Genomic DNA, 56,092 nt, shown 5'->3' on the forward strand with positions numbered 1-56,092 from the left:
TTGGCGGCGGTGGTGTATTCGCCGCGCAGGAAGATGTAGCCACGGTAGGTTTTCAGCGCGCGGGCACTGATCAGCATGCCTTCGATCAGCAGATGGGGCAGTTGCTCCATCAGCATGCGGTCTTTCCAGGTGTTCGGCTCCATTTCATCCGCGTTGCACAGCAGGTAGCGGATGTTGATGGATTCGTCTTTGGGCATCAGGCCCCACTTCACGCCCGTGGGGAAGCCTGCACCGCCGCGACCTTTGAGGCCGGCGTCTTTCACGGTCTGGACAATGGCGTCCTGATCCATGTCGGCGAAGGCTTTGCGCGCAGCGGCGTAACCGTTCTTGGCCTGGTATTCGTCGAGCCACACGGCTTCGCCGTCGTCACGCAGACGCCAGGTCAGTGGGTGAGTCTCGGCCGAACGCTGAATGCGGTTGGCAGGACCGAAAGATGTCAGGGTCATACGTAGCCCTCGAGCAGTTTGGCGACGCCAGCAGGCTGCACATCACCAAAAGTGTCGTCGTCGATCATCAACGCCGGTGCCTTGTCGCAGTTGCCGAGGCAGCAGACAGGCAGCAGGGTGAAACGACCGTCGGTGGTGGTCTGACCCAGGCCGATGCCCAGATTGTTCTGGATTTCGCTGACCACCGACTCGTGGCCGCCGATGTAGCAGACCATGCTGTCGCAGACGCGAATGATGTGACGGCCAACCGGCTGACGGAAAATCTGGCTGTAGAACGTCGCCACACCTTCAACGTCGCTGGCCGGGATGCCGAGGATCTCGCCGATCGCGTACAAGGCGCCATCCGGCACCCAGCCGCGTTCTTTCTGAACGATCTTCAGGGCTTCGATCGACGCCGCGCGCGGGTCTTCGTAGTGATGCAGCTCGTGCTCGATGGCCGAGCGCTCGGTTTCACTGAGGGTGAAACGGTCTGTCTGGATAAGCGTGCTGTTCATGCTTAGCGGTCCACGTCGGCCATAACGAAATCGATACTACCCAGGTACGCAATCATGTCCGCGACCATGCTGCCTTTGATCACCGAAGGGATCTGTTGCAGATGCGGGAAGCTTGGAGTGCGGATCCGGGTACGGTAGCTCATGGTGCCGCCGTCGCTCGTCAGGTAATAACTGTTGATGCCCTTGGTCGCTTCGATCATCTGGAAGGATTCGTTGGCCGGCATCACCGGGCCCCACGAAACTTGCAGGAAGTGCGTGATCAAGGTTTCGATGTGCTGCAGCGTGCGCTCTTTCGGCGGCGGCGTGGTCAGCGGGTGATCCGCCTTGTACGGGCCTTCCGGCATGTTGCGCATGCACTGGTCAATGATCTTGATGCTCTGGCGCATCTCTTCGACGCGGACCATGCAGCGGTCGTAGGCATCGCCGTTGGCAGCCAGCGGTACTTCGAACTCGAAGTTCTCGTAGCCGGAGTACGGACGCGCCTTACGCAGGTCGAAATCGCAACCGGTCGAACGCAGGCCAGCACCGGTGACGCCCCATTCCAGGGCCTCTTTGGTGTTGTACTGGGCAACGCCGATGGTACGACCCTTGAGGATGCTGTTCTGCAGGGCCGCCTTGGTGTATTCGTCGAGGCGTTTTGGCAGCCATTCAACGAAGTCTTTCACCAGTTTTTCCCAGCCGCGTGGCAGGTCGTGCGCGACGCCACCGATGCGGTACCAGGCCGGGTGCAGACGGAAACCGGTAATGGCTTCGATCACCGTGTACGCCTTCTGGCGGTCGGTGAAGGTGAAGAACACCGGAGTCATGGCGCCGACGTCCTGGATGTACGTCCCGAGGAACAGCAGGTGGCTGGTGATCCGGAAGAACTCGGCCATCATGATGCGGATGACGTCGACCTTCTCAGGCACCTTGATGCCGGCCAGCTTCTCGACCGAGAGCACGTACGGCAGGTTGTTCATCACGCCGCCGAGGTAGTCGATACGGTCGGTGTACGGGATGAAACTGTGCCAGGACTGACGCTCGGCCATCTTCTCGGCACCACGGTGGTGGTAGCCAATGTCCGGCACGCAGTCGACGATCTCTTCACCGTCCAGTTGCAGAATGATGCGGAACGCACCGTGCGCAGAAGGGTGGTTCGGGCCGAGGTTGAGGAACATGTAGTCCTCGTTCGGACCGGAACGCTTCATGCCCCAGTCTTCCGGACGGAAACGCGCGGCTTCTTCCTCAAGCTGTTGTTTGGCGAGGTTGAGGCTGTACGGATCGAATTCGGTGGCGCGCGCCGGGAAGTCCTTGCGCAGCGGGTGACCTTCCCAGGTCGGCGGCATCATGATGCGCGACAGGTGCGGGTGACCTTTGAAGTCGATACCGAACATGTCCCAGACTTCACGCTCGTACCAGTTGGCGTTCGGCCAGATGCTGGTGACGGTCGGCAAGCTGAGGTCGCTCTCGGACAAGGCGACCTTGATCATCACGTCACTATTACGCTCGAGCGACATGAGGTGATAGAACACGGTGAACTCGGCGTCCGATGGCAGCCCTTGACGCTTGGTGCGCAGACGCTCGTCCACGCCGTGCAGGTCATAGAGCATGACGTACGGCTTGGGCAGGTTACGCAGGAAAGTCAGGACTTCGACGAGTCTGGCACGCGCCACCCACAGCACCGGCATGCCGGTGCGGGTCGGCTGGGCGGTGAACGCCTCCGGGCCAAAACGGTTGTTCAATTCAACGACCACATCCTGGTCGTCTGCCTTATAAGGCGGGATGTACAGAGCGCTGCCTGTAGTCATGGTTATTTTTTCGCTTTCGGTCAACGTAAAGAATGAAGCCAGCTTCTCGTTTCTTTTGTAAGAACAGATCTGGATCAGACTTCGTCAGGGCTGCGCAGGTTGGTGACTGCGATTCGCTGTTCGCGGCGCTGTTCCTTCTGCGAAGGCATGTCGGCGCGATAAACGCCTTGATCACCAACGACCCAGGAAAGCGGACGACGCTCCTGTCCAATCGATTCCTGCAACAGCATCAAGCCTTGCAGAAATGCTTCCGGACGGGGCGGGCAGCCAGGTACGTAGACGTCCACGGGCAGGAACTTGTCCACCCCTTGAACCACAGAGTAGATGTCGTACATGCCGCCGGAGTTAGCGCACGAACCCATGGAGATAACCCACTTCGGCTCGAGCATCTGCTCGTAGAGACGCTGGATGATCGGCGCCATCTTGATGAAGCAGGTACCGGCGATAACCATGAAGTCGGCCTGACGCGGCGATGCCCGGATCACTTCGGCGCCAAAGCGCGCGATGTCGTGGGGCGCCGTGAAGGCGGTGGTCATTTCCACGTAGCAGCACGACAAACCGAAGTTGTACGGCCACAGGGAGTTCTTACGTCCCCAGTTGACCGCGCCACTCAGCACGTCTTCCAGCTTGCCCATGAAAATGTTTTTGTGAACTTGATCTTCTAACGGATCGGAAACGGTTTCCCGTTCGCCAATCGGATATTGCTCGTTAGGAGCATCGGGGTCGATCCTGGTGAGATTGTATTGCATTGCCAAAGCCTCATTGTTTCAGCTTCGCCTGCCGCTTGCGACGAGCTTCCGGAGCCCAGTCAAGGGCGCCCACTCGGAACAGGTAGACAAGACCTGCCAACAGAATTGCTATGAAAACGAGAGCTTCGACGAATCCGGTCCAGCCGCTTTCGCGGACGGACACAGACCATGCAAAGAGAAAGAGGGCTTCGATATCGAAGATCACGAAGAGCATCGCGACCAGATAGAATTTGGCTGAGAGCCGCAAGCGGGCGCCACCGGTAGGTAGCATGCCCGACTCGAACGGTTCGTTTTTGCTGCGGCCCCAGGCTTTTGACCCGAGGAGGCTGGAGACGCCAAGCATGAAGGCACACAGGCCGACGACACCCAGAAGGAAAATGGCAAAGCCCCAGTTGTGGGCCATGAGTCCTGTCGCTTCGGGCATGCTGGTAATCCTTAACAGAGAGCAAAGGTCTCTGAGCTTGATAAAGAAATAGGCAGTGACGATATGTCGCAGCAATCAATCGCGCTGATTTTATGGCTAAACACCCTGCAAGTAAAATTCCTATAGCGAAATTATTTATTGGAATAAGGACATAGCGCATCTCCAATGCCCTGCAGCCCATGCGTTGCGGGCATTAGGCGGGTTTATGCAAATAATGTTTTGTAGGGAATGTAACGAACATAGTTGCGTCTAAATGATAATTGATATCGTTTGAGGGTGTTTTGTAACTGTTTAACGGGATGTCAGTTGGGAGGTTGTCTTACTTGCACGTTACTGCAATTAGCGACGGCGCCCGTTTTAGCGGATTTTTCTGACGGTTGTACCGCTCTGGATCAATGTTTTGATTCGCGGCTGACGCTTTTCCTGTGGGAGCGAGCTTGCTCGCGAATGCGGTTCATCATTCGACATGGATAGTGACTGACATGACGCCTTCGCGAGCAAGCTCGCTCCCACAGGGGGGTTGTGGCGTATGGGAGATTGTCTCGGGCAAAAAAACGCCCCGAACCAGTCGGGGCGTCAGTTTTGCGGCTCTGCGGTTAGCTTTCTATACGATCCGCAAAGGCCGTTTGCTCAGCGAAGCCGAATCAGTGGAACTGTTCTTCTTCGGTCGAACCGGTCAGTGCGGTTACCGAGGACGAGCCACCTTGAATCACAGTGGTCATGTCGTCGAAGTAGCCGGTGCCCACTTCCTGCTGGTGAGCCACGAAGGTGTAACCCTTGGCGGCGTCAGCGAATTCCTGCTCCTGCAGCTTCACGTAGGCAGTCATGTCGTTGCGGGCGTAGTCGTGCGCCAGGTTGAACATGCTGTGCCACATGTTGTGAATGCCGGCCAGGGTGATGAACTGGTGCTTGTAACCCATGGCGGACAGTTCGCGCTGGAACTTGGCGATGGTCGCGTCGTCGAGGTTTTTCTTCCAGTTGAAGGAAGGCGAGCAGTTGTACGACAGCAGTTGGTCCGGGTATTCCTTTTTGATCGCTTCGGCGAAGCGACGAGCCTCGTCCAGATCCGGCTTGGCAGTTTCGCACCAGATCAGGTCGGCGTATGGCGCGTAAGCCAGGCCACGGGCGATGGCTTGATCCAGGCCAGCACGAACCTTGTAGAAACCTTCCTGAGTGCGCTCGCCAGTCACGAACGGCTGGTCGTACGGGTCGCAATCGGATGTCAGCAGGTCAGCAGCGTTGGCGTCGGTACGGGCCAGGATGATGGTCGGAGTACCGGCAACGTCGGCAGCCAGGCGTGCGGCGGTCAGCTTCTGTACGGCTTCCTGAGTTGGAACCAGTACTTTACCGCCCATGTGACCGCATTTTTTCACGGAAGCCAGTTGGTCTTCGAAGTGAACGCCGGCGGCGCCTGCTTCGATCATGCTCTTCATCAGCTCGTAGGCGTTCAGCACGCCGCCGAAACCGGCTTCAGCGTCAGCCACGATCGGCGCGAAGTAGTCGATGTAGCCATCGTCGCCCGGGTTCTTGCCGGCTTTCCATTGGATCTGGTCAGCACGACGGAACGAGTTGTTGATGCGCTTGACCACGGTTGGCACCGAGTCCACCGGGTACAGCGACTGGTCCGGGTACATGGATTCTGCGGAGTTGTTGTCCGCAGCAACCTGCCAGCCCGACAGGTAGATCGCCTGGATGCCGGCTTTAACCTGCTGAACAGCCTGGCCACCGGTCAGGGCGCCCATGCAGTTGACGAAATCTTTCTCAGGACGGAAGGAAGGCTTGGCACCCTGGGTGACCAGGTTCCACAGCTTCTCGGCGCCCATTTTTGCAAAGGTGTGCTCAGGTTGAACCGAGCCACGCAGACGGACGACGTCAGCAGCGGAGTAAGTGCGTGTCACGCCTTTCCAGCGCGGGTTTTCAGCCCAGTCTTTTTCGAGGGCTGCAATTTGCTGTTCGCGTGTCAGTGCCATGGAGATAAACCTCGTCGCGTCTTTATGAAAAGTTGTTCTGCGGTGGAAAATTCCTGCGCTCGCTGACCAGAAGCTTAGGTGGTCAGGTCGGATTCGGCGGGGTAGGCGACGGGATGAACGATAGGCTCGAGGGGAAGTGAGCAGGTAGTGGCGGACTGCGGGCGCATTCGGGCGTCGTGGGCCTTTATACGGTCTACAGTGTGAAGCCGGGTTACCTAATTACGCTTCCGTCCCTCGGGACAACTTCGTTCCAGTCGGCAACCTCGTCAAACACACCTTGTGGGCGGTACAGACACGAAGCGGTTCGCGGGGTAGGTGCGAACATCGCTTCGAAGGCCCTTGCCAGGGCCTCTGATTAGCGGGAGCGAGGCCATCATGCCTTCGCTTTTTTACCCCGTCAAACGTTTTGTAGTGCTTTTTTTCAAGCACTACATCTTTCGTCTAATACGACTAATCAGTCAGTTTTCGGTGCTTTAGTCCAGGGCGTCGACTTTGACCCGCAAGGTCATGTCATCCCGGCCTTGAGTCGAGTAGCTGCGGGTCAGGCCCTGTTTGTCGGCCTGAGTCTGGCGATTCACGCCGGCGAGGGTGATCCACTCGCCGAGGCGCCCGCTGACAGTTGTGTCGGTGCTTTGCACGTTCACTACATCGGGACGTTCCTGGCTCATGCGGTCACGGTTGGTACTGATCGCCAGGTGAACGATGTCGCCGGTGACGCTGGCGGTGACGTAGAAACCCTGGGTGACGTTGCGGTATTGGGTCTGGCTGCTGTAATCGCCATAGGAGTTGGTCTGGCTGCTGGTGATCGGCACACTTTGACCGACTTGAATCAGCGCCGGCATGCCGTCGGTGGCCTGCACCTGCTGCACGCCGCCGTCGCGACTGGCGGTGCTGCGGCTGATGATGCGGGTCTGGTTCGGCTGGGCGCCGTTGACCGAATAACCTTCGTCGCCACGGCCATTGTTTTCATTGGTGTCGACGGTGATCAGCAGACGCTTGGGCGCCGTGTCCAATTGGGTGATCAGCGCCTTGAGCTCCTGGATCTTGTCCGGCTCAGCCTTGATGATCAGTTGGTTGCCATAGGCACTGACCTGACCGTCCTTGCCGAGGAAGTCTTGCGCCATCGGCAGCATTTCAGTACTGGTGCGGTAATTGAGGGGCACGATTTCTGTGGCTGCCATCACCGAAAAACTGCAACCGAGCAGCAGGGTGGTGAGCAGGGTGCGTAGGGACATGTCCGTTATCTCCGCTTTCGAAAGGCTTGATATTGCCAGTTTGTCGGCCTTGGGTGGGGCAAGTTGAATCGTAGACAGCAAAACGCCCCGGCATCGGTTGATGTCGGGGCGTTTTGTGGTGTTCTCGAGGGCCTCTTCGCGAGCAGGCTCGCTCCCACATTGGATCTCTGTCTGACACAAAAATCGTGTCCGCAGGAGATCCCCTGTGGGAGTGAGCCTGCTCGCGAAGGCCGCGCCGCCGTCTTAAGCCGAATGCCGAACCATGTCGACATGCGGAATCCCGGCTTCGAGGAATTCCTCGCTGATCAGGCTGAAGCCGAGGCGCTCATAGAACGCCGTGGCCTGCACCTGAGCGCTGAGCATTTGCTGCTTCAGGCCGCGTTCTTCCGCTTCAGCAATCACCGCTTGCATCAGCGCATCACCCACCTTCATCCCGCGCCAGTCTTTCAGTACCGAAACGCGGCCAATGTGCCCGTCAGGCAGCAGGCGCGCAGTACCAATCGGAAAGTCGCCTTCAAACGCCAGAAAATGCACGGCGGTCGCATCGTCCGCGTCCCATTCCAGCTCAGGTGGCACCGATTGCTCGGCGATGAACACCGTTTCACGAATGCGCCGGATCTCGGCGATGTCCTTCTGCCAGTCTGCGACACGTACGCGAATCTTATTCATCGGCGAACCCCAGGCTCCCTTGCTTGACCAACTGGCACAGCAGGCCGCAAGCGTCTTCGTCGTTCAGCCACTCACCGAGGTTGTCGGTGTGCAGGGCGTCGGCGGCGCAGATCAGCTTCAGCAGTTCGCGCAGCTTGCCCGGCAGGTAACGGCTCTGGCCGCTGGCGAACAGCAGCAGGTCGTCATCGACTTCCGACCAGGCCAGGCGCGCACTTGGGTTGCGGATCAGAATGGCGCCATCCTGCAGCGCAGCGAGGAAATCTTCTTCTTCGATTTCTTCCGGGCCGGCCACCAGTTCCGGGTAGCGCGGCTCGGTCATGTACTGGCCGAACCAGGTCAGCAGCAGGCGCTCGTCGCTCATGTGTTCGGCGAGCAGGGCTTTCAGGCGATCCAGTGCGTCGTGCTGAATCTGGTGTGGATCGGCTGCAGGCTGTGCGTCGGCGTCGGTGTAGCGCTCTTCATCAGTCAGGAACTGGCTGAGGAAGTCGGTGAAGTGAGTCAGCACTTCGGAAGCGCTTGGTGCGCGGAAACCGACCGAGTAGGTCATGCAGTTGTCGACCGCGACACCGCAGTGCGCCAAGCGCGGCGGCAGGTAGAGCATGTCGCCCGGTTCCAGTACCCATTCTTCGGTCTCGTGGAATTCAGCGAGGATGCGCAGGTCTGCGTGTTGCAGCAGCGGGCTCTCGGAATCGCACATCTGGCCGATTTTCCAGTTGCGCTTGCCGTGGCCTTGCAGCAGGAACACGTCGTAGTTATCGAAGTGCGGACCGACGCTGCCACCCGGGGCGGCGAAGCTGATCATCACGTCGTCGACGCGCCAGCTCGGCAGGAAACGGAAGTTTTCCAGCAGCTCGCTGACTTCCGGCACGAATTGGTCGACCGCTTGCACCAGCAGGGTCCACTCTTTTTCCGGCAGTTTGCTGAATTCGTCTTCAGCGAACGGGCCGCGACGCAGTTCCCATGGGCGCTCGCCATGCTCGATCACCAGGCGCGATTCGACTTCTTCTTCCAGGGCCAGGCCGGCCAGTTCGTCGGCGTCGATCGGGCTTTCGAAGTCAGGAATCGCCTGACGGATCAGCAGTGGCTTTTTCTGCCAGTAGTCGCGCAGGAATTCGCGTGCTGTGAGGCCGCCCAGAAGTTGAAGAGGAATATCGGAATTCATATGTAACCTATTGAAAAAAATCACTTTTCAGACGGGAATAAAAACGCCCGGCGCGGCCGGGCGTCTCAAACGGATCAAGCGGTCGATCAGATGCGTTTGGCTTGCGCTACAGCGTTGCCGATGTAGTTGGCCGGGGTCAGTTGCTTGAGCTCGGCTTTCGCTTCGGCAGGCATGTCCAGACCATCGATGAAAGTCTGCAACGCTTCAGGGCTGATGCCTTTGCCGCGGGTCAGTTCTTTCAGCTTCTCGTACGGGTTTTCGATGTTGTAGCGGCGCATCACGGTCTGGATCGGCTCGGCCAATACTTCCCAGCAAGCGTCGAGGTCAGCGGCAATCTTCTGCTCGTTGAGCTCCAGTTTGCTGATGCCTTTGAGGCTGGCCTCGTAGGCGATCACGCTGTGGGCGAAGCCGACACCGAGGTTACGCAGTACGGTGGAGTCGGTCAGGTCGCGCTGCCAGCGGGAGATCGGCAGTTTGCTCGCCAGGTGCTGGAACAGTGCGTTGGCGATGCCCAGGTTGCCTTCGGAGTTTTCGAAGTCGATCGGGTTGACCTTGTGCGGCATGGTCGACGAACCGATTTCGCCAGCGATGGTGCGCTGCTTGAAATAACCCAGGGAGATGTAGCCCCAGATGTCACGGTCGAAGTCGATCAGGATGGTGTTGAAGCGCGCGATCGCGTCGAACAGCTCGGCGATGTAGTCGTGCGGTTCGATCTGCGTGGTGTACGGGTTGAAGCCCAGGCCCAGCTCGTCTTCGATGAAGGCGCGGGCGTTGGCTTCCCAGTCGATCTGCGGGTAGGCCGACAGGTGGGCGTTGTAGTTGCCGACAGCGCCGTTGATCTTGCCCAGCAGCGGTACGGCAGCGACCTGAGCGATCTGACGCTCGAGACGGTAAACCACGTTCGCCAGCTCTTTACCCAGAGTGGTTGGCGAGGCTGGTTGACCGTGGGTGCGCGACAGCATTGGCACGTCAGCGAAACGGATGGCCAGTTCGCGGATGGCGTTGGCGGTCTGGCGCATCAGCGGCAGCATCACGTCGTCACGGCCTTCGCGCAGCATCAGGGCGTGGGACAGGTTGTTGATGTCTTCGCTGGTGCAGGCAAAGTGGATGAACTCGCTGACCTTGGCCAGCTCCGGCAGCTTGGCCGCCTGCTCTTTGAGCAGGTATTCGATCGCTTTGACGTCGTGGTTGGTGGTGCGCTCGATCTCTTTGACGCGCTCGGCGTGCTCCAGCGAGAAGTTTTCAGCCAGTTCATTGAGAACGGCGTTGGCCTCGGCGGAGAAGGCTGGCACTTCAGGGATACCAGCGTGGGCGGCCAGGCGCTGGAGCCAGCGCACTTCAACCAGAACACGGGCACGGATCAGGCCGTACTCGCTGAAAATCGGGCGCAGGGCCTGGGTTTTGCCGGCGTAGCGGCCGTCAACAGGGGAAACCGCAGTGAGCGAAGAAAGCTGCATGGGGTGTTCTCGGACAGTCGGGCAACGAAATGGGGCGCGTATCATACATGAAAAAATCCGCCGGTCCGTTGCCAACTGACCGGCGTATTACGCGTTACAGACTACAAAGCTTTTATTGCGCGGCGATTTACTCGCTGCGCATCAACGGATACAGCTCTTTGAGCAGCTTGCGCCGGCTGATCACCAACTGCCAGCGATGGCCGCCGAGCTGCCGCCACAGGCGCGCTGAACGAATGCCGGCGAGGAGCAGGGCGCGAATCTTCGAGGCGTTGCTTGGCTGCTGCAGATTGCGCATGTCGCCATGCACCTGAATGCGTTGGCGCAAGGTGCTCAGGGTGTCCTGGTACAGCGCGCCGCAAGCCGCGACCACGTTTTCGTGGGCCGGGCCGAAATGCTCGACTTGCGACTGGATCTGCGGCAAGCGCTTGCCGATGATGTCGAGCATGTCGTTGCGCTTGGCCAGTTGACGTTCCAGGCCGAGCATCGACAGGGCATAACGCAGCGGCTCGCGTTGCAGCGTGCTCGGGTCGCGTTCAAGGGCGCCAATCAGTGCACGGTAACCTTCGCGCAAATTGATGTCGTCGCCGCCGTATACGTCCAGCGTGTCCTTCGGGTCGCGCACGAGCAGGCTGCCGAGCATGCAGCTCAGGCCGGCCTCGCTGGTCTGGCCGGTCTTGGCGATCCGGTCGACCAGCACGGCGGCGAGAAACACGCCGCCGAGCGCCGTCAGTTGCTCCTGAGTCGGGCTCATGCCTGGCCGCTCCACGGCTCGGCCACTTCGATCACGCCGCCACCGAGACAGATTTCACCGTCGTAGAACACCACCGATTGGCCCGGCGTCACCGCGCGTTGCGGCTCGTCGAACACGGCGCGGTAGCCGCTGGCGGCTTTTTCCAGGGTGCAGGCTTGATCGCTCTGGCGATAACGCACTTTCGCGGTCAGGCGCAGCGGCTGGCTCAGGTCGATCGGGTTGACCCAATAGATTTCCGAAGCGAGCAGGGCGCTGGAAAACAGCCACGGATGGTTGTTGCCCTGGCCGACGATCAGCTCGTTGCTGTCCAGGTCCTTGCGCAGCACGTACCACGGCTCGTCACCGGCATCTTTCAAACCGCCGATGCCCAGACCTTGGCGCTGACCGATGGTGTGGTACATCAAACCGTGGTGGCGACCGATGACTTCGCCTTCGGTGGTTTTGATTTCGCCCGGTTGCGCCGGCAGGTATTGCTTGAGGAAGTCGCTGAAGCGCCGCTCGCCGATGAAGCAGATCCCGGTGGAGTCCTTCTTCTTGGCGGTGGCCAGCTCGTATTTCTCGGCAATCGCACGGACTTCCGGCTTTTCCAGTTCGCCGACCGGGAACAGGGTCTTGGCGATCTGTTCGCCGCCAACGGCGTGCAGGAAATAGCTCTGATCCTTGTTCGGGTCGAGGCCCTTGAGCAGTTCGGTGCGGCCTTCGATGTCGCGGCGACGCACGTAGTGGCCGGTAGCAATCAGGTCGGCACCGAGCATCATGGCGTAATCGAGGAACGCCTTGAACTTGATTTCGCGGTTACACAGGATGTCCGGGTTCGGCGTACGGCCGGCCTTGTATTCGGCGAGGAAATGCTCGAACACGTTGTCCCAGTACTCGGCGGCGAAGTTGGCAGTGTGCAGCTTGATGCCAATCTTGTCGCAGACAGCCTGAGCATCCGCCAGGTCGTCCATGGCGGTGCAGTATTCCGTTCCGTCGTCTTCTTCCCAGTTCTTCATGAACAGGCCTTCCACCTCGTAACCCTGCTCGATCAGCAGGAGAGCGGAAACGGAAGAGTCCACGCCGCCGGACATGCCGACAATGACGCGCTTCTTGGATGTGTCAGAAGGGGCTGGATCACGCATAGGGATTCAATGAGTGTCTTGAAAAAGGACGCGATTCTAGCAGGCTCGCGGCCTCAAGGCTAAAGAGAAGGGCGGATCAGTTCGAGGCTGAAGTGATGGCCGGCCAGATAATCGTCGATGCAACGGATGATCAGCTCGCTGCGCCAGTTGTCGCGTTGAGCCATTAATTCGTCACGGGTCAGCCACTTGGCGCCGACGATGCCGTCATCGAGCTGGTAGTCGGGGTGGTGTTGCACGGCTTTGGCGCTGAAGCACACGCGCTGGTAAGTCACGCCGTTGCTCGGTGCGGTGTACAAGTAAATGCCGATCACGCCGGTAGGTTCGACGTCCCAGCCGGTTTCTTCGAGGGTCTCGCGCACGGCGGCGTCGATCAGGGTTTCGTCCGGGTCGAGATGGCCGGCGGGCTGGTTGAGCACGTTACGCCCAGCCTTGTGTTCCTCGACCATCAGGAAGCGGCCGTTGTCCTCGACGATGGTGGCGACGGTGATGTGGGGGAGCCATTCCATAGGATGTCCTCAAATATAGAATTGAAACCCAATCCCCCTGTGGGAGCGAGCCTGCTCGCGAAAGCGGTGTGTCAGTCAATGCAGATGCTGAATGATAAACCGCTTTCGTCGGAACGCCGCCCGGAGCAGGCTCGCTCCCACAGGGGAATTGTGTGAGCTCTGGAAACACAAACCCCGGCACAGGGCCGGGGTTCGTTTACAGCGCTACAACCTTAAACCAGCGCAGCAATCGCCGCGTTGAGAGTTGCGCTTGGGCGCATGGCCTTGCTGATCAGCTCGGCATTGGCGTGGTAGTAACCGCCGATGTCGACTGGCTTGCCCTGAACGGCGTTGAGCTCGGCAACGATGGTTGCTTCGTTCTCGGTCAGAGTCTTGGCCAGAGTCGCGAACTGCGCTTGCAGTGCAGCGTCTTCAGTCTGGGCAGCCAGGGCCTGGGCCCAGTACATCGCCAGATAGAAGTGGCTGCCGCGGTTGTCGATGTTGCCGACTTTGCGCGATGGCGACTTGTTGTTGTCGAGGAACTGGCCGGTGGCCTGATCCAGGGTTTTCGACAGCACCAGCGCTTTCGGGTTGTTGTAGTTCACACCCAGATGCTCAAGGGACGCTGCCAGTGCAAGGAATTCACCCAGCGAATCCCAGCGCAGGAAGTTCTCTTCAACCAGTTGCTGCACGTGCTTCGGAGCCGAACCGCCGGCGCCGGTTTCGAACAGGCCACCGCCGTTCATCAGCGGCACGATCGACAGCATCTTGGCGCTGGTGCCCAGTTCCATGATCGGGAACAGGTCGGTCAGGTAGTCGCGCAGTACGTTGCCGGTCACCGAAATGGTGTCCTTGCCTTCGCGGGTGCGCTGCAGGGTGTACTTCATGGCGTCGACCGGCGCCATGATCTGGATGTCCAGACCGGTGGTGTCGTGATCCTTCAGGTAAGCCTGAACTTTCTCGATCACTACGCCATCGTGAGCGCGCATCGGGTCCAGCCAGAAGATCGCTGGCGTGCTGCTCGCGCGAGCACGGTTGACGGCCAGTTTGACCCAGTCCTGGATCGGCGCGTCTTTGGTCTGGCACATGCGGAAGATGTCGCCGGCTTCAACAGCCTGTTCCATCAGCAGGTTGCCCTTGCTGTCGGTGACGCGAACCACGCCGTCAGCCTTGATCTGGAAAGTCTTGTCGTGCGAGCCGTACTCTTCGGCTTTCTTCGCCATCAGGCCAACGTTTGGCACGCTGCCCATGGTGGTTGGGTCGAAGGCGCCATTGGCTTTGCAATCTTCGATCACAGCCTGGTAGATGGTCGCGTAGCAACGATCCGGGATCACCGCCTTGGTGTCGTGCAGTTGACCGTCGGTGCCCCACATTTTGCCGGAGTCACGGATCATTGCCGGCATTGAGGCGTCGACGATAACGTCGCTCGGCACGTGCAGGTTGGTGATGCCTTTGTCGGAGTTGACCATTGCCAGCGATGGACGAGCGGCGTAGACGGCGGCCATGTCAGCTTCGATCTGTGCTTGCTGCTCAGCCGGCAGGGCTTTGATGCGCGCGTACAGATCGCCGATGCCGTTGTTCAGGTTGAAGCCGATCTCGGCCAGCACGTCAGCGTGCTTGGTCAGGGCGTCTTTATAGAACTCGGCAACAATCTGGCCGAACATGATCGGGTCGGAGACCTTCATCATGGTTGCTTTCAAGTGAACCGAAAGCAGCACGCCCTGGGCCTTGGCGCTGTCGATTTCAGCAGCGATGAACGCGCGCAGGGCGTTTTTGCTCATCACGGCGCAGTCGAGGATCTCGCCAGCCTGAACGGTGGTTTTTTCTTTCAGAACGGTAGCGGTACCGTCCTTGGCGATCAGCTCGATCTTCACGGCGTCAGCGGCGTCGATCAGGGCAGCTTTTTCGCTGCCGTAGAAATCGCCGGTGCTCATGTGAGCGACGTGGGATTTGGAGTCTTTGGCCCAGGCGCCCATTTTGTGCGGGTGCTTGCGCGCATAGTTCTTCACCGACAGCGGTGCACGACGGTCGGAGTTGCCTTCACGCAGAACCGGGTTCACGGCACTGCCCTTGACCTTGTCGTAACGCGCCTTGGCATCTTTGTCGGCGTCGCTGGTCACGGTTTCCGGGTAGTCCGGCAGGTTGTAACCCTGAGCTTGCAGCTCTTTGATCGCGGCTTGCAGCTGTGGCACCGAAGCGCTGATGTTCGGCAGCTTGATGATGTTGGCTTCAGGCGTAACGGCCAGGTCGCCCAGTTCGGCGAGGTGGTCGGCTACGGCTTTGTCGCCCAGTTGCTCGGGGAAGCTGGCCAGAATACGTGCTGCAAGAGAGATATCGCGGGTTTCCACGGCGATATCGGCCGAGGCGGTGTAAGCCTCGATGATCGGCAGCAGGGAATAGGTGGCGAGGGCTGGAGCTTCGTCGGTGAAGGTATAGATGATCTTCGAGCGGGTGGGCATATTCGGATTAACTCTCTCTTCTTTGCTAAAGCGTGCGCAGAAACTCGAGGGGCGCCGGGTAAGCGCGTTCGTTCAAAGTCATCCATGAACCGAATGTCGAGATTCTTCGCGGTGATGTTGGGTGCATCAGTAGAGCGTCAAGCAGTCGGACTGCGGTAACAACCCGACCAATCAGGCGGAAAGTCTCGTGCTAGAGAGGCCAGCCGTCGTGACCCTGTGGTCAGCGGGCGGCATTATACATAGGTAGCTGGCAATCTGCCGATGGTTCATATGCAACGATTCTCGTCCATTGGTCTAAAGGTCGCAGGGCGGGGTCGGGCGTAGAGTCGTCGCGAATGCTTGAGTTTGGCGCTTTTCCCTTTGCTTTCAGGCTTGTACGAAACGAGATGTAGGCGCGCCACGAACAGAGGGTTTGCGTGTTGATTTAACTGGGTTACGCTCGAACCAAGCCAGATGTTCAATCCAAACAATGGAGTTCAGCATGGGTTACAAGAAGATTCAGGTTCCAGCCGTCGGCGACAAAATCACCGTCAATGCAGACCATTCTCTCAATGTTCCTGATAACCCGATCATCCCCTTCATCGAAGGTGACGGCATTGGTGTCGACATCAGCCCGGTGATGATCAAGGTTGTCGATGCTGCAGTTCAAAAGGCATACGGCGGTAAACGCAAGATTTCCTGGATGGAAGTCTACGCCGGGGAAAAAGCCACTCAGGTTTATGATCAGGACACCTGGCTGCCTCAGGAAACTCTCGATGCAGTCAAGGATTACGTGGTTTCCATCAAAGGCCCGCTGACCACCCCGGTCGGTGGCGGCATCCGCTCGCTGAACGTGGCCCTGCGTCAGCAACTCGACCTGTACGTCTGCCTGCGCCCGGTGCGCTGGTTCGAAGGCGTGCCAAGCCCGGTGAAAAAGCCCGGCGATGTCGACATGACCATTTTCCGCGAGAACTCCGAAGACATCTATGCGGGCATTGAGTGGAAGGCCGGTTCGCCGGAAGCCACCAAAGTCATCAAATTCCTTAAAGAAGAAATGGGCGTCACCAAGATCCGTTTCGACGAAAACTGCGGCATCGGCGTCAAGCCGGTTTCGCTGGAAGGCACCAAGCGTCTGGCGCGCAAGGCCCTGCAATATGTGGTCGATAACGACCGCGATTCGCTGACCATCGTGCACAAAGGCAACATCATGAAGTTCACCGAAGGTGCCTTCAAAGAGTGGGCCTACGAAGTGGCCGCTGAAGAATTCGGCGCGACTCTGCTCGACGGCGGTCCGTGGATGCAGTTCAAAAACCCGAAAACCGGCAAGAACGTTGTAGTCAAAGATGCCATCGCCGACGCCATGCTCCAGCAGATCCTGCTGCGCCCGGCCGAATACGATGTGATCGCGACCCTGAACCTGAACGGCGACTACCTCTCCGACGCCCTGGCGGCGGAAGTGGGCGGTATCGGCATCGCGCCGGGCGCCAACCTGTCCGACACCGTGGCGATGTTCGAGGCCACCCACGGTACTGCGCCGAAGTACGCCGGCAAGGATCAGGTCAACCCGGGTTCGCTGATTCTCTCGGCCGAGATGATGCTGCGGCACATGGGCTGGACGGAAGCGGCAGATCTGATCATCAAGGGCACCAACGGCGCTATTTCGGCCAAGACTGTGACCTATGACTTTGAGCGTCTGATGGACGGGGCCAAACTGGTTTCGTCTTCGGGCTTCGGCGATGCGCTGATTTCGCATATGTAAAACGCGGGCACATAAAAACCGCCTGACTCATTTATTGAGTCAGGCGGTTTTTTATGGCTGAAGGTTCTGAGGCGTCAGCTGGATACCGTTTGCACTTGCGTGACGGTATGGGGCAAATCTTTTGCGGCTTCGACCGAGGTGATTTTTAGGGCATGCAGCCCCTTGGGGCCTTGAACAATCTCGAAACTCACCAGTTGTCCAGCCTTGAGGGTTCTATACCCGTCCATCTGAATGGCGGAGTAGTGCGCAAAGAAATCAATCTCTTTTCCGTCTTCATCGCGGCCTTCGCGGGCGTCGGTATTGATAAAGCCGAATCCCTTGGCATTGTTGAACCATTTCACCTTGCCGACAGCCATGCTCAAATCCCTCTGCAACAGACTCCATCGCTGGAGTATCATCCAATTCATCCGCAATCTTATTCGTTAAAAGAATTGACTCCGCGGATCTTTTTTACCCACTGTGGGTTCTATTGGTTGTAACACCGTTTTCCCGATAGTCAAGGTGACCGGGCAGTCGGAGTTGAAAACGTGGACAGCCGCCCCCACCACTGTATTTGCACAACTGACGAACCTTTCTTTCCATGCATGCAATCAGCCAGATTCGACTAACATTCAATCAGGATCGCCCGCTTCTCCAAAAGGATCTTCCAGAGGAGCACGACGACGATTCGGCAGGCGTTGCTGTTCAGGAAGCAAAGCCTGCGTTACAGGCGCCGCCGATGTACAAGGTGGTTTTGTTTAATGATGACTACACACCGATGGATTTCGTCGTCGAAGTGCTCGAGGTGTTTTTTAACCTGAATCGCGAGCTGGCGACCAAGGTCATGCTGGCCGTCCACACAGAAGGGCGGGCAGTATGTGGAGTGTTTACCCGCGACATCGCCGAGACAAAGGCCATGCAGGTCAACCAGTACGCCAGGGAAAGCCAGCATCCGCTACTCTGTGAAATCGAGAAGGACGGTTAATCGCCGACCACTTGGGTATGAGGTGAAGCTATGTTAAACCGCGAGCTCGAAGTCACCCTCAATCTAGCCTTCAAGGAGGCTCGTTCGAAACGTCATGAATTCATGACCGTCGAACACCTTTTGCTGGCCCTATTGGACAATGAGGCTGCCGCCACCGTTTTGCGTGCCTGTGGCGCAAACCTCGACAAACTCAAGCATGACCTGCAGGAGTTCATCGACTCCACCACGCCATTGATCCCCGTTCATGACGAAGATCGTGAAACCCAGCCAACCCTGGGCTTCCAGCGTGTACTGCAACGTGCTGTTTTCCACGTACAGAGCTCGGGCAAACGCGAAGTGACTGGCGCCAACGTGCTGGTCGCAATCTTCAGTGAGCAAGAGAGTCAGGCAGTGTTCCTGCTGAAACAGCAGAGCGTTGCGCGCATCGATGTCGTCAATTACATCGCTCATGGCATATCCAAAGTGCCGGGGCATGGCGATCACTCTGAAGGTGAACAAGATATGCAGGACGACGAGGGCGGTGAGTCTTCTTCTTCAGGCAATCCTCTGGATGCTTATGCCAGCAACCTCAACGAACTCGCGCGCCAGGGTCGTATCGATCCGCTGGTCGGCCGTGAGTCGGAAGTCGAGCGTGTCGCGCAGATTCTCGCGCGCCGGCGCAAAAACAATCCGCTGCTGGTAGGCGAGGCGGGCGTGGGTAAAACCGCGATTGCCGAAGGCCTGGCCAAGCGCATTGTTGATAATCAGGTGCCGGACCTGCTGGCCAACAGCGTTGTTTACTCGCTCGACCTTGGCGCTCTGCTTGCGGGCACCAAGTATCGTGGTGATTTCGAGAAGCGCTTCAAGGCGCTGCTCAACGAACTGAAAAAACGTCCGCAGGCGATCCTGTTCATCGACGAAATCCACACCATCATCGGTGCCGGCGCTGCTTCCGGTGGCGTGATGGATGCTTCGAACCTGCTCAAACCGCTGCTGTCGTCTGGCGACATTCGCTGCATCGGCTCGACCACGTTCCAGGAATTCCGTGGCATCTTCGAGAAGGACCGTGCCTTGGCACGGCGCTTCCAGAAGGTCGATGTCGTCGAGCCGTCGGTGGAAGACACCATCGGCATCCTGCGCGGCCTGAAAGGGCGTTTCGAGCAGCACCACAACATCGAATACAGCGATGAGTCGTTGCGCGCCGCTGCTGAGCTGGCTTCGCGCTACATCAATGACCGGCACATGCCGGACAAGGCCATCGACGTGATCGACGAGGCGGGCGCCTATCAGCGTCTGCAACCGGTCGAAAAACGCGTGAAGCGCATTGAAGTGCCACAGGTCGAAGACATCGTGGCGAAAATCGCACGGATTCCGCCGAAGCACGTCACCAGTTCCGACAAGGAGCTGCTGCGTAATCTGGAGCGCGACCTGAAGCTGACGGTGTTTGGTCAGGACGCGGCGATCGATTCGCTGTCGACCGCGATCAAGCTGTCGCGTGCCGGGCTTAAATCGCCCGACAAGCCAGTCGGTTCGTTCCTGTTCGCAGGCCCGACCGGTGTTGGTAAAACCGAGGCTGCGCGGCAATTGGCCAAGGCCTTGGGGATCGAGCTGGTTCGCTTCGACATGTCCGAGTACATGGAGCGTCACACCGTGTCGCGTCTGATCGGTGCGCCTCCTGGGTATGTCGGTTTCGATCAGGGCGGTCTGTTGACCGAGGCGATCACCAAGCAGCCGCATTGCGTATTGCTCCTTGATGAAATCGAGAAGGCGCATCCGGAAGTCTTCAACCTGCTGTTGCAGGTGATGGATCACGGTACGCTGACCGACAACAACGGGCGCAAGGCGGACTTCCGCAACGTGATTGTGATCATGACCACCAACGCTGGTGCCGAAACAGCGGCGCGTGCTTCGATCGGTTTCACCCATCAGGACCACTCGTCTGATGCGATGGAAGTGATCAAGAAGAGCTTTACGCCGGAGTTCCGTAACCGTCTGGACACCATTATCCAGTTTGGTCGCCTCAGTCATGAGGTCATCAAAAGTGTGGTGGACAAGTTCCTTACCGAGCTTCAGGCGCAGCTGGAAGACAAGCGTGTGTTGCTTGAGGTCACTGATGCTGCGCGTAGTTGGCTGGCGGCGGGTGGTTATGACTCGGCGATGGGTGCGCGTCCGATGGCTCGTCTGATCCAGGACAAGATCAAGCGTCCGTTGGCGGAGGAGATTCTGTTTGGCGAGCTGGCCGAGCATGGCGGTGTGGTGCACATCGACATCAAGGATGGTGAGTTGACGTTTGACTTCGAGACTACCGCTGAGATGGCCTGACGGTTTGATGTTGATTGGGAAGGCGCCTTCGGGCGCCTTTTTGTTATTTGTCGTTTGGGTTTTTTGGGTGAATATCCGTTGCTGCGGTGATGGCTTATTACGGTTTCGCCCTTACGGCGACTCACTTTTTTTCAAACGCCAAAAAAAGTAAGCAAAAAACGCTTGCTCCTACGTGCGGCCCGCTCGCTGGGGCTCGGGGTTCCTTCGCTGCGGGATCGATCCGGGCGCAGCGCCTACGGTTTGCTTCGCTGCACCTCCTCTCGCTGTGTTTGGCTGCGCCAAACGGTCGCTGCGCTCCCACGCCCGGATCAATCCCTCCACTCAGCCTTCCGACGTCGCCTTACAGATCAAAAGCTGCAGCCGAGCTAACGCTCATCCTGTTGAGTGGTGAGGAGCACAGCGTGGTCGGCTTTGGATTTGTCGTGGATTCGCCCCTCACCCCAGCCCTCTCCCGAGGGAGAGGGAGCCGATGGTGGGTCTCTCAAAATTCGCGTTCAACTCGATATCCCAAGTCGGAGTAGTTCTCCCAAACAACTCGGTCAGTCCCCTCTCCCTCCGGGAGAGGGCTAGGGTGAGGGGCTTTTGATCTGGCTTTGGCTTTTGATGTGGTTTTTGATCTTTTGCCCCATCGGCAGGCCGAGCGTAGGTGTTCATCCGGGGGGTAGGCGCGCAGCGCCGTGCGGCGTAGCCGCATTCATCGAGAGGAGGTGCAGCGAAGCAAACCGTAGGCGATGCCCCCGGATGGACACCGTAGCGAGGGAACACTGAGCCTCAGCGAAGTGCCGTACGCCGGGGCAAAGCCTTTTGGGTTACCTTTTCGGCGTTTGGAAAAGGTGACTCGCTGTAAGAGCGAAACCGCCAGCGGCCGCACCCAAAAAAACGGATATGCCCCCAAACCCAAAAACCCAAAACGCACATACAAAAACGCCCGGCATAAACCGGGCGTTCTGTATTGACTTGATTAACGAGCGCGGTAAGTGATGCGCCCTTTGCTCAAGTCATAGGGCGTCAGCTCGACGCGCACTTTGTCACCGGTAAGAATACGAATGTAGTTCTTGCGCATCTTGCCGGAAATATGCGCGGTTACGACGTGCCCATTTTCCAACTCCACACGAAACATGGTGTTGGGCAGGGTGTCGACGACAGTGCCTTCCATTTCGAAGCTGTCTTCTTTCGACATGCAGTAAAGCCCTCGGTATCCAATGAATGGCCCGGTGCAACTGCGCCAGGCAAAAGCGGCGTGCATTGTGCCCGAAAAATGGGGTTTACGCCAAGGGGTTTACGGCTTGGGTTTAGTTGAGGATCACCCAGCGCTGATTAATCAGCAATTCGATGGGGCGATATTGCGTCTTGTAGTTCATCTTTTTGCAGTTCTTGATCCAGTAACCGAGGTAGACCGCCTCAAGCCCAAGGCGCTGGCTCTCGGCGATTTGCCAGAGGATGGCAAATCGGCCAAGGCTGCGGCGTTCTTCGGAGGGTTCGTAGAAGGTGTACACGGCTGACAAACCGTTCGGCAGCAAATCAGTGACCGCCACGGCGAGCAACCGTCCGTCGAGTCGGAACTCGTAAAAGCGCGAGAACGGCAAGTCGCGGACCAGAAACGTCGCGAACTGATCACGGCTCGGCGGGTACATGTCGCCGTCTGCGTGGCGCTGTTCGATGTAACGCTGATACAGGTCGAAATATTCTTCGCTGAATTGCGGTTTGGCCGGGCGCACCTGCAAATCCGTATTGCGCTTGAGAATCCGCTTCTGCTGACGATTGGGCATGAACTGCGCCACGGGAATGCGCGCAGGCACGCACGCATTGCAGTTCTGGCAATGCGGCCGGTACAGATGATCGCCGCTGCGACGAAAGCCCATTTCCGACAGGTCTGCGTAGACATGCACATCCATGGGCTGACTCGGATCGAGAAACAGGGTCGTGGCCTGCTCCTCGGGCAGATAACTGCAAGAGTGAGGCTGAGTGGCATAGAACTTCAATCGCGCCAACTCGGTCATGATCAACCCTCGGGATAAGCTGGTGAATTAAGTGTAAGCCACGCGCGCAAAAGTCGCTCAGCAAACCCAGGTGGCACGATTGGGTTGGTCCAGATGGCGGGCCAGATAGTCGGCGAATTCCTGGCGGGGAATGGCTCTGGCGCCGAGGCTGTGCAGATGATCGGTCGGCATCTGGCAATCGATCAGCACGAATCCCGAGTCTTTCAGATGCCGCACCAGGGTCGCAAAGCCGAATTTCGAGGCATTGTCGGCGCGGCTGAACATCGATTCACCAAAAAACAATTGGCCCATCGCCAGGCCGTACAGGCCACCGACCAGTTCGCCCTGATCCCAGACCTCCACCGAATGCGCGAAGCCGCGACGATGCAGTTCGACATAGGCGTCCTGCATCGCCTCGGTGATCCAGGTGCCATCGGCGTAATCCCGTGGTGCGGCACAGGCGCGGATCACGGCATCGAAATCCTGATCGAAGGTGACTTGATAGCGTTCCTGACGCAGCAGTTTGCCGAGACTGCGCGAGACATGCAGTTCGTCGGGAAATAAGACGGTGCGCGGATCCGGCGACCACCAGAGAATCGGCTGACCCTCGGAAAACCATGGAAAGCAGCCATGGCGATAAGCTTGAATCAGCCGGTCGGCCGACAGATCGCCACCCGCAGCCAGCAATCCGTTGGGGTCGCGCATGGCCTTTTCCAGTGGCGGAAAAGTCAGGGAATTACGTTGTAACCAAGTCAGCATGGCATCCAGGCTTACAGAAGGGGAGGGCGGTGGGGCGTCTGGCCCGCGATAAAGTGTGCCGTTAAATGACAGGAATGTCGTCCAGATACTTCTCGGCATCCAGTGCGGCCATACACCCGGCACCGGCTGACGTTACCGCCTGGCGGTAAACGTGGTCAGCCACGTCACCGGCGGCAAATACCCCGGGAATCTCGGTGGCGGTGGCGTCGCCGTCGCTGCCGCCCTTGACCCGCAAGTAGCCGTCGCGCATCGGCAACTGGCCTTGGAACAGGTCGGTGTTGGGCTTGTGACCAATGGCAATGAATACGCCGGCCAACGCCAGTTCGCGGGTTTCGCCGGTATGACTGTCCCGCAGCCGCGCGCCGGTGACGCCGCTGGCATCGCCGAGCACTTCGTCGAGATTCTGGTTCCAGTGCAGGCGTACGTTGCCGTTCGTAGCTTTCTCGAACAGTTTGTCCTGAAGGATTTTCTCCGAACGCAGTTTGTCGCGACGATGGATCAGGTGCACCTCTCTGGCGATGTTCGACAGGTAAAGTGCCTCCTCAACCGCCGTATTGCCGCCGCCGACCACGGCGACCACCTGATTGCGATAGAAGAAGCCGTCACAGGTCGCACAGGCGGAAACGCCTTTGCCGGCGAAGGCTTCTTCCGAGGGCAAGCCCAGATACTGCGCCGAGGCGCCGGTGGCAATGATCAGTGCGTCGCAGGTGTAAGGGCCGCTGTCGCCGATAAGCTCGAACGGGCGCTGCTGCAACTTGGCGGTGTGGATGTGGTCGTAAACGATCTCTGTGGCAAAGCGTTCGGCGTGTTTCTGCATGCGCTCCATCAGCACCGGGCCGGTGAGGCCTTCGACGTCACCGGGCCAGTTGTCGACCTCGACGGTGGTGGTGAGCTGGCCACCGGCCTGCAGGCCGGTGATGACCACGGGTTTGAGGTTGGCGCGGGCGGCATACACGGCAGCGCTGTAACCGGCCGGGCCGGAGCCAAGGATGATCAGGCGTGAATGCTTCGCTACGTTCATCAAATAGACCTCATAAGCCTTTGTCACAAAAGGTAATGCATGCTCAAATTGAGTCTCGGCTTCTGTGTGCTTGACTATGCTCGATCCTGGGGCTTGAAGCATGGCATCGCACGCACAAACCCGTACAATGCCGGGCTGTTACAGAATGTTCGCCGTGCGCTGTATTTATAAAAGCGGCAGCACAGTGTTAAAAGTAGTCTCAGTTGCGCTCGTTCACTTTTTTACCTGCCTGGATTGGGCAGTTTTTTATCGTCATTCAATAGATGGACGCGCCTCGGGCGCAGGAAAAGAAGCGTTTTGAAGAAATCCACCGAAGCACCAAAAACAGTCGTCCCGCTCTGGCGCCAACAGTTGCACTACCGGCTCAAGGAAGGTGCATTGATCGCCATCGGCGCCTTGTGCCTGTTCCTGATGATGGCTTTGCTGACCTACGGCAAGGACGATCCAGGCTGGAGCCACAACAGCAAGATCGATGACGTACAGAATTTCGGCGGCCCGGCGGGTTCCTACAGCGCCGACATCCTGTTCATGGTGCTGGGTTACTTCGCCTATATCTTCCCGTTGCTGCTGGCGATCAAGGCGTACCAGATTTTCCGCCAGCGCCATGAGCCATGGCAGTGGAGTGGCTGGCTGTTTTCCTGGCGTCTGATCGGTCTGGTGTTTCTGGTACTGTCTGGCGCTGCGCTGGCGCATCTGCACTTTCACGCGGCCTCGGGCCTGCCCGCGGGGGCTGGTGGCGCGTTGGGCGAAAGCCTCGGCAATCTGGCGAAGAATGCGCTGAATATTCAGGGCAGCACCCTGTTGTTCATCGCGCTGTTCCTGTTTGGCCTGACAGTATTTACCGATCTGTCGTGGTTCAAGGTGATGGATATCACCGGCAAGATCACCCTTGATCTGTTCGAACTGTTTCAAGGCGCGCTCAATCGCTGGTGGTCGGCCCGTACCGAGCGCAAGCAACTGGTTGCGCAATTGCGTGAAGTCGACGATCGCGTGCATGACGTGGTCGCGCCGACGGTCACCGACAAGCGCGAACAAGCCAAAGTCAAAGAACGCCTGATCGAACGTGAGCAAGCCCTGAGCAAGCACATGTCCGACCGCGAGAAACAAGTGCCGCCGGTTATCGCCCCGGCCCCGACCAAGGCGCCCGAGCCAAGCAAGCGCGTGCAGAAAGAGAAACAGGTGCCGTTGTTCGTCGACAGCGCCGTGGAAGGCACCTTGCCGCCGATCTCGATTCTTGATCCTGCGGAAAAGAAACAACTCAATTACTCACCGGAATCCCTGGCGGCGGTCGGCCATTTGCTGGAGATCAAGCTCAAGGAGTTCGGTGTCGAGGTCACGGTGGATTCGATCCATCCTGGCCCGGTGATTACCCGTTACGAAATCCAGCCTGCCGCCGGCGTCAAAGTCAGCCGCATCGCCAACCTGGCGAAAGACCTTGCACGTTCCCTGGCTGTGACCAGTGTGCGGGTGGTCGAGGTGATTCCGGGCAAGACCACCGTCGGTATCGAGATTCCCAACGAAGACCGGCAGATCGTGCGCTTCTCCGAAGTGCTGTCGACGCCTGAATACGACAATTTCAAATCACCGGTCACCCTGGCGCTGGGTCACGACATCGGCGGTAAGCCGGTCATTACTGACCTGGCGAAGATGCCGCACCTGCTGGTGGCCGGTACGACCGGTTCCGGTAAGTCGGTGGGTGTGAACGCGATGATCCTGTCGATCCTGTTCAAGTCCGGCCCGGAAGACGCCAAGCTGATCATGATCGACCCGAAAATGCTGGAACTGTCGATCTACGAAGGCATTCCGCATCTGCTTTGCCCGGTCGTCACCGACATGAAGGACGCCGCCAACGCCTTGCGCTGGAGCGTTGCCGAGATGGAGCGCCGCTACAAGCTGATGGCGAAGATGGGCGTGCGTAACCTGTCTGGCTTCAACGCCAAGGTCAAGGAAGCGCAGGATGCCGGCGAGCCGTTGAGCGATCCGCTGTACAAGCGTGAAAGCATTCACGACGAAGCGCCGCTGCTGCAGAAACTGCCGACCATCGTCGTGGTGGTCGACGAATTCGCCGACATGATGATGATCGTCGGCAAGAAGGTTGAAGAACTGATCGCCCGTATCGCCCAGAAGGCCCGTGCTGCCGGTATTCACTTGATCCTCGCGACCCAGCGGCCGTCGGTGGACGTGATCACCGGTCTGATCAAGGCCAACATTCCGACGCGTATGGCGTTCCAGGTGTCGAGCAAGATCGACTCCCGCACCATCATCGATCAGGGTGGCGCCGAACAACTGCTCGGGCACGGTGACATGCTCTACATGCCGCCGGGCACCAGCCTGCCGATTCGGGTTCACGGTGCATTCGTATCCGACGATGAGGTACACCGTGTGGTCGAAGCGTGGAAACTGCGCGGCGCACCGGAATACAACGATGACATCCTCAACGGTGTCGAAGAAGCTGGCAGCGGTTTTGAAGGCAGCAGCGGTGGCGGCGACGGCGATGATCCGGAAGCCGACGCGCTGTATGACGAAGCCGTACAGTTCGTTCTCGAAAGCCGTCGTGCCTCGATTTCCGCTGTACAGCGCAAGCTGAAGATCGGCTACAACCGCGCCGCTCGGATGATCGAAGCCATGGAAATGGCCGGGGTCGTCACCTCGATGAACACCAACGGTTCCCGTGAAGTCCTGGCCCCGGGCCCGGTACGCGACTGATTGCAAACGCAAGAGGCGGGACAATGATGTGCCGCCGCTCTCCCAACGAGTATTCAAGAGGACTCCCATGCGTCTTATCCGCATGCTGCTGCCAGTACTGGCGCTGACCACTCTCACGGCCCACGCCGATGACAAGGACGTGGCGCGTCTGACCCAATTGCTGGAAACATCCAAGACCCTGAGCGCGAACTTCTCGCAGCTGACCCTCGACGGTAGCGGCACACAGTTGCAGGAAACCACCGGCAACATGACCCTGCAGCGTCCTGGCCTGTTCTACTGGCACACCAATGCGCCAAACGAGCAGACCATGGTTTCCGACGGCAAGAAAGTCACCCTGTGGGACCCGGATCTGGAACAGGCGACCATCAAGAAGCTCGACGAGCGTCTGACCCAAACCCCGGCGCTGCTGCTGTCCGGTGATGTGTCGAAGATCAGCCAGAGCTTTGATATCAGCGCGAAAGAGGCGGGCGGCGTGATCGACTTCACCCTCAAGCCGAAAACCAAAGACACTCTGTTCGATAACCTGCGTCTGTCGTTCCGCAACGGTCTGCTCAACGATATGCAACTGATCGATAGCGTCGGCCAGCGCACCAACATCCTGTTTACCGGGGTCAAGGCCAACGAGCCGGTATCGGCATCGAAGTTCAAGTTCGACATCCCCGAGGGTGCCGACGTGATCCAGGAATAAACACGTAAACCCTGTGGGAGCGAGCCTGCTCGCGAAAGCGATATTTCATCCAGCATTAATACCGCTTTCGCGAGCAGGCTCGCTCCCACAAGGGCAAATGATCGACCTGATCAAATAGAGGTTTCAACGCTACGTGATGGATCTGTTTCGCAGTGCACCGATTGCCCAGCCACTGGCCGCGCGTTTGCGTGCGACCAATCTGGATGAGTACGTCGGTCAGGAGCACGTGCTCGCTCGCGGCAAGCCTCTGCGTGAGGCGCTGGAGCAGGGTGCCCTGCATTCGATGATCTTCTGGGGGCCGCCCGGAGTGGGTAAAACCACTTTGGCGCGGTTGCTCGCGGAAGTCTCCGATGCGCACTTCGAAACGGTCTCGGCAGTGCTCGCCGGGGTCAAAGAGATCCGTCAGGCCGTTGAAATCGCCAAGCAGCAGGCCGGCCAGTACGGCAAGCGCACCATTTTGTTCGTCGATGAAGTGCACCGCTTCAACAAATCCCAGCAGGATGCGTTTCTGCCTTACGTTGAAGACGGCACGCTGATCTTCATCGGCGCCACCACCGAAAACCCTTCGTTCGAACTCAACAACGCCTTGTTGTCGCGTGCTCGCGTCTACGTGCTGAAAAGCCTAGACGAAGCGGCGCTGCGCAAACTGATGCACCGCGCGCTTACCGAAGAGCGCGGTCTGGGCAAGCGCAACCTGACGCTGAACGATGAAGGCTTCCAGATGCTGCTGTCCGCCGCCGATGGCGATGGCCGGCGTCTGCTCAACCTGCTGGAAAACGCCTCGGACCTGGCTGAAGACAACAGCGAAATCGGCACCGAGTTGCTGCAGAGCCTGCTCGGCGATACGCGTCGGCGTTTCGACAAGGGCGGCGAAGCGTTCTACGACCAGATATCGGCGCTGCACAAGTCCGTGCGCGGCTCCAACCCCGACGGTGCACTGTACTGGTTTGCGCGAATGATTGACGGCGGTTGTGATCCGCTGTACCTGGCCCGGCGCGTAGTGCGCATGGCCAGCGAAGACATCGGCAATGCCGACCCGCGCGCCCTCAGCCTGTGCCTGGCGGCGTGGGAAGTGCAGGAGCGTCTCGGCAGTCCGGAAGGCGAGTTGGCCGTGGCCCAAGCCATCACCTATCTGGCCTGTGCGCCAAAAAGCAACGCGGTGTACATGGGCTTCAAAACCGCTTTGCGCGCCGCCGCTGAAAACGGCTCGCTGGAAGTGCCACTGCACCTGCGCAACGCACCGACGAAACTGATGAAGCAATTGGGCTACGGTGACGAATACCGCTACGCCCACGACGAGCCGGACGCTTATGCCGCCGGCGAAGACTATTTCCCGGAAGAGCTTGATCCCATCCCGTTCTACCAACCGGTACCGCGCGGTCTGGAATTGAAGATCGGCGAGAAGCTCAACCACCTCGCCCAACTCGATCGTTTAAGCCCTCGGCAGCGGAGAAAATAGTGCTTCCATTGATCATTGCGGTCTCCGCCGGCGGGGTTGCCGGCACCTTGTTGCGCTTCGCCACCGGTAATTGGGTCAACGCCAATTGGCCGCGGCACTTCTATACCGCGACGCTGGCCGTTAATATCGTGGGCTGTTTGCTGATTGGCGTGTTGTACGGCCTGTTTTTGATACGCCCGGAAGTGCCGATCGAGGTACGCGCCGGGTTGATGGTCGGCTTCCTTGGGGGGCTGACGACATTTTCATCCTTTTCACTGGATACGGTGCGCCTGCTGGAAAGCGGGCAAGTGCCGCTGGCTTTGGGCTATGCGGCACTCAGCGTATTCGGCGGGCTGCTCGCGACGTGGGCTGGCCTGTCTTTGACCAAACTTTGATAACGAGAAACCGACATGCTCGATTCCAAACTGTTACGTAGCAACCTTCAGGACGTAGCGGACCGCCTGGCTTCCCGTGGCTTTGCCCTGGACACCGCGCGCATCGAAGCGCTGGAAGAACAGCGCAAGACCGTCCAGACCCGCACCGAAGCACTGCAGGCTGAGCGTAACGCGCGTTCCAAATCCATCGGTCAGGCCAAGCAGCGCGGCGAAGACATCGCGCCGTTGATGGCGGACGTCGAGCGCATGGCGGGCGAACTGAGTGCCGGTAAAGTCGAGCTGGACGCGATCCAGACCGAACTGGACTCGATTCTACTCGGTATCCCCAACCTGCCGCACGAATCCGTGCCGGTCGGCAAAGACGAAGACGACAACGTTGAAGTGCGCCGCTGGGGCACGCCGACTGCTTTCGATTTCGAAGTGAAAGACCACGTTGCCCTGGGCGAGAAGTTCGGCTGGCTGGACTTCGAAACCGCCGCCAAGCTGTCCGGCGCACGTTTCGCCCTGCTGCGTGGCCCGATCGCCCGTCTGCACCGCGCCTTGGCGCAGTTCATGATCAACCTGCACGTCAACGAGCACGGCTACGAAGAGGCTTACACGCCTTATCTGGTTCAGGCGCCGGCGCTGCAAGGCACCGGTCAACTGCCGAAGTTCGAAGAAGACCTGTTCAAGATCGCTCGCGAAGGCGAAGCCGATCTGTACCTGATCCCGACCGCTGAAGTGTCGCTGACCAACATCGTTGCGGGCGAAATCGTCGATTCGAAACTGCTGCCGATCAAGTTCGTCGCGCACACTCCGTGCTTCCGCAGTGAAGCCGGTGCATCGGGCCGTGACACCCGCGGCATGATCCGTCAGCACCAGTTCGACAAAGTCGAAATGGTCCAGATCGTTGAGCCATCGACTTCGATGGAAGCGCTGGAAGGCCTGACCGCCAACGCTGAAAAAGTCCTGCAATTGCTCGGTCTGCCTTACCGCACCCTGGCGCTGTGCACCGGCGACATGGGCTTCAGCGCGGTCAAGACTTATGACCTCGAAGTGTGGATCCCGAGCCAGGACAAGTACCGCGAAATCTCCTCGTGCTCGAACTGCGGCGACTTCCAGGCCCGTCGTATGCAAGCGCGTTTCCGCAACCCGGAAACCGGCAAGCCTGAGCTGGTGCACACCCTGAACGGTTCCGGTCTGGCGGTCGGTCGTACGCTGGTTGCGGTGCTGGAAAACTACCAGCAGGCCGACGGCTCGATCCGTGTGCCGGACGTGCTGAAGCCGTACATGGGTGGCCTTGAGGTCATCGGCTAAATGAAATATCTGCCGCTGTTTCACAACCTGCGCGGCAGTCGTGTGTTGGTCGTCGGTGGGGGGGAAATTGCCTTGCGCAAATCCCGCCTGCTGGCCGATGCCGGTGCGCTACTGCGGGTGGTCGCACCTGAAATCGAAACGCAACTGCGTGAACTGGTCGTCGCCTCTGGCGGTGAATGCCTGTTGCGCGGTTACGTCGAGGCGGATCTCGACGGTTGCGGGCTGATTATTGCCGCCACCGACGATGAGACGCTGAACGCCCAAGTCTCCACCGATGCGCACAAGCGCTGCGTGCCGGTCAACGTGGTCGACGCGCCTGCCTTGTGCAGTGTGATCTTCCCGGCGATCGTCGACCGTTCGCCGCTGATCATTGCCGTGTCCAGCGGCGGCGATGCGCCGGTGCTGGCGCGTTTGATCCGCGCCAAGATCGAAACCTGGATTCCATCGACTTACGGCCAATTGGCCGGGCTCGCCGCGCGTTTCCGCAATCAGGTGAAAAGCCTGTTTCCGGATGTGCAGCAGCGTCGTGGTTTCTGGGAAGACGTGTTTCAGGGGCCGATTGCCGACCGGCAACTGGCCGGGCAGGGCGCCGAAGCCGAGCGTCTGCTGCAAGCCAAGATCGATGGTGAAGCCATGGTCACGACCGGTGAGGTGTATCTGGTCGGCGCGGGCCCGGGCGATCCAGACCTGCTGACCTTCAAGGCGTTGCGTCTGATGCAGCAAGCCGATGTGGTGCTGTACGACCGCTTGGTGGCGCCAGCGATTCTTGAGCTGTGCCGTCGTGATGCCGAGCGGGTCTACGTCGGCAAACGTCGGTCTGATCACGCTGTGCCGCAGGATCAGATCAACCAGCAATTGGTCGACCTGGCCAAGGCCGGCAAGCGTGTGGTGCGGTTGAAGGGCGGTGATCCGTTTATCTTCGGCCGTGGCGGCGAAGAGATCGAAGAGCTGGCCGCTCACGGCATTCCGTTTCAGGTTGTGCCGGGTATCACGGCGGCCAGTGGTTGCGCGGCATATGCCGGGATTCCGCTGACGCATCGTGATCACGCGCAGTCGGTGCGCTTTGTTACCGGCCATCTGAAGGACGGCTCCACCGATCTGCCTTGGGCCGACCTTGTCGCGCCGGCGCAGACGCTGGTGTTCTACATGGGCCTGGTCGGGTTGCCCGTCATCTGCGAACAACTGATCAAACATGGTCGTTCAGCCGATACCCCGGCGGCATTGATTCAGCAGGGCACCACGGTCAATCAGCGCGTCTTCACCGGCACGCTGGCTGACCTGCCGCGACTGGTGGCGGAGCATGAAGTGCATGCGCCGACACTGGTCATCGTCGGTGAAGTGGTGCAACTGCGCGAGAAACTGGCGTGGTTCGAAGGGGCTCAGGCGCAGGTCTGAAAGACCGAGTCGCCTCATTCGCGAGCAGGCTCGCTCCCACATTGGATCTGTGTCGTACACAAATCCCCTGTGGGAGCGAGCCTGCTCGCGAAGAGGTCTTCAAAAACGCTGAGTAACTCAGCCTTTGCGCCAAACCCCTTTGCCATTCAGCCGCGCCCGATCATGGACGACGTTGAAATCCTGCTCCGGCCCCTTCGGCACAACTCCCGTCGGGTTAATAGTCTTGTGACTGCCGTAGTAGTGGTTCTTGATGTGCTGGAAGTCCACCGTCTCGGCAATCCCCGGCATCTGATACATCTCCCGCAGCCAGTTTGACAGATTCGGGTAATCGGCAATCCGCCGCAGGTTGCACTTGAAGTGGCCGTGGTAGACCGCGTCAAAACGAATCATCGTGGTGAACAAACGAATGTCCGCTTCCGTCAAGTACTCACCCGACAAGTAGCGATTGGCACCCAGCACCCGCTCCAGATGATCCAGCTCGGCAAACACCTCATCGAACGCTTCTTCATAAGCCTGTTGTGACGTCGCAAAACCTGCGCGATAGACGCCGTTGTTAACCGCTGGATAAATCCGCTCGTTCAGCGCATCGATCTCGCCGCGTAATGGCGCCGGATAGAAATCCAGATCACTGCCGGTCAAACCATCGAACGCGCTGTTGAACATGCGGATGATCTCTGCCGATTCATTACTGACGATGCGCTTGAGCTTCTTGTCCCACAGCACCGGCACGGTGACGCGGCCGGTGTAATCGGCAGTGTCGGCGGTATAGCGCTGATGCATGAATTCAAAGCCATCGAGCTTGTCGCCGGTCGAGCCGAGCGCCGTGTCGAAGGTCCAGCCATTTTCCAGCATCAACCAACTGACCACCGAGACGTCGATGAGACTTTCCAGGCCTTTGAGTTTGCGCAGGATCAGCGTGCGATGCGCCCACGGACAGGCGAGCGAAACATAGAGGTGATAGCGCCCGGCCTCCGCGGCAAAACCGCCTTCACCGCTGGGGCCGGGTTCGCCGTTGGCAGTTACCCAGTTGCGGCGCTTGGCCTGTTCGCGCTGGAAGGCGCCGTCCTTGCTGCTTTCGTACCACTTGTCCTGCCAGTGGCCATCGACGAGTAAACCCATGATCAAGACTCCGTAAACCAATAATCGTTGGAGTCGAGTCTATTCCGATGAGTTCGAACAAAAAGCGCAAAGATCGGGCGTGAATGATCGGTTAAATCGATTTGTTCCGCGCAACCCAGTATTGCTCGGCGGTTGCGAAGGCTTGCTCACGGTTTTGACCGAGGCCGCGCAAGGCCAGCGCCATGGTCGCAATCAGGGCCATTTGCGGGTAGCTGTCGACCACATCGCCACGCCAGACGGCTTTCAGGTGTTCGACGTCCAGGGTCGCCGGTTTGACGTGGCGTTGCGCCGACAATTGCGGCCATTCCTCGTCCCAGCTCTCGCCGCCGGTGGTGCCGTAGAGGTGGCTGTCGGCATCCGGATTGATCTCGATTTCGCCGCCGTCGCCCTTGACCACTATCGCCGTGTCGCCAAGCAATCCGCTGGCATCGCGGTGTACCGCCTGATAACCAGGGTGAAAAATGCTTTGCAGGCCGCAACGCGCGCCCAGTGGATTGAGAATCCGCGCCAGCGAATGAATCGGCGAGCGCAGGCCCAGGGTGTTGCGCAAATCGATCATCTTTTGCAGTTGCGGCGCCCAGTCCACCAGCGGCATGAAGGCCAGGCCACCGTTGTCCAGCGCTGCGCCGACCTGTTGCCAGGTGCGGCACAACGGAATGTTCAATTCACCAAGCAATTGCTCGCTGTACAGACGCCCGGCGGTGTGTGCGCCGCCACCGTGCATGAAAATGCGCACGCCGTTCTGTGCCAGACACTTGGCCGCCAGCAGATACCACGGCAGATGACGTTTCTTGCCAGCGTAAGTCGGCCAGTCCAGATCGACGTTCAGCGCCGGCGCCTGCAGGCGCTCGCGCAGGGCTTCGGTGAAGCCGGCCATTTCCTCGGCGCTTTCTTCCTTGTGCCGCAGCAACATCAGGAACGCGCCGAGCTGGGTGTCTTCAACCTTGTCGTCGAGCACCATGCCCATGGCTTCGCGGGCTTCTTCGCGGGTCAGGTCGCGAGCGCCACGTTTGCCTTTGCCAAGAATGCGCACGAATTGGGCGAACGGGTGTTCGGCAGGCGTTTCGAGGGTCAGCGCTGGAAAGTCGGTCATAAGCAATTCGTCGGTTTGGGCAGGCCCGCCAGTTTCGCGGCGAGTTTGGCAGGGGTGCCTTTGAACAGTCGGTTGAGGTGCAGGCTGTTACCTTTGTCCGGGCCGAGTTTCAACGCGGTGTACTTGATCAGCGGCCGGGTGGCCGGGGACAGCTGGAATTCTTCGTAGAAGCTACGCAGCAGTTCGAGGACTTCCCAGTGTTCGGCGGTCAACTCGATCTCTTCGGCGGCAGCGAGGGCGCTGGCAACATCGGCAGACCAGTCGCTGAGGTCGACGAGAAAGCCGTCCTTGTCCAGTTCGATGGCGCGGGCGCCGACGGTCATGGAATTCATAGCCAGCTGTTGACCTTGTCGTGATGGATCGACAACTCGACGAAGGCCGGGTAATCAATGGCCTCAGCCCAGTCCGGGACTTCGATGGCGCGAGCCTGTGCATCTTCGGCCAGAACCAACAATTTGATCTGGCGGTTTTGCAGTGCGGTGAACGGCGCGGTGCCCGGTTGCAGAGCATAGACCGCGTCGCCGGACAGCAGCAGGGCATCAGCGCTGCCGATCAGGCGCAGGCAACTGGTCAGACGATCATCGCCGAAGGGGGAATGAGACAACACGTGCAAAGTCGACATCAGAGGGTGATCACCTGGTCGTAACGGTCAATAAGGGCGGTGATTTGCTCGGCGGCCAGCGGCTGCGCTTCGTCCAGCGACAGAGTGCCGAGGCCACGAGTGCTGGCGCTCTCTGCGCAGTAGAACAACTCTTCGACACCAAACATCGGTAGCGCTTGCAGGTTAGCGCTCAAGTCTTTCTGTTGCAGGGCCTTGGCGTTCTGCCCGGCGGCGAGTTGCAACACGCCATCATCGAGAAACAGCAAGCCAATGGGCAGATCGAAGGCGCCACCGGCCAGCACGATGTCCAGCGCTTCGCGGGCCGCGGGGCCTGACCACGGCGACTGGCGGCTGATGAACAACAGGGACTTGGCCATCTCACGCACCTCCGAAGCAGATCAAGCGGTCAGCGTCTTGCACCGCGTCATGCAACTGACCGAGGCCGGACAATTCCCACGGCGCGCTGACGGAAACGGCGTCACGCTGATAGCGCTTGGCTTCTTCAGCGTCCAGCACGCCACGGCGCAGGGCGGCGGCGATGCACACCACGCCGTCGAGCTTTTGTTCGGTGATGAAGGTGCGCCATTGTTTGGGCAGGTCCAGTTCGTCCTGCGGGGTGACCACCGCGTCCGAAGCGTTGTAAACGCCGTCCTGATAGAAAAACAGCCGGACAATTTCATGCCCACCGGCCAGCGCGGCTTGTGCAAACAGCAGGGCGCGGCGCGAGGAGGGCGCATGGGCGGCGGAAAACAGCGCAATGGCGAACTTCATGACGGACTCGATCAGCAAAACTGCGGCCATGATAAAGCATTGCAGACCGCAAAGGATCGCAGCGCTTGCAGCGAAACACGATCTCTGTAGGAGCTGCGGCACGCTGCGATCTGTTGATCTTGATCTTTAAAAGCAAGATCAACAGATCGCAGCCTCGTTTCACTCGACAGCTCCTACATGAGCGTTGGTTGAGGAATCCGTTAGCGGGGCATGTAGCCCAGCTGCCAGCGGCGCGGGATTCTCAGGGAGAACAGCCCGATGATTGCAGCCAGCAAACCGCTGACAAACATCGCCTGGAGTCCCAAATGATGTTCCAGCACCGCCCCCAGAATCGCGCCGATAAACATCCCGCTCCACGGCACCAGTTGCACCCGCCAGCCGCTGCGCCGTTCGCCAAGCATCCAGCGCCCCAAACCACGGCCGAACCGCGACAATGCGCCAGTCACGTAAGTCAGTCCGACCGGCAAGCCGTTCACCTCTTCGACCGACGCGTTGAGCATGCCCATCGCAATGATCGCCGCCATCAGCGCCGGCAGTTGGGTGTCGAATGGCCAGGCGGCCGCCGCACACAGCAGGGTGGCGATACACAGCAGCAACGGCAGCGCCCGGCGGCCACCGAAACGGGCAACGATAACGCCCAAGGCGTTCCCGGCTATAAAAGTCGCGACGAGGATCAACAAACGCAGGGTCAGCCCGATATCACCATCGCTGATCGCCACGGCAAGTCGGGTGGTGTTGCCGCTCATGAACGAGACGAAGTCGCCGCTGGCCATAAAGCCGATGGCGTCGGTCATGCCGGCCAGTACCGAGAGGCTGGCCACCAGCGCCAGACCAATCCGCCCGCGCCACTTCTGAGTGTGCAGATGCCCGGGGCTGGCGCGGTGAGTCGAGGCGGATGGCAGCATCGGTAGAAGTGTCCTTGTGCGGCGGTTATGGTTCTATGCCATACAGATCGCAATATTCCGGCCAGCCCATATGAGCCATTTCTGCGACTTCACGATGCACCTCAAGGCGCTGCGCTTGGTATTCCTCAGGCGTTGCGGCCGTCAGTAGCAGTGTCAGCTCCCAGGCAAACAGACCTTGTTCTTACGCCTCGGCCTCAAATGCTTCATGCAGTCGCTCTTCACGATACTGCGCCTGAGTTTCGCCTTTTGCCTGAGCCAGTAGCGGGTTGAGGTGGTCGAGGTTTTCGCGCAGTTCGGGACGCGCGTCGAGAAATACTTTCAGGGCGTGTTCATGTCGCTGGTCGGTAGGCGCCATGTGTTTTCCTTGTGAGGCTGATGACCTTAGGTTGCCGCAGCGGCCTGCGCCTGTCGCGCTATAAATGCAGTAAAGCAGAACGATTCCTGCTGCTGCGATGATACAGTCCGCTTTTTTCTGAATGAGCGAATGCAATGCGAATTCTGATGGTAGCGCTGGCCGCGACACTGCTGGCCGGTTGCGCAGGCTCGGTGATGGACGATGCTCGCACGAAAACCCCGTACAAGGTATTGACGTCGGGCAAAGCCGAAAAAGACGTGGCGCGTTGTGTGCAGTTCGGCTGGCAGGACGAAGCGGTGTTTGGCGTGGATGCGGCGGCGTATCTGGAACCGCGTAAATCGGGCGGTACAACGGTGTATACCCGTTCGGCTGAGTCTTTTGTCGATGTACTCACCGAAGCATCGGGGACGACGCTGAATTACTACGCGCAGAAGGATGATTTTGTCGCCAAGCGCCGGTTGGCGGCTTTAGCGACTTGCCTCTGATCATGCGTTGAGGTGGCTGTCGGCATCGTCGGAACGCCGCCCGGAGCAGGCTCACTCCTACCGTGGAATGCATTCCAAATGTGGGAGCGAGCCTGCTCGCGAAGGGGCCAATACATTCAACCTACAAGTCGCTTCTGGAAAAAATGCCGCTTGTGCCCCGGCGGATAATCGACAATCTCACCAAACTGGCGGTACCCGAGTTTCTTGTAGAACTCCGGTGCCTGAAAGTCGAACGTGTCGAGCCATGCGCCGATGCAACCTTTCTCCCGCGCCAGCTCTTCGGCCATGCGCATCAGTTTCGAGCCAATACCCTGGCCCCGGCCTGCTTCAGGCACTGACAGCAAATCGATGAACAACCACTGGCAGACCAGCCGGCCATAGAGTCCACCCAGAATCTGATCGTGATCGTCACGCACCAACAGGGTGAGCGGTTCGGATACCGCGATCCCGGCCTTGGCCACGTTATAGGCATGCAGGGGCGCGAGAATCGCTTGGCGTTCTTCTTCTGTGGAATGTTGTGACAACTCGATGCGCAAGTTCATGCCTGACTTCCTTGTGGTTTGAACCCGCAGCCTATCCTGCCCGGCGGTGATCTTCCAAGCCCCTCTCAACCCGGTGGAACTGCCGCTCACGCGCCGGGGTCTAGCTTTTACAGCGTCATTCCAGCACGCGGTTGATGAGGATCCCCCATGAATATTTTCGAAGCCCTTCGCGAAAGCCATGAGCGCCAGCGTAGCTACGCCAAAACCCTGATCGAAACCAGCGGCGACACCCCGGAGCGGGTCGAGGCTTACAAACAACTCAAAGCCGAACTCCAGGCCCACGAAACCGCCGAAGAACGCCATTTCTACATTCCGTTGATGGAGCTAGACGAGGGTGTCGATCTGAGCCGCCATGCCATCGCTGAACACCATGAAATGGACGAGATGATGGAAGAACTCGACGAGACCGAGATGTCCAGTCCGGCGTGGTTGGCAACCGCAAAGAAGCTGTCGGACAAGGTTCATCATCATTTGAAAGAAGAAGAGCAGAAGTTCTTCCAGATGGCCGGCAAATTGCTCAACGAGAAACAGAAAGTACAACTCGCCGGGCAATACGAAAAGGAGTTCCAGGCACAGTTGTCGTGAGTACTGAATGGCAGTTTTTGCAGCATCGGCGTGTAATCTTTTGGCGTCATTTCGGGTGGGTATTATCGTAAAAGACTGGATATGCATCCAGTATTTGCAGTGTTTTGCTGGCCTTCATCCGCTGACTGCGACAAAACCGCTGATGGACAAAAAATTCGCCTCCGTTAGCTTGAAGGCCTCTCCTCGGAAAGGAGAGTTCTTAAATCAACGGAGTGAAAAACATGAATCAACCACAAGCACAAACCCAACTGCGACATGGTCGCGTCATCTCTCCTGCCAGCCGCGGTGCGGTGGCCATTGAGCAAGGACTGCTCGGTGCCTGGCAGGTCAATGAAATGGAAGGCGGGAAAAATTTCCCGGCGCTGGCAGCGGGGCCGTTTCCGGCGCCATACCAGAGCGACTCGGACAGTGTCACGCCACCGGCCGACGGCTACATTCTCAGCGGTGGCAAGAGTGATGCCCGCGACTGCGTTAACTTCACCCATGAAGAAATGAGCAAGAAACTCGGTCGTCCATTCACCTGGCCGCTGCTCAATGTCACCCCGGGACAAACCCTCGAAATCAAGTGGGAATACACCGCGCCGCACACCACTCGCGGCTATCGCTGGCTGATCACCAAGGATGGCTGGGACCCGAAACAGCGCATCACCCGTGCGCAACTGGAAAGCCAACCGTTCTTCGAGGACTTCTACACTCAGGTGCCTTATTACAGCTACCCGAATGAGCTGAAGGCCAAGGTCAATCACGCGGTGAAACTGCCGACCAACAAGACGGGCCATCACGTGATCGTACTGATGTGGATCGTCGCCAACACCGGCAACGCTTTCTATCAGGCCTTCGACGTCGACTTCAAATAACGGCGCTGCGTCGCCAAACCCACACGTTCTGAAGGATTAGAACATGTCAAAAATCGATTTCTCTTTAGTGCAAAATGCCGCGAGCGATGCCGCCTCGCTGATGCCGAGCATTGCCGGCAAAAAGATCCTCATGGGCTTCTGGCACAACTGGCCCGCAGGCCCGAGCGATGGTTATCGTCAGGGCCGCTTCGCCAGCCTGTCGCTGGAAGAGGTGCCCAAGGAATACAACGTCGTCGCGGTAGCCTTTATGAAGGGCAGCGGCATTCCGACCTTCAAGCCGTTCAACGTTTCCGATGCCGAGTTCCGCCGTCAGGTCGGCGTGCTCAACAGCCAAGGGCGGGCCGTGTTGATTTCCCTCGGTGGTGCCGATGCGCACATCGAGTTGCGCAGCGGTCAGGAACAACCGCTGGCCAATGAAATCATCCGTCTGGTGGAAACCTACGGCTTCGACGGCCTGGACATCGATCTTGAACAGAGCGCGATTGATTTCGCGGCCAACAAGACCGTCCTGCCGGCCGCACTGAAACTGGTCAAGGATCACTACGCAGGCCAAGGCAAGCACTTCATCATCAGCATGGCCCCGGAGTTTCCATACCTGACCAGCACCGGCAAATACCTGAGCTATCTGCAGGCGCTGGAAGGCTACTACGACTTCATCGCCCCGCAATTCTACAACCAGGGTGGCGACGGGGTCTGGGTGCCGGAAGCCAACAACGGCGCGGGCGCGTGGATTGCGCAGAACAACGATGCGTTGAAAGAGGATTTCCTCTATTACCTGACCGAAAGTCTGGTGACCGGTACTCGCGGCTTCGCGCGGATCCCGGCGGACAAGTTCGTCATCGGCCTGCCGGCCAACAACGATGCGGCAGCCACCGGGTATGTGATCGACAAAACCGTGGTCGGGAATGTCCTCAAACGTCTGGCTATCAAGGGGCTGCCGATCAAAGGCTTGATGACTTGGTCGGTGAACTGGGACAACGGCAGCAGCAAGGATGGCTTGCCGTACAACTGGGAGTTCAGCCGGCGTTATGGGCCGTTGATTCACGGGGTCTCTTTCGCCGAGCAGGATATCGATGACACGCGTTCGCTCATCGCTCGTTAGTTGCAAATAAAGAAGCCCGGTAGCGCTGCCGGGCTTCTTTGTTGGTTTGGAATGCGTGTGGGTATGTTTTTATTCGGTTTTAACCAGGACATAAAGATTGTCATTGAACGACATCTTTTCGATTCTGTTTAAAGAGATAAGCTCTTTGAATTCTTTTTCGAGTGTTTTCTTGTCGCAGTATTTTTCATATGTAAGCGGCCTGTCCGAAGCGTAAATGTAAAGGCGCCATACGTCAAAGCCGTCGATTCTGCTGTTCGAGCCGTAATCGAAGTCCACTGATTCTGATGGGAAATGAATGGCGCACCCTACGCCGTGCAGTTCATATTGAATTTCATCAGTTATTTCACCGCAGCGTTCGATTTGCTTGCTCCGCCAGAGTCTTAAAATATTCCGAGTGCCAAATTTTTTTTGTAGTAATTCTGTTCCACTTTCAACTTTTGAAAGAAAGTCAGTTATTAGGTCCTCAAGATTTTTATCGGCTATTTTCATCTTCTTCTGTGATGCTCCAATCGGTCGTGTCCGACATTGTTAGCTGATTCAATGACTTCTTCGATCGTATTAAGTTGTCCTTTGTGCTCTCTGATGTTCGTGATCAAATTTATAGTTATTGGCGTTGCTGTTTGTTTTGCAGCTGCTGCACGGTGATGTCCATCTAGAATATAGAAGGTGCCCTGATGTTCTGCTACGTCTATGGGATAGCTGACATCGTAGCCACCTGCTCGCATCTGATCTCTTATTTTTTCGACGCGTTTAGTTGAATTTTTTCCCATAATTGCATGCGTTCGCTTCACTGAATGTGGGTCAACGCCATGAATCAAGTCCGGTAATTGTGGATCACCCTCATCAACCTTAGCCCCACCAACCCCACCCGGCACCTCACACCCAGGCTTATTCGGCGGCGGACAATTGGAGTTCAACCCCAACGGATCCACCCACCCCGTGGGATTCGGCACGTACTGGTACTGATTCAACCCACCGGCCAACTTGATCGGATCCGGCGTCAGATACCGCCCCAGCCGCGGGTCGTAGTACCGGTGCCGGTTGTAATGCAGCCCACTCTCCGCATCGAAATACTGCCCCTGAAAGCGCAGCGGCTGGTTCAGGTAGTCATCGCCAGCCAGGGTCAGTGCGGCGACTTTGCCGTAGGCGTCGTATTGCGCTGACCAGACGATGTCGCCGCTGTAGTCGGTGAGTTCCTGCGGGGTGCCGAGGTGGTCGAGTTGGTAGTAGAAGGGGCAGGCTTTTTTCGGGCCTTTGCCGTCGAGCAGCGCCAGCGGGCGGAAGGTGCCGGGTTCGTAGACGTAGCTGCGGTATTCGCTTTCGCTGCTTTCGGCGACGAGGTGGTCGCCTTGCCAGAAGAATTCGGTGATCTCGCCGTTGACGGTTTTGCGGATGCGTCGGCCGAAGGCGTCGTATTGGTAACTGGCGGTCTGGCCGTCGGGGCGGGTCAGGCCGATCAGGCGGTGCTGGCTGTCGTAGCGGTATTCGGTGACGAGAGTCTGCGCGCGGCCGCGACGTTCGCGGATCAGGTTGCCGAAGGCGTCGTAGTCGTAATGACGGTCGCCCTGCATCAGCAGGCGATTGCCCTGGATCTGGCTCGGACCTGGGCGGTCCTGCATCAGCAGGTTGCCGGCCGGGTCGTGGGCGAAGCTTTCCGGCAGTTCGTCGCGTGAGTGACGAACGCGGATCAGGCGATCGAGGGCGTCGTAGCCGTAGGTGCGTTGGCCGTGGCGGCTGTCGGCGATGTGCGCGAGATTGCCGTTGGCGTTGTAGGCATAATCGCGGCGGTACAACGCAGCGCGCTGATGGCCTACGGCGTGGGCGAGTAATCGTCCTTGATCGTCGTAGGTATATTCGCTGAGCAGCAGGCCCTGCTGGCGTTGCAGTTCGCGCCCGGACTGGTAGACGTGACGAGTCAGCGGCGCGCCGTTGAGGTCGATGCCGGTCAGCGCGCCACCCTTGGCGTGGTGGTAGTCGAGCAGGCTGTTGTCCGGCAGACGCATGCGCTTGAGCTGGCCGCAGGCGTCGTAGCGGTAACGCAGAGTGCCCCAGCCCTGATGCTCGGTGATCAAGCGGTTCTGGCGGTCGTACTCGAAGGCCAAAGGATGTTGCTGGCCGTCGTCGACACCAGTCAGACGGCCGAGGCGGTCGTATTGGTAGGAAACCTTGATCCCGTCGGGCAGGGTTTTGAGCAGAAGACGCCCGGCAGCATCGCGCTCATAAGCGGTGACCAGTTGCGAGCCGTCGTCACCGAACTCGGTCTTCTCCAGCAGATGCCCGTTGAGGTCATAGGCGTACGCGGTGCGGCGGCCGTCAAAACCGACCTCCTGGCGAATCAGCCCGGTCGGCGTGTAGTCCAGCCGATACTTTTCCCCGGATTCGTTTTCGATCTCGGTGAGCAATAACTGCGCATGGTCGTAGCGGTACTGCACTCGCGTGCCATCAGGGTTGATCCGCCGCGAGACCAGGTGCAGGTCGTCGTCATATTCGTAACGGGTGATGCGCCCCAGCTCATCGCGCTCGGCGGTGACCTGACCGTAGGCGCCGTAGCTGTAGGCGCGGGTGCTGCCAGTAGGAAATGTCGTCTGAATCAGCCGGCCAACCGCATCCCAGTGCTGACGGGTGACCGCACCGTGTTCGTCTGCGGTCGTGGTCCGCCGCCCCAGTGCATCGTAGGAAAAGCGCCGTACGCCACCGTCGGGCAAGGTCTCTTCGGTCAACTGGCCGAGGCTATTCCAGACCAAGCGATGCCGGCTGCTGTCCGGGTAGCGGATCGACAGCAATTGCCCCCGGGTGTCGTAGTAGTAATGGGTGACCTGACCGTCGGGGTCGACCGCTTCGGTGACATCGCCTTCGGCATTGCGCCGGTAGATCCACACCGCCTCGCCGCGAGAGCGTTTGTGCAGGAAACCGTTGCGATACTCGTAGGACGTGGGCGCCTCACCCGGTGGAATCAGCGCGATCAGCCGTCCGACTTCGTCGTAGCGGTATTCGGTGACGGCGCCTAACGCATCCTGCTCGGCAATCAAGCGCCCCGAGGCGTCATAAGCCTTGAGCTGTTCACCACCATCGGCCTCGACCTTGCGCACCAGCCGCGCACGCTCGTCGTGGACGTAGGTCTCTTCGGTGCCATCGACGTAATGCACCGCGACACTGCCGTCATCGTTCCAGACGTAGCGCGTGTCCATCTGCGAGAACGATGCCCAGTGACGCACGCAGCGCGCGGCTTTCCCCGGGCGCTCCCACTCCCAGAAAAAACTCGCACCGCCAGCCAGTTGCCGCTGCAGAATCACGTGAGCGTCGTCGTAGTCGTAGCGCTCGCTGTCACCGACGGCGTTGCTCGCTTCGATCAGGTGCCGGTAGGCGTCGTAGCGGTAACTGACCAGCGCCTGTTCGGTGCCCCAGGCACCGTCGCGAAACACCTGGTAATCCACACCAACCAACTGCGCGCGGTCATAGCGCAACAGCAGCGAACGCCCGGCGCTGTTGTCCAGTCGCTGCACCCGGTCAGAGCGATCGCGCTGCACCGTCAGACGATTGCCATAGGCATCGCTGATCGCTGTCAGCCGTCCTGCGCGAAAGTGATAGAACCGCGCCGTTTCCCCGGCCAGCGCGAGAATCAGCTCCTCCGGTTCATCACCGAGAAAAATCGCCGCCCGCGACAAACTGTTGTGAATCGCCGGCCGCTCAACGCTCGGCAGCGGGAAACGGGTACGGCGGTTCTCGTGATCGACCCAGACAACCTCGTCGCCGGCAAACTCCAGTCGATGCGCCAGCGAATGACTCCAGCCAAACCCCAACCCAACATCGATTTCGGCGGCGCTGGAGCGATACAAGCGGGTGAACTCAAACGGCAACACGCCATCGAGCACCGCATCGCTCAGGGTCAGCAGTTCTTCGCCGGTGACCATCGACACCGGGCAGCCGTTGGTGCAGGTGCGAGGCACACAATCGGCGCTGTCACCGTTGGGGTTTTTCGCCTGATCCGGCGAGTCGTCATGCGGCTCATGCCGCTCGATCCGGCTCGAAGCGCCAGACTTGTCCCGCACAACAGGCGCCGGATTCGGCACCGTCAACACCACAGAATCGGCCTGACGAATGTTCAGCGGTATCGACGGTGTCGGTTTCAACTCAACGTCACGCACATTGAGCATCAGCGGCTTCAAAACGCTGGCATGCCGCGTCAAATCCGCCGAGGACGTCAGTTCGGCCAAGCGCAAAGCCGAGGCTGCCAGCCACTCCCGCGCGCGCGGCGACTTGATCTTCGCCAGCACCTTGCTGCTCAAACGCAGCGGCACGCCGATGCCACCCGACACGCCCATCAACAGGAAGCTGATCAGCAATTCGACGCGCACTTCGGCGACCACTTCGGCCAAATGTTGCGGCGGCAGCATCTTCAGCCAACTGGTAAACGCGGCCAGATGAATGAACAGCAGCGGCTCGTCACTGAGGATCAACAGACCGTTGGCGATGGCGTCGCTGGAAGCATTCAATAACGCCTCAAGCTCGGCCTCGCTGAGGTATTCCAGCAACTTTTCACTGTTGGCCTGCAAGTCGGCGAGCAGGGCGAATACCTGGTGGATGTCATCCCAAACACCATTCAGGGCTTTCTCGAATCCACGCCAGTCGGCCTGTTGCAACTGACCGTAACGCTCAAGAAATCCGGCGCTGGAAAATTCCTTCCACTGCGGCTGAAATTCACTCCATTCCCCGCGCAACCAGCCCTCCAGGCCATCGATGATGCCCTGATAGGAGGCGTACAACGTCTGCACATGGTCCGTGGACACATCGGGAAAGAAGGTGATGCGATAACGCTGGCCCCGATCGCAGTCGGTCACTTGCAGAATGCCGCTGGGGCCGATGGTGTAATGCAGCGGTTCGCCGAAAGTCAGCACGCCGCCGACATCGGCAAGCACCGGTTCGAGGGTTACCGGGGTGTTGCCAATCGGCACAAACCGCGCGGCCTCGAACATGTGCACCAGCGTCAGCGACCCGCTGGCCGAGCACATGACCACCGATGAACTGAGCGGCTGGCGCGACGTGATCGGCGCGCTGAGGCGTACGTCGTTACCGACGGTGAAGACCTGTTCGACATCCAGCGCGGTGCCTGTCCAGAACTGCTCGGCCCAGGCGTCGTAGTTGTTCAGGCACAGGCGGAATTCGCGGATCAGGTGTTCGAAGTCCGGCTCATCGGGATTCAAAGCAGCCACAACGAGCAGGCCGATGCTGTTGTTCAGGGCCAGCAGCTGATCGGTTGGAAGCATTCGCAGTCTCTCGCGCACGTCAAAAAGGTGCGGGGACTTTGCGGGGGGTCAATCAGGAAAGAAGTCGGGCGAGTAGGCGTTATCTGTAGGATGTTTCGACATGATTTGTAGGGCGGTATAGGGTTTCGTATTCTCGTTCACAACTAAGGGCCTTTACCTACCCGGAAGCCTTCAATGACAAAAGGATCAGGCGTCATGTCCAACACAGCCGAGCGGGTCAGCATCGTCGACACTCAAGTGTTGTCCCATGACTGGTATTTGCTGAAGAAAATCACTTTCGACTATCACCGCAACAATGGTGAGTGGCAGCGTCAGACCCGTGAGGTCTACGACCGTGGTAACGGCGCAGCGATTCTGCTGTTCAACCGTGAAAAACGCACGGTGGTGCTGACCCGGCAGTTCCGCCTGCCGGTGTTCGTCAATGGCCATGATGGCTTGCTGATCGAAGTGGCGGCCGGGTTGCTCGAAGGCGCGGCACCGGAGCAGCGTATCCGCGACGAAGCCGAGGAAGAGACCGGTTATCGCGTGCACGATGTGAAGAAGGTGTTCGAGGCTTACATGAGTCCGGGTTCAGTGACCGAGAAGCTGCACTTTTTCATTGCCGAATACGATTCGGCATCGAAGGTTGGCGAGGGTGGTGGACTGGAAGAAGAGACCGAAGAGCTGGAAGTGCTGGAGTGGGGGTTCGACGAGGCGTTGGCAGCGTTTCAGCGCGGTGAGATCTGCGACGCCAAGACCATCATGCTGTTGCAGTATGCGGCGATGAATAATCTGTTCGGCGCTTGATTCAGAACAGCTCGCCGGTTTTGCCAATTTGCGACCACTGCCCACCCTCCAGGCTCAGCAAGTGCTCTTTCGCCTCAAGCCCACCGGCAAACCCGGTCAGCTTCCCCGACGCGCCGATCACCCGATGACACGGCGCGACAATGGAGATCGGGTTGCGTCCGTTCGCTGCGCCCACTGCCCGTACAGCGCTGGGATTGCCAATCTGTCTGGCAATCTGGCTGTAGGTGCGCGTCTGGCCAAAAGGAATGGTCAGCAGCGCCGCCCAGACCTTTTTCTGAAAATCGGTGCCAGCGAAATCCAGTTCCAGATCAAAACAGTCACGCGTCCCGGAAAAATATTCTTCAAGTTGTCGAGCCGTTCGAATCAGGATCGGATTGTCGTGTGCCTCGCTCATCGGCCCGAGGCGCACGCGGTCGGGTTTATCGTTTTCCCAGAGGATGGCCGCCAGTCGTGAGCCGTTCGCGACCAGCTTCAGCTCGCCGACGGGCGAGGGCAGGGTGATGAACGTATAAGACATGACGACAGACTCCGGAGCAGGGTGGCAACAGCGCCCAGCATACTGCCTGATCGGGGAGGCGCAATACGCAAAGCCGACCATACTGCTTGGTGCTCTTGCAGCGTTCCTTCCTCTGTTCTGCACAGACCCTGAAAACAAAAAAGAGATCGACTCATGAAGTACGAACCTTTGGCCAAATCGCTGATAGCGACCTCACTGGCACTCAGCTGTCTCATGGCTCACGCGGCGTCGGTGGCACCGGTTGCCGCAGAAAACGGCATGGTGGTCACCGCGCAACATCTGGCCACCCATGTTGGCGTCGACGTATTGAAAAGTGGTGGTAATGCCGTCGATGCGGCGGTCGCCGTGGGTTACGCGCTGGCGGTGGTCTATCCCGCAGCAGGCAACCTGGGCGGAGGCGGCTTCATGACCATTCAACTGGCAGACGGGCGCAAGACCTTCCTCGATTTTCGTGAGAAAGCACCACTGGCGGCCACTGCCAACATGTACCTCGACAAGGAAGGCAACGTCATTCCCGACTTGAGTACCCGTGGCCACCTGGCGGTGGGCGTGCCGGGCACCGTGTCCGGCATGGAGCTGGCGCTGAGCAAATACGGGACCAAACCGCGCAAGGAAATGATTGCGCCGGCGATCAAGCTGGCGGAAGACGGTTTTGCGCTGGAGCAGGGCGACGTCGAGCTGCTGGAGTACGCCACCGACGTGTTCAAGAAGGACATGCACGACTCCGGTTCGATCTTCCTGCATAACGGCGAGCCGATGCAGGTCGGGCAGAAACTGGTGCAGAAGGATCTCGGCAAAACCCTGCGGACCATTTCCGAAAAAGGCGCCGACGGCTTCTATAAAGGCTGGGTTGCGGACGCCATCGTCACCTCCAGCCAGGCCAACAAAGGCATCATCACCCAGGCTGACCTCGATAAATACAAGACCCGCGAACTGGCTCCGGTGGAATGCGACTACCGTGGTTATCACGTGGTCTCGGCGCCGCCGCCAAGCTCTGGCGGGGTAGTGATCTGCCAGATCATGAACATTCTCGAAGGCTATCCGATGAAGGATCTGGGCTTCCATTCGGCCCAAGGCATGCATTATCAGATCGAAGCCATGCGCCACGCCTATGTTGATCGCAACAGCTACCTGGGCGATCCGGATTTCGTCAAAAACCCGATCGAGCATCTGCTGGACAAGAACTACGCGACCAAACTGCGCGACGCCATCCAGCCGCAAAAGGCTGGCGTGTCGGCCGAACTCAAACCCGGCGTAGCCCCCCATGAGGGCAGCAACACCACTCACTACTCGATCGTCGACAAGTGGGGCAATGCGGTGTCGGTCACTTACACACTCAATGACTGGTTCGGCGCGGGCGTGATGGCGAGCAAGACCGGGGTGATCCTCAACGATGAAATGGACGACTTCACCTCCAAGGTCGGCGTGCCGAACATGTACGGCCTGGTGCAGGGCGAAGCCAATGCGATTGCTCCGGGCAAGGCACCGCTGTCGTCGATGAGCCCGACCATTGTCACCAAGGATGGCAAAGTGGTGATGGTGGTCGGTACACCGGGCGGCAGCCGTATTATCACGGCGACTTTGCTGACCATGCTCAACGTCATCGACTACGGCATGGGCCTGCAGGAAGCGGTCGATGCGCCACGTTTCCACCAGCAATGGATGCCGGAGGAAACCAACCTCGAAGACTTCGCCGCCAGCCCCGACACGAAGAAGCTCCTCGAGAGCTGGGGTCACAAGTTCGCCGGACCGCAGGACGCCAACCACATCGCCGCGATTCTGGTGGGTGCACCTTCCCTGGGCGGTAAGCCGGTCGGCAAAAACCGTTTCTACGGCGCCAACGATCCACGCCGCAACACGGGCTTGTCACTGGGTTACTGAGGCGCGTAAAAAGGGGGCGGGCTTACGTCCGCCCCTGTCTCAAGGACTGATCAAGGAAGGCTCATCATGACCACCGCATTACTGATCATCGACGTCCAGCGCGCCCTCTGCTCGGGTGAATATCAGTGCTACGACATTCAGCGTGTGCTCGACACCATCAACGGTCTCAGTGCTCGCGCACGCCAGGCTGGCGTGCGCGTGGTGCTGATCCAGCATGAAGAAGAGGACAGCCCGTTGGCCCATGGTGCCGAAGGCTGGCAACTGGCCGAAGGGCTTGAGACATCGCCTAAGGACCTGCGCGTACGCAAGACCACCCGGGACTCGTTTTACCAGACTGACCTGGGTAAATTTTTGCCAGGTGAAGACTTCGAACGACTGGTTATTTGCGGTCTGCAGACCGATTACTGTGTCAATGCGACCGTACGCCGGGCCCATGAGCTGGGTTATGACGTAGTGCTTGCCGCCGACGCGCATTCCACCGTCGACAACGGCAATATGAGCGCCGAAGACATCATCGCCGAGCACAACAAGGATCTAGCGAATCTGACTGGCTCGGTGGCGCGTATCGACGTCAAACCCGCAGCCGACATTACGTTCTGACTATCCACACAAAACCTGTAGGAGTGAGCCTGCTCGCGATAGCGGTGTGGCATTTGATGCAACATCGTCTGACCGAACGCTATCGCGAGCAGGCTCACTCCTACAGTGATTGCGAAATCCTGATTGCTATGTACATCAGGGATTTCCGCTGGCAGCACTGGCATACTGCGCGCCGTACGAAGAATGGAATCTCTCGATGTTCGCTATCTCCCGGCGTCATGCCTTGGCACTGATGTGCCTTGCGTTTGCCTCTATCACCCACGCCAGCAGTTTCGATTGCGCCAGCGCTGCCAGCAAAACTGAAAAAGCCATTTGTGGCGACCCGCAGATCTCGCAACTCGATGAGAAGCTGGGCAAGCTCTGGCACTCGACATCGGCTGATGTCCCCGATGCCAAAGCCCTCAAGACTGATCAGCGGCAGTGGCTGAAAAACCGCAACGCCTGTGGCGATCAGACAGCCTGTTTGCGTCGGCAGTATTTAATGCGCCTGACCGAACTTGAACACGCCACCCAGCCCTTCAGTTGGGATGCGACCTGGCAGCTCATTCCGCCAGGGACCTCAACCTCGGCGACAGTCATAACCCAGCGCCGCGACCCCACGCACATCAGCATCGACATCACGGCGGCTGAGGGCGCCAACTCCGGTGATCTGGATGGCGTTGCCACACTCAAGGACGGTAAAGCCGTTTACTCGGAAGACCAGTGCACCCTGTTGTTCACCCCCATCAATGGTGTGCTGGATATTTCTCTCGTCGGTGCAGGCGGATATTGCAGTGCCGGGTTGGGCGTCTACTACACCGGTCGTTTTGTCGCTTCGCAGCAACCGCTGACGCTGGATTACGACATGCTCAGCCTGGGCCTGGCGCAAACACCGGGAGAAAACCAGGCACTGCACACGTTGCTCAAGACTGATTATCAGACGCTGGTGGAAAAGTCCGGCTCGTTGATGACCGCTGAACCTTCCGCTGATGTACCGGGTAGTCAGGTCTGGGAGATGTGGATGCGCGGCCTGGGTGGCACCGGCATCGTGATGCGGTCAGCCGATGGCCATTTCTGGGTCTTGTTGGTTACCTACGACAACACCGGACACTCGCGGCTGCGCTATTACACCGATGTTGCGAAATGGAAAAAACGTCTACCTGGCGCCTTGCACGACTGGAACGAGCGCATGAAAGATCATCTGGAACTCCCCGTAGACTTCATGCCCTGATCTGCGCAGCACTCCTCCATCACGTCGCAAACAACACACCGCGAATCTCGCCTGTGCGCGGCGCTACGACCACGCCCTCCAGCACCATCCGCGTAATCGTCTGTGCCGCCGTTTGATAATCCTCATCCAGCGGCACTTCGCGCCCGATGATCCGGCCCATCTGCCAGCCGATATTGGTGTACGTGCGCGTTGCCGACCAGATGAACAGCATCAAGTGCTCTGGATCCACTGGAGCCAGCAAGCCGCGCTCGATCCAGCTGCGCAGACATTCAACGTTGCGCCGCGCTTCGGCCTGCAACAGATCGCGGCACTCATCCGGCAACTGGCGACCGCCCAATAACAATTCGCCACTGAACACCTTGGCAATCGCCGGATGTTCGCGGGCGATGCGAATGCGTGCGGCCACGTAGGCGCGCAGTCCCGTCAGCGGATCATCACTTTCACGCAGCACCGCCGAGGCTTCCAGCAGCGGCTCGACAAACCCCAGCAGCACTTTGCTGTAGAGGTTTTCCTTGCTCTGGAAGTAGTAATACAGATTGGCTTTGGGCACCCCGGCACGCGCCGCGATATCGCGGGTCTGGGTGGCGTTGAAGCCGTTGGCGGCGAATTCCTCGCTGGCAGCAGCGAGGATCAACTGCTCGTTGCGTACGCGGATGGCACTCATGGCAATACAGGTTGGCTGGACGGCATGGAAAGATTCTGGCGATTTCGGTTTCGCAATATACAAAACTATATAGCGATGAGGCCAGCACACTCTAAGGGCGACGCTATGCTGTTTCGATCATTGACTGGAAACGGAGCGGGCACATGACCCTTCAGGCACTGCGGGCCGACGCGACACACTTGGATGCGGTGGCGCAGTTGTTCGACGCTTACCGAGTCTTTTACCAGCAGCCGTCGAACCTTGAGCAATCACGAACCTTCATCGCCGCGCGCATGGCCGGCGATGACTCCGCGATTTTTCTGGTTCAGGATGAAAAGGGCGAGGCGCTGGGTTTCGTGCAGTTGTATCCGACGTTCTCGTCCATCGATGCCCACCGCACCTGGCTGCTCAGCGACCTGTTCACCACGCCCGCCGCCCGTGGGCTTGGGGTTGGCCGATTGTTGATGAACACTGCACGCGACTTTGCCTTGGCGACCGGTGCCAAAGGGCTGGTACTGGAAACCGCAACCGACAACTTCACTGCGCAGGGGCTGTATGAATCATTGGGTTATGTCCGCGATACGGGTTACTACACCTATTTGCTCGACTTGCGTCAGGGCTGAACGGCCGCCATCAGCATTCGCTCGATCTGCGCCAATTCCCAGGTACTGAGCAAACTCACCGGATCGGTGCCGTAACGCTGCCAACTGTCCAGCGCGCCTTCTTGTCCGTCACCATTGCGGGCGAATTCACAGTGATGTAACCGCCCACCTTCAACGTCCAGCCGCAACTGCCAGCCTTCGATATCGACCGTGACCAGCCCGGCCTTGGTAGGCCGCTCGCAGATTTTCAAAGCGAGCACGCCCAGCGCCGCTTCACGCAAACGCTGACACACCTCGCGGGCGCTCAGAAATGCAGACATGTCGAACTCAATGACCAGAGGAGCGGGCCAGCATAAAGGTCGGGCCGACAAGTGTCAGCGTTCACTGGCCCGATCCGCGACAATTCCGTAACATCCGCAACCCTCTTTTTCCCGAACACCTGCAGCCGCACTCGGCGGCCGCTCAATCAGGTAAGCCATGAAACCGATACGTCTGCGCGCCGATGTCCTGGCCGGACTCACCACCTCGTTTGCCCTGTTGCCCGAATGCATTGCGTTCGCACTGGTGGCGCACCTCAATCCGCTGATGGGCCTGTACGGCGCGTTCATCATTTGCACGCTGACGGCGTTGTTCGGCGGCCGGCCGGGCATGGTCTCCGGCGCGGCCGGTTCGATGGCCGTGGTCATCGTTGCGCTGGTGGTGCAACACGGTGTGCAGTATTTGCTGGCGACGGTGTTGCTTGGCGGTTTGATCATGATGGCGTTCGGCTTGCTGCGCCTGGGCAAACTGGTGCGCATGGTGCCGCACCCGGTGATGCTCGGCTTCGTCAACGGCCTGGCGATCATCATTGCGCTGGCGCAACTGGAACATTTCAAGAACGGTGAGGACTGGCTCAGCGGTACGCCGTTGTACCTGATGGCCGGGCTGGTGGCGCTGACCATGGCCATCGTCTATATCCTGCCGCATCTGACGAAAGCGGTGCCGCCGGCACTGGTGGCGATCCTCGGCGTCGGTCTGCTGGTCTATCTGTTCGGCCTGCCGACCCGCACCCTCGGCGACATGGCGCACATTGCCGGCGGCTTGCCGACGTTCGCCTTGCCGGATATTCCGTGGAATCTCGAAACCCTGCGCATCATTGCGCCCTACGCGATTTTGATGGCGCTGGTCGGTCTGCTGGAAACCCTGCTGACGTTGAATCTGACCGACGAAATCACCGAAACCCGTGGCTACCCGGATCGCGAGTGCGTGGCGCTCGGTGCGGCCAATATGGTCTCGGGCGCATTCGGTGGCATGGGCGGTTGCGCGATGATCGGCCAGACCGTGATCAACCTCAGTTCCGGTGGGCGCGGGCGCTTGTCTGGCGTTGTCGCTGGGGTGCTGATTCTGTTGTTCATTCTGTTTCTGTCGCCGCTGATCGAGCGTATTCCGCTGGCGGCGCTGGTGGGTGTGATGTTTGTGGTGTCGCAGCAGACTTTTGCCTGGGCGTCGTTGCGGGTGGTGAACAAAGTGCCGCTCAATGATGTGCTGGTGATCATTGCTGTGACTACCATCACTGTGTTCACTGATCTGGCCACTGCGGTGTTGTGCGGCATCATTATCGCTGCGCTTAACTTTGCCTGGCAGCAGGCGCGTGAGCTGTATGCCGATGAGCATCTGGAGGCTGACGGCAGCAAGCTTTATCGTTTGCATGGCACGTTGTTTTTTGCTTCGACTACGCCGTTTCTCAATCAGTTTGATCCGGCTAATGATCCGGCTCGGGTGACGCTGGATTGTCGGCATTTGAGTTTTGTTGATTATTCGGCGATTGCGGCTTTGAGGACTCTGCGCGAGCGCTATGCCAAGGCGGGTAAGCATTTGCAGGTGTTTCATTTGTCTGAGCGGTGCAAGAAATTGTTGAAGCGGGCGGGTGAGGTGCATCACTGATTGTCTGGCTGACTGGGTATATATCCGTTGCTGCGGTCACGGCCACTTAGGGTTTCGCCCTTACGGCGACTCACTTTTTTTACAAACGCCTAAAAAAAGTAAGCAAAAAAACGCTTGCTCCTACGTGCGGCCCGCTCGCTGGGGCTCGGGGTTCCTTCGCTCCGGGCTCCATCCGGGCGCATCGCCTACGGTTTGCTTCGCTGCACCTCCTCTCGATGTGTTTGGCTGCGCCAAACGGTCGCTGCGCTCCCACGCCCGGATGAATCCCTCCACTCAGCCTTCCGACGTCGCCCGTGGATCAAGATCAAGAGCTGCAGCCGAGCTAACGCTCATCCTGTTGAGTGGGGCGGCTTTGCCGCTGGGGTTGTACGCACGTTAAAACTGTGGGAGCGAGCCTGCTCGCGAAGGCGGCCTGACAGCCGACCAATTTTCTATCGGATGTACTCAGTCCCAATGTAGGAGTGAGCCTGCTCGCGATGGCGTCGGGTCGGTCAAAGATGCTTTAAATGACACGCCGCTAGCGCTTGCAGATTCGCTCCCACTGGTGTTGTTGTGTGGCCAGACTTCAGATGGCCGGGAAGTCGATATCGGTCAGTGCCGCGTTGTTCAGGTAGTTGGTCAGGCTCTGTACGGCCACCAGTGCGATCACTTCGATGATCTTCACGTCGTCGATGCCGGCGGCGCGGGCGGCGGCGATTTGTTCATCAGTCAAATGGCCGCGGCTTTCGGTCAGCTGACGGGCGAGGGTGGCGTAGGCGTTGAGCTCGCCCTGGCGTGCGGCGACGATGTCCTGCGCCGAGAGCCCGGCTTTGCCGGCAAACAAGGTGTGTGCCGCCAGGCAGTAGTCGCAACCGTTGACCTGTGAGGTGGCGAGGTACACCGCTTCTTTTTCCTGGGCGTTCAGCGAGGTCTTGCCGAGGATGGCCGAGGCTTGTACGTAGGTTTCGAGGGCCACCGGTGCTTTGGCCAGGGTGGTGAAGACGTTGGGCAGGAAACCGATTTTCTTTTTCACGCCTTCCAGCACAGGGCGGCTGGCGTCGGCGGCGGTTTCGAGGCTGATAGCGTGGATGCGGCTCATGGTGATTCTCCGAAAGTCCGGTGCGAAGTGCGCCGGGGATGGAGGTCATGTTATTGAGCCGGGCTGGTGGATTGGCGGCAAATCGTCGAGGATATGCGGCAGATCGTCCAGATATGCCCTCGGAGTCGTCCATGGATCGCCTTTCAACATTGCTCAGCCATTTCGGCGTGAATGCCGGTACGTTCCACAGCGGCGCGTTTTGCGGCGTCAGCGTTCATGACAACGAGCCGGTGGGGCATGTGCATCTTTTGCAGGCCGGTGAATTGCTGCTCAAACCGGGCAACGAGCGTGAGATTCGTCTGAGCGAACCGTCGCTGATCTTCTTCCCCCGACCCTTTACCCATCGCATGTTTGCCGATGAAGCCATGGACACCCAATTGGTCTGCGCCACGCTGACGTTTGATGGCGGCTCCGGCAATGCCCTGGCGGCGGCGCTGCCGGATTATCTGGTGCTGAAACTGACGGACATCCCGGAACTGGGCAACACCGTGGAATGGCTGTTCAAGGAAGCGTTCGAAGGTCATTGCGGGCGGGTGGCGGTGATGGATCGCCTGTTCGAACTGCTGGTGATTCTGTTGCTGCGGCACTTGATCAGCAGTCGGGAGCAACAACCGGGGATGATCGCCGGTCTAGCCGATCCACGCCTGTCCCGTGCCTTGAACCTGATGCACGAGCAACCGCAAAAACCTTGGAGCGTGGCGGATCTGGCCGCTGTCGCCAACCTGTCCCGCGCCGGGTTTGCCGAGCAGTTTCGCCGGGTTGTCGGGCAAACGCCGGCCGATTACCTGCTGAGTTGGCGCGTCAGTCTGGCGCAGAAACGCCTGCGCGAAGGCAGACCGATTGCGCTGATTGCCGAAGAGGTCGGTTACGAAAGTCCTTCGGCGCTGGCCCGGGCGTTTCGGCGCAAGACCGGGCTCAGCCCACGAGAGTGGAAGGCGGGCGCCTGAGGATCATTTGGCGAATTTCTTCGCCCCGGCGACACACAGGATCACCCCCAGCGTCACGGCGAGCATGCCGGCGCTGACGTGTTCATGCAGCAGGGTCGCCGCCAGCGCCAGACCGAAAAACGGCTGCAGTAATTGCAGCTGACCGACCGCGGCAATCCCACCCTGAGCCAGACCGCGATACCAGAACACAAAACCGATCAGCATGCTGAACAGCGACACATAGCCCAGGCATAGCCACGCCGACAGACTGACCGTGCTGAACGAGGCGGGCGCCAGCCACACACTCAACACCGTCATGAGTGGCAGCGAAAGCACCAGCGCCCAGCAAATCACCTGC

Annotated in this window: 53 protein-coding genes and 2 pseudogenes (2 of these 55 cut by a window edge); 20 read left to right on the forward strand and 35 right to left on the reverse strand. The window is 59.0% G+C overall.

Features of this window, described 5'->3' with window-relative positions:
- The 14 genes from nuoF to HU754_RS11535 form a co-directional block, all read right to left on the reverse strand.
- Positions 1 to 446, reverse strand: the 5' portion of a protein-coding gene (gene nuoF, locus HU754_RS11470) for an NADH-quinone oxidoreductase subunit NuoF (RefSeq protein ID WP_007920184.1). The gene continues 910 nt to the left of window position 1, outside the view; 446 of the gene's 1,356 nt are visible here — the first part of the coding sequence; it begins with the start codon at positions 444 to 446; the stop codon falls past the left edge of the window.
- Positions 443 to 940 carry an NADH-quinone oxidoreductase subunit NuoE gene (gene nuoE / locus HU754_RS11475; protein ID WP_007920186.1) on the reverse strand — a complete coding sequence of 166 codons (498 nt, stop codon included), beginning with the start codon at positions 938 to 940 and terminating at the stop codon, positions 443 to 445. The genes nuoF and nuoE overlap by 4 nt, the downstream gene beginning before the upstream one ends.
- Before the next feature lie 2 nt (positions 941 to 942).
- Positions 943 to 2,727, reverse strand: coding sequence for an NADH-quinone oxidoreductase subunit C/D (gene nuoC, locus HU754_RS11480; protein WP_093434270.1), 1,785 nt, complete (start codon positions 2,725 to 2,727; stop codon positions 943 to 945).
- A gap of 74 nt (positions 2,728 to 2,801) precedes the next feature.
- Positions 2,802 to 3,476, reverse strand: coding sequence for a NuoB/complex I 20 kDa subunit family protein (locus tag HU754_RS11485; protein WP_003223809.1), 675 nt, complete (start codon positions 3,474 to 3,476; stop codon positions 2,802 to 2,804).
- Positions 3,477 to 3,486: 10 nt separating this feature from the next.
- The gene (locus HU754_RS11490; RefSeq protein ID WP_003223812.1) at positions 3,487 to 3,900 is read right to left on the reverse strand and encodes an NADH-quinone oxidoreductase subunit A; all 414 of its coding nucleotides are present in this window, start codon (positions 3,898 to 3,900) and stop codon (positions 3,487 to 3,489) included.
- 644 nt (positions 3,901 to 4,544) lie between these two features.
- Complete coding sequence (gene aceA / locus HU754_RS11495; protein WP_093434273.1) at positions 4,545 to 5,870, reverse strand: isocitrate lyase; 1,326 nt, start codon at positions 5,868 to 5,870, stop codon at positions 4,545 to 4,547.
- 473 nt (positions 5,871 to 6,343) lie between these two features.
- Positions 6,344 to 7,105, reverse strand: a complete 762-nt coding sequence (locus tag HU754_RS11500; protein ID WP_186622540.1) for a secretin N-terminal domain-containing protein — start codon at positions 7,103 to 7,105, stop codon at positions 6,344 to 6,346.
- Positions 7,106 to 7,348: 243 nt separating this feature from the next.
- Positions 7,349 to 7,774, reverse strand: a complete 426-nt coding sequence (locus HU754_RS11505; RefSeq protein ID WP_186622538.1) for a GNAT family N-acetyltransferase — start codon at positions 7,772 to 7,774, stop codon at positions 7,349 to 7,351.
- Positions 7,767 to 8,936 (reverse strand): ribosomal protein uL16 3-hydroxylase, encoded by a 1,170-nt coding sequence (locus HU754_RS11510; RefSeq protein WP_007920198.1) that lies wholly within the window; start codon positions 8,934 to 8,936, stop codon positions 7,767 to 7,769. The genes HU754_RS11505 and HU754_RS11510 overlap by 8 nt, the downstream gene beginning before the upstream one ends.
- Positions 8,937 to 9,022: 86 nt before the next feature.
- The gene (gene purB, locus HU754_RS11515; protein WP_003223822.1) at positions 9,023 to 10,393 is read right to left on the reverse strand and encodes an adenylosuccinate lyase; all 1,371 of its coding nucleotides are present in this window, start codon (positions 10,391 to 10,393) and stop codon (positions 9,023 to 9,025) included.
- A 127-nt stretch (positions 10,394 to 10,520) separates the two neighbouring features.
- A complete protein-coding gene (gene hflD / locus HU754_RS11520; RefSeq protein WP_016987411.1) occupies positions 10,521 to 11,144 on the reverse strand; it encodes a high frequency lysogenization protein HflD in 624 nt (207 codons plus the stop codon).
- On the reverse strand, positions 11,141 to 12,265 hold the full coding sequence (gene mnmA / locus HU754_RS11525; RefSeq protein ID WP_186622536.1) for a tRNA 2-thiouridine(34) synthase MnmA: 1,125 nt from the start codon (positions 12,263 to 12,265) through the stop codon (positions 11,141 to 11,143). The genes hflD and mnmA overlap by 4 nt, the downstream gene beginning before the upstream one ends.
- Before the next feature lie 59 nt (positions 12,266 to 12,324).
- Positions 12,325 to 12,771: an NUDIX hydrolase gene (locus HU754_RS11530; protein WP_093434285.1), complete on the reverse strand. Its 447-nt coding sequence runs from the start codon at positions 12,769 to 12,771 to the stop codon at positions 12,325 to 12,327.
- Positions 12,772 to 12,983: 212 nt separating this feature from the next.
- Positions 12,984 to 15,209, reverse strand: a complete 2,226-nt coding sequence (locus HU754_RS11535; RefSeq protein ID WP_186622534.1) for an NADP-dependent isocitrate dehydrogenase — start codon at positions 15,207 to 15,209, stop codon at positions 12,984 to 12,986.
- 481 nt (positions 15,210 to 15,690) lie between these two features.
- Here HU754_RS11535 and icd point away from each other — a divergent pair, with 481 nt between their 5' ends.
- Positions 15,691 to 16,947: an NADP-dependent isocitrate dehydrogenase gene (icd, locus tag HU754_RS11540; protein WP_007920207.1), complete on the forward strand. Its 1,257-nt coding sequence runs from the start codon at positions 15,691 to 15,693 to the stop codon at positions 16,945 to 16,947.
- Positions 16,948 to 17,021: 74 nt separating this feature from the next.
- Here icd and HU754_RS11545 read toward each other — a convergent pair whose 3' ends face one another.
- Positions 17,022 to 17,303, reverse strand: a complete 282-nt coding sequence (locus HU754_RS11545; RefSeq protein WP_186622532.1) for a cold shock domain-containing protein — start codon at positions 17,301 to 17,303, stop codon at positions 17,022 to 17,024.
- A gap of 224 nt (positions 17,304 to 17,527) precedes the next feature.
- On the opposite strand from HU754_RS11545, the gene clpS reads away from it, so the two are divergent.
- Both clpS and clpA read left to right on the forward strand, forming a co-directional pair.
- Complete coding sequence (gene clpS / locus HU754_RS11550) at positions 17,528 to 17,911, forward strand: ATP-dependent Clp protease adapter ClpS (protein WP_016987405.1); 384 nt, start codon at positions 17,528 to 17,530, stop codon at positions 17,909 to 17,911.
- 30 nt (positions 17,912 to 17,941) lie between these two features.
- A complete protein-coding gene (clpA, locus tag HU754_RS11555; protein ID WP_016987404.1) occupies positions 17,942 to 20,212 on the forward strand; it encodes an ATP-dependent Clp protease ATP-binding subunit ClpA in 2,271 nt (756 codons plus the stop codon).
- A 961-nt stretch (positions 20,213 to 21,173) separates the two neighbouring features.
- On the opposite strand, the gene infA is transcribed toward clpA, so the two are convergent.
- The 4 genes from infA to trxB form a co-directional block, all read right to left on the reverse strand.
- On the reverse strand, positions 21,174 to 21,392 hold the full coding sequence (gene infA / locus HU754_RS11560; RefSeq protein ID WP_002553999.1) for a translation initiation factor IF-1: 219 nt from the start codon (positions 21,390 to 21,392) through the stop codon (positions 21,174 to 21,176).
- Positions 21,393 to 21,504: 112 nt separating this feature from the next.
- Positions 21,505 to 22,212: an arginyltransferase gene (locus HU754_RS11565; protein ID WP_186622524.1), complete on the reverse strand. Its 708-nt coding sequence runs from the start codon at positions 22,210 to 22,212 to the stop codon at positions 21,505 to 21,507.
- A 57-nt stretch (positions 22,213 to 22,269) separates the two neighbouring features.
- Positions 22,270 to 22,950: a leucyl/phenylalanyl-tRNA--protein transferase gene (aat, locus tag HU754_RS11570; protein ID WP_093434297.1), complete on the reverse strand. Its 681-nt coding sequence runs from the start codon at positions 22,948 to 22,950 to the stop codon at positions 22,270 to 22,272.
- A 61-nt stretch (positions 22,951 to 23,011) separates the two neighbouring features.
- Positions 23,012 to 23,971: a thioredoxin-disulfide reductase gene (gene trxB / locus HU754_RS11575; protein ID WP_186622515.1), complete on the reverse strand. Its 960-nt coding sequence runs from the start codon at positions 23,969 to 23,971 to the stop codon at positions 23,012 to 23,014.
- A gap of 297 nt (positions 23,972 to 24,268) precedes the next feature.
- Between trxB and HU754_RS11580 the strand changes: the two genes are divergently transcribed.
- The 6 genes from HU754_RS11580 (at position 24,269) to cysG (ending at position 31,889) form a co-directional block, all read left to right on the forward strand.
- Positions 24,269 to 26,677, forward strand: coding sequence for a DNA translocase FtsK (locus tag HU754_RS11580; protein WP_186622513.1), 2,409 nt, complete (start codon positions 24,269 to 24,271; stop codon positions 26,675 to 26,677).
- 67 nt (positions 26,678 to 26,744) lie between these two features.
- Complete coding sequence (lolA, locus tag HU754_RS11585) at positions 26,745 to 27,365, forward strand: outer membrane lipoprotein periplasmic chaperone LolA (protein WP_186622500.1); 621 nt, start codon at positions 26,745 to 26,747, stop codon at positions 27,363 to 27,365.
- A gap of 136 nt (positions 27,366 to 27,501) precedes the next feature.
- Positions 27,502 to 28,824, forward strand: coding sequence for a replication-associated recombination protein A (locus HU754_RS11590; RefSeq protein ID WP_186622498.1), 1,323 nt, complete (start codon positions 27,502 to 27,504; stop codon positions 28,822 to 28,824).
- Positions 28,824 to 29,198 carry a fluoride efflux transporter CrcB gene (gene crcB / locus HU754_RS11595; RefSeq protein WP_007908079.1) on the forward strand — a complete coding sequence of 125 codons (375 nt, stop codon included), beginning with the start codon at positions 28,824 to 28,826 and terminating at the stop codon, positions 29,196 to 29,198. The genes HU754_RS11590 and crcB overlap by 1 nt, the downstream gene beginning before the upstream one ends.
- Positions 29,199 to 29,213: 15 nt before the next feature.
- Entirely contained in the window at positions 29,214 to 30,494 is a 1,281-nt protein-coding gene (serS, locus tag HU754_RS11600; RefSeq protein ID WP_007908080.1) for a serine--tRNA ligase, read from the forward strand.
- Positions 30,495 to 31,889 (forward strand): siroheme synthase CysG, encoded by a 1,395-nt coding sequence (gene cysG / locus HU754_RS11605; RefSeq protein ID WP_099756637.1) that lies wholly within the window; start codon positions 30,495 to 30,497, stop codon positions 31,887 to 31,889.
- A gap of 117 nt (positions 31,890 to 32,006) precedes the next feature.
- Here the strand turns inward: cysG and HU754_RS11610 are convergent, their stop codons facing one another.
- From HU754_RS11610 to HU754_RS11645, 8 genes and pseudogenes are all read right to left on the reverse strand, one after another.
- On the reverse strand, positions 32,007 to 33,008 hold the full coding sequence (locus HU754_RS11610; RefSeq protein ID WP_186622496.1) for a glutathione S-transferase family protein: 1,002 nt from the start codon (positions 33,006 to 33,008) through the stop codon (positions 32,007 to 32,009).
- A gap of 91 nt (positions 33,009 to 33,099) precedes the next feature.
- Entirely contained in the window at positions 33,100 to 34,101 is a 1,002-nt protein-coding gene (locus HU754_RS11615) for a glycosyl transferase family protein (RefSeq protein ID WP_186622494.1), read from the reverse strand.
- A complete protein-coding gene (locus tag HU754_RS11620; protein ID WP_095118237.1) occupies positions 34,098 to 34,433 on the reverse strand; it encodes a TusE/DsrC/DsvC family sulfur relay protein in 336 nt (111 codons plus the stop codon). The genes HU754_RS11615 and HU754_RS11620 overlap by 4 nt, the downstream gene beginning before the upstream one ends.
- Positions 34,430 to 34,723, reverse strand: a complete 294-nt coding sequence (gene tusB, locus HU754_RS11625; protein WP_186622492.1) for a sulfurtransferase complex subunit TusB — start codon at positions 34,721 to 34,723, stop codon at positions 34,430 to 34,432. The genes HU754_RS11620 and tusB overlap by 4 nt, the downstream gene beginning before the upstream one ends.
- Positions 34,723 to 35,079 (reverse strand): sulfurtransferase complex subunit TusC, encoded by a 357-nt coding sequence (gene tusC / locus HU754_RS11630; protein WP_186622483.1) that lies wholly within the window; start codon positions 35,077 to 35,079, stop codon positions 34,723 to 34,725. The genes tusB and tusC overlap by 1 nt, the downstream gene beginning before the upstream one ends.
- 1 nt (position 35,080) lies before the next feature.
- Positions 35,081 to 35,473, reverse strand: coding sequence for a sulfurtransferase complex subunit TusD (gene tusD / locus HU754_RS11635; RefSeq protein ID WP_095124703.1), 393 nt, complete (start codon positions 35,471 to 35,473; stop codon positions 35,081 to 35,083).
- A 200-nt stretch (positions 35,474 to 35,673) separates the two neighbouring features.
- Complete coding sequence (locus tag HU754_RS11640) at positions 35,674 to 36,378, reverse strand: YoaK family protein (RefSeq protein ID WP_186622481.1); 705 nt, start codon at positions 36,376 to 36,378, stop codon at positions 35,674 to 35,676.
- 25 nt (positions 36,379 to 36,403) lie between these two features.
- Positions 36,404 to 36,733, reverse strand: a pseudogene (locus HU754_RS11645) (DUF6388 family protein).
- A gap of 134 nt (positions 36,734 to 36,867) precedes the next feature.
- On the opposite strand from HU754_RS11645, the gene HU754_RS11650 reads away from it, so the two are divergent.
- Complete coding sequence (locus tag HU754_RS11650; protein ID WP_186622479.1) at positions 36,868 to 37,218, forward strand: hypothetical protein; 351 nt, start codon at positions 36,868 to 36,870, stop codon at positions 37,216 to 37,218.
- A 116-nt stretch (positions 37,219 to 37,334) separates the two neighbouring features.
- Here HU754_RS11650 and HU754_RS11655 read toward each other — a convergent pair whose 3' ends face one another.
- Positions 37,335 to 37,760 carry a GNAT family N-acetyltransferase gene (locus HU754_RS11655; RefSeq protein WP_186622477.1) on the reverse strand — a complete coding sequence of 142 codons (426 nt, stop codon included), beginning with the start codon at positions 37,758 to 37,760 and terminating at the stop codon, positions 37,335 to 37,337.
- Positions 37,761 to 37,907: 147 nt separating this feature from the next.
- Here HU754_RS11655 and HU754_RS11660 point away from each other — a divergent pair, with 147 nt between their 5' ends.
- The 3 genes and pseudogenes from HU754_RS11660 to HU754_RS11670 all read left to right on the forward strand — a co-directional run.
- Positions 37,908 to 38,345 (forward strand): hemerythrin domain-containing protein, encoded by a 438-nt coding sequence (locus HU754_RS11660; protein ID WP_186622474.1) that lies wholly within the window; start codon positions 37,908 to 37,910, stop codon positions 38,343 to 38,345.
- 221 nt (positions 38,346 to 38,566) lie between these two features.
- Entirely contained in the window at positions 38,567 to 39,202 is a 636-nt protein-coding gene (locus HU754_RS11665) for a lytic polysaccharide monooxygenase auxiliary activity family 9 protein (protein ID WP_186622472.1), read from the forward strand.
- A gap of 43 nt (positions 39,203 to 39,245) precedes the next feature.
- Positions 39,246 to 40,247, forward strand: a pseudogene (locus HU754_RS11670) (chitinase); the annotation flags it as partial.
- Positions 40,248 to 40,373: 126 nt separating this feature from the next.
- Here HU754_RS11670 and HU754_RS11675 read toward each other — a convergent pair.
- Both HU754_RS11675 and HU754_RS29685 read right to left on the reverse strand, forming a co-directional pair.
- A complete protein-coding gene (locus tag HU754_RS11675) occupies positions 40,374 to 40,793 on the reverse strand; it encodes a DUF6896 domain-containing protein (protein WP_186622468.1) in 420 nt (139 codons plus the stop codon).
- On the reverse strand, positions 40,790 to 45,568 hold the full coding sequence (locus HU754_RS29685) for an RHS repeat-associated core domain-containing protein (protein WP_217827618.1): 4,779 nt from the start codon (positions 45,566 to 45,568) through the stop codon (positions 40,790 to 40,792). The genes HU754_RS11675 and HU754_RS29685 overlap by 4 nt, the downstream gene beginning before the upstream one ends.
- 195 nt (positions 45,569 to 45,763) lie before the next feature.
- Between HU754_RS29685 and HU754_RS11685 the strand changes: the two genes are divergently transcribed.
- Positions 45,764 to 46,354 carry an NUDIX domain-containing protein gene (locus tag HU754_RS11685; protein WP_186625227.1) on the forward strand — a complete coding sequence of 197 codons (591 nt, stop codon included), beginning with the start codon at positions 45,764 to 45,766 and terminating at the stop codon, positions 46,352 to 46,354.
- Between the two features lies 1 nt (position 46,355).
- Here HU754_RS11685 and HU754_RS11690 read toward each other — a convergent pair whose 3' ends face one another.
- Positions 46,356 to 46,871, reverse strand: coding sequence for a methylated-DNA--[protein]-cysteine S-methyltransferase (locus HU754_RS11690; protein ID WP_186625229.1), 516 nt, complete (start codon positions 46,869 to 46,871; stop codon positions 46,356 to 46,358).
- A gap of 153 nt (positions 46,872 to 47,024) precedes the next feature.
- On the opposite strand from HU754_RS11690, the gene ggt reads away from it, so the two are divergent.
- The 3 genes from ggt to HU754_RS11705 all read left to right on the forward strand — a co-directional run bounded on the left by ggt (position 47,025) and on the right by HU754_RS11705 (position 50,562).
- Complete coding sequence (gene ggt / locus HU754_RS11695) at positions 47,025 to 48,752, forward strand: gamma-glutamyltransferase (protein ID WP_186625231.1); 1,728 nt, start codon at positions 47,025 to 47,027, stop codon at positions 48,750 to 48,752.
- Positions 48,753 to 48,818: 66 nt separating this feature from the next.
- Complete coding sequence (locus HU754_RS11700; protein ID WP_186625233.1) at positions 48,819 to 49,352, forward strand: cysteine hydrolase family protein; 534 nt, start codon at positions 48,819 to 48,821, stop codon at positions 49,350 to 49,352.
- Positions 49,353 to 49,548: 196 nt separating this feature from the next.
- The gene (locus tag HU754_RS11705; protein WP_186625235.1) at positions 49,549 to 50,562 is read left to right on the forward strand and encodes a lysozyme inhibitor LprI family protein; all 1,014 of its coding nucleotides are present in this window, start codon (positions 49,549 to 49,551) and stop codon (positions 50,560 to 50,562) included.
- A 19-nt stretch (positions 50,563 to 50,581) separates the two neighbouring features.
- Here HU754_RS11705 and HU754_RS11710 read toward each other — a convergent pair whose 3' ends face one another.
- Positions 50,582 to 51,226, reverse strand: a complete 645-nt coding sequence (locus tag HU754_RS11710; protein WP_186625237.1) for a TetR/AcrR family transcriptional regulator — start codon at positions 51,224 to 51,226, stop codon at positions 50,582 to 50,584.
- A 143-nt stretch (positions 51,227 to 51,369) separates the two neighbouring features.
- Between HU754_RS11710 and HU754_RS11715 the strand changes: the two genes are divergently transcribed.
- Positions 51,370 to 51,828 (forward strand): GNAT family N-acetyltransferase, encoded by a 459-nt coding sequence (locus HU754_RS11715; RefSeq protein ID WP_186625239.1) that lies wholly within the window; start codon positions 51,370 to 51,372, stop codon positions 51,826 to 51,828.
- Here the strand turns inward: HU754_RS11715 and HU754_RS11720 are convergent.
- Entirely contained in the window at positions 51,819 to 52,127 is a 309-nt protein-coding gene (locus tag HU754_RS11720) for a DUF7693 family protein (RefSeq protein WP_186625241.1), read from the reverse strand. The two genes, HU754_RS11715 and HU754_RS11720, sit on opposite strands and share 10 nt — an antisense overlap.
- A 157-nt stretch (positions 52,128 to 52,284) precedes the next feature.
- Here HU754_RS11720 and HU754_RS11725 point away from each other — a divergent pair, with 157 nt between their 5' ends.
- Entirely contained in the window at positions 52,285 to 53,730 is a 1,446-nt protein-coding gene (locus HU754_RS11725; RefSeq protein ID WP_186625243.1) for a SulP family inorganic anion transporter, read from the forward strand.
- 565 nt (positions 53,731 to 54,295) lie between these two features.
- Here HU754_RS11725 and HU754_RS11730 read toward each other — a convergent pair.
- Entirely contained in the window at positions 54,296 to 54,808 is a 513-nt protein-coding gene (locus HU754_RS11730; RefSeq protein ID WP_186625250.1) for a carboxymuconolactone decarboxylase family protein, read from the reverse strand.
- A gap of 131 nt (positions 54,809 to 54,939) precedes the next feature.
- Between HU754_RS11730 and HU754_RS11735 the strand changes: the two genes are divergently transcribed.
- Entirely contained in the window at positions 54,940 to 55,755 is an 816-nt protein-coding gene (locus HU754_RS11735; RefSeq protein WP_186625252.1) for an AraC family transcriptional regulator, read from the forward strand.
- 3 nt (positions 55,756 to 55,758) lie between these two features.
- On the opposite strand, the gene HU754_RS11740 is transcribed toward HU754_RS11735, so the two are convergent.
- Positions 55,759 to 56,092, reverse strand: partial view of a DMT family transporter gene (locus HU754_RS11740; protein WP_186625254.1) — the final stretch only. Its footprint extends 560 nt past the window's final position; 334 of the gene's 894 nt are visible here — the last part of the coding sequence; the start codon falls outside the window, past its right edge; it ends in the stop codon at positions 55,759 to 55,761.

The sequence above is a fragment of the Pseudomonas zeae genome, from assembly GCF_014268485.2.
Classification (GTDB): domain Bacteria; phylum Pseudomonadota; class Gammaproteobacteria; order Pseudomonadales; family Pseudomonadaceae; genus Aquipseudomonas; species Aquipseudomonas neuropathica.

What these genes read in the sequence shown, in the direction of transcription:
- nuoE (WP_007920186.1), bottom strand. Translation starts at nt 940, where the DNA reads ATGAACAGCACGCTTATCCAGACAGACCGTTTCACCCTCAGTGAAACC.
- nuoC (WP_093434270.1), bottom strand. Translation starts at nt 2,727, where the DNA reads ATGACTACAGGCAGCGCTCTGTACATCCCGCCTTATAAGGCAGACGAC.
- HU754_RS11485 (WP_003223809.1), bottom strand. Translation starts at nt 3,476, where the DNA reads ATGCAATACAATCTCACCAGGATCGACCCCGATGCTCCTAACGAGCAA.
- HU754_RS11490 (WP_003223812.1), bottom strand. Translation starts at nt 3,900, where the DNA reads ATGCCCGAAGCGACAGGACTCATGGCCCACAACTGGGGCTTTGCCATT.
- aceA (WP_093434273.1), bottom strand. Translation starts at nt 5,870, where the DNA reads ATGGCACTGACACGCGAACAGCAAATTGCAGCCCTCGAAAAAGACTGG.
- HU754_RS11500 (WP_186622540.1), bottom strand. Translation starts at nt 7,105, where the DNA reads ATGTCCCTACGCACCCTGCTCACCACCCTGCTGCTCGGTTGCAGTTTT.
- HU754_RS11505 (WP_186622538.1), bottom strand. Translation starts at nt 7,774, where the DNA reads ATGAATAAGATTCGCGTACGTGTCGCAGACTGGCAGAAGGACATCGCC.
- HU754_RS11510 (WP_007920198.1), bottom strand. Translation starts at nt 8,936, where the DNA reads ATGAATTCCGATATTCCTCTTCAACTTCTGGGCGGCCTCACAGCACGC.
- purB (WP_003223822.1), bottom strand. Translation starts at nt 10,393, where the DNA reads ATGCAGCTTTCTTCGCTCACTGCGGTTTCCCCTGTTGACGGCCGCTAC.
- hflD (WP_016987411.1), bottom strand. Translation starts at nt 11,144, where the DNA reads ATGAGCCCGACTCAGGAGCAACTGACGGCGCTCGGCGGCGTGTTTCTC.
- mnmA (WP_186622536.1), bottom strand. Translation starts at nt 12,265, where the DNA reads ATGCGTGATCCAGCCCCTTCTGACACATCCAAGAAGCGCGTCATTGTC.
- HU754_RS11530 (WP_093434285.1), bottom strand. Translation starts at nt 12,771, where the DNA reads ATGGAATGGCTCCCCCACATCACCGTCGCCACCATCGTCGAGGACAAC.
- HU754_RS11535 (WP_186622534.1), bottom strand. Translation starts at nt 15,209, where the DNA reads ATGCCCACCCGCTCGAAGATCATCTATACCTTCACCGACGAAGCTCCA.
- icd (WP_007920207.1), top strand. Translation starts at nt 15,691, where the DNA reads ATGGGTTACAAGAAGATTCAGGTTCCAGCCGTCGGCGACAAAATCACC.
- HU754_RS11545 (WP_186622532.1), bottom strand. Translation starts at nt 17,303, where the DNA reads ATGGCTGTCGGCAAGGTGAAATGGTTCAACAATGCCAAGGGATTCGGC.
- clpS (WP_016987405.1), top strand. Translation starts at nt 17,528, where the DNA reads ATGCATGCAATCAGCCAGATTCGACTAACATTCAATCAGGATCGCCCG.
- clpA (WP_016987404.1), top strand. Translation starts at nt 17,942, where the DNA reads ATGTTAAACCGCGAGCTCGAAGTCACCCTCAATCTAGCCTTCAAGGAG.
- infA (WP_002553999.1), bottom strand. Translation starts at nt 21,392, where the DNA reads ATGTCGAAAGAAGACAGCTTCGAAATGGAAGGCACTGTCGTCGACACC.
- HU754_RS11565 (WP_186622524.1), bottom strand. Translation starts at nt 22,212, where the DNA reads ATGACCGAGTTGGCGCGATTGAAGTTCTATGCCACTCAGCCTCACTCT.
- aat (WP_093434297.1), bottom strand. Translation starts at nt 22,950, where the DNA reads ATGCTGACTTGGTTACAACGTAATTCCCTGACTTTTCCGCCACTGGAA.
- trxB (WP_186622515.1), bottom strand. Translation starts at nt 23,971, where the DNA reads ATGAACGTAGCGAAGCATTCACGCCTGATCATCCTTGGCTCCGGCCCG.
- lolA (WP_186622500.1), top strand. Translation starts at nt 26,745, where the DNA reads ATGCGTCTTATCCGCATGCTGCTGCCAGTACTGGCGCTGACCACTCTC.
- HU754_RS11590 (WP_186622498.1), top strand. Translation starts at nt 27,502, where the DNA reads ATGGATCTGTTTCGCAGTGCACCGATTGCCCAGCCACTGGCCGCGCGT.
- serS (WP_007908080.1), top strand. Translation starts at nt 29,214, where the DNA reads ATGCTCGATTCCAAACTGTTACGTAGCAACCTTCAGGACGTAGCGGAC.
- cysG (WP_099756637.1), top strand. Translation starts at nt 30,495, where the DNA reads ATGAAATATCTGCCGCTGTTTCACAACCTGCGCGGCAGTCGTGTGTTG.
- HU754_RS11610 (WP_186622496.1), bottom strand. Translation starts at nt 33,008, where the DNA reads ATGGGTTTACTCGTCGATGGCCACTGGCAGGACAAGTGGTACGAAAGC.
- HU754_RS11615 (WP_186622494.1), bottom strand. Translation starts at nt 34,101, where the DNA reads ATGACCGACTTTCCAGCGCTGACCCTCGAAACGCCTGCCGAACACCCG.
- HU754_RS11620 (WP_095118237.1), bottom strand. Translation starts at nt 34,433, where the DNA reads ATGAATTCCATGACCGTCGGCGCCCGCGCCATCGAACTGGACAAGGAC.
- tusB (WP_186622492.1), bottom strand. Translation starts at nt 34,723, where the DNA reads ATGTCGACTTTGCACGTGTTGTCTCATTCCCCCTTCGGCGATGATCGT.
- tusC (WP_186622483.1), bottom strand. Translation starts at nt 35,079, where the DNA reads ATGGCCAAGTCCCTGTTGTTCATCAGCCGCCAGTCGCCGTGGTCAGGC.
- tusD (WP_095124703.1), bottom strand. Translation starts at nt 35,473, where the DNA reads ATGAAGTTCGCCATTGCGCTGTTTTCCGCCGCCCATGCGCCCTCCTCG.
- HU754_RS11640 (WP_186622481.1), bottom strand. Translation starts at nt 36,378, where the DNA reads ATGCTGCCATCCGCCTCGACTCACCGCGCCAGCCCCGGGCATCTGCAC.
- HU754_RS11650 (WP_186622479.1), top strand. Translation starts at nt 36,868, where the DNA reads ATGCGAATTCTGATGGTAGCGCTGGCCGCGACACTGCTGGCCGGTTGC.
- HU754_RS11655 (WP_186622477.1), bottom strand. Translation starts at nt 37,760, where the DNA reads ATGAACTTGCGCATCGAGTTGTCACAACATTCCACAGAAGAAGAACGC.
- HU754_RS11660 (WP_186622474.1), top strand. Translation starts at nt 37,908, where the DNA reads ATGAATATTTTCGAAGCCCTTCGCGAAAGCCATGAGCGCCAGCGTAGC.
- HU754_RS11665 (WP_186622472.1), top strand. Translation starts at nt 38,567, where the DNA reads ATGAATCAACCACAAGCACAAACCCAACTGCGACATGGTCGCGTCATC.
- HU754_RS11675 (WP_186622468.1), bottom strand. Translation starts at nt 40,793, where the DNA reads ATGAAAATAGCCGATAAAAATCTTGAGGACCTAATAACTGACTTTCTT.
- HU754_RS29685 (WP_217827618.1), bottom strand. Translation starts at nt 45,568, where the DNA reads ATGCTTCCAACCGATCAGCTGCTGGCCCTGAACAACAGCATCGGCCTG.
- HU754_RS11685 (WP_186625227.1), top strand. Translation starts at nt 45,764, where the DNA reads ATGTCCAACACAGCCGAGCGGGTCAGCATCGTCGACACTCAAGTGTTG.
- HU754_RS11690 (WP_186625229.1), bottom strand. Translation starts at nt 46,871, where the DNA reads ATGTCTTATACGTTCATCACCCTGCCCTCGCCCGTCGGCGAGCTGAAG.
- ggt (WP_186625231.1), top strand. Translation starts at nt 47,025, where the DNA reads ATGAAGTACGAACCTTTGGCCAAATCGCTGATAGCGACCTCACTGGCA.
- HU754_RS11700 (WP_186625233.1), top strand. Translation starts at nt 48,819, where the DNA reads ATGACCACCGCATTACTGATCATCGACGTCCAGCGCGCCCTCTGCTCG.
- HU754_RS11705 (WP_186625235.1), top strand. Translation starts at nt 49,549, where the DNA reads ATGTTCGCTATCTCCCGGCGTCATGCCTTGGCACTGATGTGCCTTGCG.
- HU754_RS11710 (WP_186625237.1), bottom strand. Translation starts at nt 51,226, where the DNA reads ATGAGTGCCATCCGCGTACGCAACGAGCAGTTGATCCTCGCTGCTGCC.
- HU754_RS11715 (WP_186625239.1), top strand. Translation starts at nt 51,370, where the DNA reads ATGACCCTTCAGGCACTGCGGGCCGACGCGACACACTTGGATGCGGTG.
- HU754_RS11720 (WP_186625241.1), bottom strand. Translation starts at nt 52,127, where the DNA reads ATGTCTGCATTTCTGAGCGCCCGCGAGGTGTGTCAGCGTTTGCGTGAA.
- HU754_RS11725 (WP_186625243.1), top strand. Translation starts at nt 52,285, where the DNA reads ATGAAACCGATACGTCTGCGCGCCGATGTCCTGGCCGGACTCACCACC.
- HU754_RS11730 (WP_186625250.1), bottom strand. Translation starts at nt 54,808, where the DNA reads ATGAGCCGCATCCACGCTATCAGCCTCGAAACCGCCGCCGACGCCAGC.
- HU754_RS11735 (WP_186625252.1), top strand. Translation starts at nt 54,940, where the DNA reads ATGGATCGCCTTTCAACATTGCTCAGCCATTTCGGCGTGAATGCCGGT.